This window comes from Pseudomonas sp. S30 (assembly GCF_016518545.1).
Taxonomy (GTDB): Bacteria; Pseudomonadota; Gammaproteobacteria; order Pseudomonadales; family Pseudomonadaceae; genus Aquipseudomonas.
In genome coordinates this window covers 56,429-114,099 of record NZ_JACVTO010000014.1, presented here as the reverse complement: position 1 = coordinate 114,099, position 57,671 = coordinate 56,429, and the positions used below count along the sequence as shown (strand labels likewise).

The following is a 57,671-nucleotide window of genomic DNA, read 5'->3' as shown; positions in this document are numbered from 1 at the left end:
AAGTACAACCTGACGCCGTACGGCACCGAGACCATGCACGTACTGCGTGCCGAGAAGGGCTTCATCATCGTCGGCCAGGACACCGACGGCTCGATGAACCCGGACGACCTGAACATGAGCTGGTGCGTCGGGCGCAACAAGCCCTTCTCCTGGATCGGCCTGCGTGGCATGAACCGTGAGGACTGCGTGCGCGAGGACCGCAAGCAGCTGGTCGGTCTCAAGCCGGTGGACCCGAACGTGTGGCTGCCCGAAGGAGCGCAACTGGTGCTCGATCCCAAGCAGCCGATCCCGATGGACATGGTCGGCCACGTCACCTCCAGCTACAAGGCCAACTCCCTGGGCTATTCGTTCGCCATGGGCGTGGTCAAGGGTGGCCTCAAGCGCATGGGCGAGCGTGTCTACTCGCCACAGGCCGATGGCAGCGTGATCGAGGCGGAAATCGTGTCTTCGGTGTTCTTCGATCCGAAGGGTGAGCGGCAGAACGTTTAAGGCCCGCGGATTGCGCCGAGCCAGTGGGCGCGGGCTGCATCACCCATGCGAGGTTGGCCGGGTGGCCGCCTCGCGGGTGAACCCGCTCCCACGCAGGCTCGGCGTTTCAGGGAATCACTGAATTCAAGGCAGGTAAGAAATGAGCGCTATCAACGTCTTCCAGCAAAACCCCGGCGCCGAGGCCAAGGCCCAGTCGCCGCTGCACCACGCTGACCTGGCCAGCCTGGTGGGCAAGGGCCGCAACGCCGCCGGCGTGACCTTGCGTGAACGCAAGTTTCTCGGCCACCTGACCCTGCGCGGCGATGGTCACAACCCCGAGTTCGCGGCCGGCGTGCACAAGGCCCTGGGCCTGGAACTGCCCGTGGCCCTCACCGTGGTCGCCAATGACGACGTCTCGCTGCAATGGGTCGGTCCGGACGAGTGGCTGCTGATCGTGCCAGGCGGCCAGGAGCTGGCCACCGAGCAGAAGCTGCGCGAGGCCCTCGACGGCCAGCACATCCAGGTGGTCAATGTCAGCGGCGGGCAGAGCCTGCTGGAGCTGCGCGGGCCGAACGTGCGCGAGGTGCTGATGAAGTCCACCAGCTACGACGTGCACCCGAACAACTTCCCGGTGGGCAAGGCGGTCGGCACCGTGTTCGCCAAGTCGCAACTGGTGATTCGCCGCACCGCCGAGGACACCTGGGAACTGGTGATCCGCCGCAGCTTCGCCGACTACTGGTGGCTGTGGTTGCAGGACGCGTCGGCCGAATACGGGCTGGCCATCGAGGCTTGAGGAGCGCTGCGCATGAGTCGGGCACCGGACACCTGGATCCTTACCGCCGATTGCCCGAGCAAGCTCGGCACGGTGGATGTGGTGACGCGGCATCTGTTCGAACAGAGCTGCTACGTCACCGAGCACCATTCCTTCGATGATCGACTGTCGGGGCGTTTCTTCATCCGCGTCGAATTCCGCGCCCCGGACGGCTTCGACGAGCAGGCCTTTCGCGCCGGGATCGAGGCGCGCGGCGCCGACTTCGGCATGGCCTTCGAGCTGATCGCACCCAATCACCGCCCCAAGGTAGTGATCATGGTGTCCAAGGCCGACCATTGCCTGAACGACCTGCTGTACCGTCAGCGCATCGGTCAGCTGGGCATGGACGTGGTGGCGGTGATTTCCAATCACCCCGACCTGGAGCCCCTGGCGCAGTGGCACAAGATTCCCTACTACCATTTCGCCCTGGACCCGAAGGACAAGCCGGGGCAGGAGCGCAAGGTCATCGAGGTGATCGAGCAGACAGGTGCGGAACTGGTGGTCCTCGCCCGCTACATGCAGGTGCTGTCGCCCGAGCTGTGCCGTCGCCTCGACGGTTGGGCGATCAACATCCACCACTCGCTGCTGCCAGGTTTCAAGGGCGCCAAACCCTATCACCAGGCCTACAACAAGGGCGTGAAGATGGTCGGTGCCACGGCGCACTACATCAACAACGACCTGGACGAAGGGCCGATCATCACCCAGGGCGTGGAAGTGGTGGATCACAGCCATTACCCCGAGGACCTGATCGCCAAGGGTCGCGACATCGAATGCCTGACCCTGGCCCGCGCCGTGGGCTATCACCTGGAGCGGCGGGTGTTCCTCAACGCCAACCGAACCGTGGTGCTCTAACTGCGAGTTTCCCCATCGCGACCTCGCCGCGCCCACGGTATTTTCAGTGGGCGCGACGGATCACCGCTGCGATGCACGCGATAGCCAGCAGCGCATTTCCCCTGCCGTAAACAGGCATCCCTCTGTCGCATCCAGTCACTGCGACGCCGCTCATCAGGCCCACAATTCCCCCATCCGGTAACGCATGCCGCCCATGGAAGGTGGCGCTTCAACCAACGCTGCACAAGTACAATTCGAGCGAGGTAAGAGCATGTCTGGTAACCGTGGAGTGGTATATCTCGGCGCTGGCAAGGTCGAGGTACAGAAGATCGACTACCCCAAGATGCAGGACCCGCGGGGCAAGAAGATTGAGCACGGCGTGATCCTCAAAGTGGTGTCCACCAATATCTGCGGCTCCGACCAGCACATGGTCCGCGGGCGTACTACCGCCCAGGTCGGCCTGGTGCTGGGCCATGAAATCACCGGTGAAATCGTCGAGAAAGGCAGCGACGTCGAGCGCATGCAGATCGGCGACCTGGTGTCGGTGCCGTTCAACGTCGCCTGTGGTCGGTGCCGCTCCTGCAAGGAAATGCACACCGGCGTGTGCCTGACCGTCAACCCGGCGCGTGCCGGCGGTGCCTATGGCTACGTGGACATGGGCGACTGGACGGGCGGCCAGGCCGAGTACGTACTGGTGCCGTACGCCGACTTCAACCTGCTCAAGCTACCCGAGCGCGACAAGGCCATGGAGAAGATCCGTGATCTGACCTGCTTGTCCGACATCCTGCCGACCGGCTACCACGGCGCCGTCACCGCCGGTGTAGGCCCTGGCAGCACCGTGTATGTCGCCGGTGCCGGTCCGGTCGGGCTGGCCGCTGCCGCCTCCGCGCGCCTGCTGGGCGCGGCCTGCGTGATCGTCGGCGACCTCAACCCGGCGCGTCTGGCCCATGCCAAGGCCCAGGGCTTCGAGGTGGTCGACCTGTCCAAGGACACCCCGCTGCACGAGCAGATCGTCGATATCCTCGGCGAGCCCGAAGTGGATTGCGCGGTCGACGCGGTGGGCTTCGAGGCGCGTGGCCACGGCCATGAGGGCGCCAAGCACGAGGCACCGGCCACCGTGCTCAACTCGCTCATGCAAGTCACTCGCGTGGCCGGCAGCATCGGTATTCCGGGCCTGTACGTGACCGAGGACCCAGGCGCGGTGGATGCCGCCGCGAAGATCGGTGCGCTGAGCATCCGCTTCGGCCTGGGCTGGGCCAAGTCGCACAGCTTCCACACCGGCCAGACCCCGACCATGAAGTACAACCGCCAGCTGATGCAGGCGATCATGTGGGACCGGATCAACATCGCCGAAGTAGTGGGCGTGCAGGTGATCAGCCTGGATCAGGCGCCGGAAGGCTACGGCGAGTTCGACGCTGGCGTGCCGAAGAAATTCGTCATCGACCCGCACAAGACTTTCAGCGCGGCCTGACGGCACACAGGGGCCGCCTGGCGGCCCCTTTCACTGCACCGGGCACTGACCGCCCATCAGCGGCTCGACCCTCCCGGAACAAAGCCCCCTCCCTCCAGTCCAACGCCTCGTTTCCCTGGCCATCCCGGCCCACGAGGTAGCTCCGATGAAAACCGTCACCCTGGCCAGCCTGCTGATCCTGCTGGCGAACCCTGCGTTCGCCTTCAACTGGAGCGATGCGGCCGATGCCGTCTCGGCCATGCAGGGCCCCAGTCAGAAAACCCAGGCTCAGGCGAACCAGGGCAACCTGCTCGGTGAGCTGGGCCGCGAGTTGAATGTCTCGCCCGAACAGGCCGTCGGCGGCGCAGGCGCGATGCTGGGCCTGGCGCGCAACAACCTGAGCAAGGCTGATTACAGCCAACTGGCCCAGGCCGTGCCCGGTCTGGATCAGCTCACCGGCGCGTCGGCGCTGGGTGGCTTGCAGGGGCTGGATCAACTGCTGGGCAAGGACGGCCGGCACCAGTCGGCGCTGAGCAGCGCCCTGGGCGAGGTGAAGAATCGCAATGACCTGAACAGCGCCTTCAAGGCCCTCGGCATGGATACCGGAATGATCGGCCAGTTCGCCCCGCTGATTCTGCAGTACCTGGGCCAGCAGGGCGTGGCCGGCTCATTGCTGCAGAACCTGGGCAGCCTGTGGGGCACCCCGGCAAGCTCGGTGCCGTCGGTGTGAGGGCTGCGGTGGTGGTCCACAGGTGCAAATCAGCGCAGCTCGGCGCGTAGCTGCTCGATGCGCTGGTCCTTGTCCTCCCAGAGCTGGTTCACCCAGGCCTGAATCTTCTGCCGGAACACCGGGTCGCCCTCGTAGTCCCCTTCGCACAGCGCCGGATCCAGTTCGCGTACCTGGATATCGATGATCACCCGTTCGATGCTGCCGTCGAGCAGCGCCCAGAAGCCGGGCGCCCGGTTACCGGGGTAGACGATGGTGACGTCCAGCAGGGCATCGAGCTGTTCGCCCAGGGCGGCGAGCACGAAGGCCACGCCGCCAGCCTTCGGCTTGAGCAGGTGGCGGTAGGGCGACTGCTGCTGCGCGCGCTTGACTTCGGTGAAGCGGGTGCCCTCCAGGTAGTTGACCACGGTCACCGGCTGGCGCTTGAACAGCTCGCAGGCCGCCTTGGTGATCTCCAGGTCCTTGCCCTTGAGCTCGGGGTGCTTGTCGAGGAAGGCCTTGCTATAGCGCTTCATGAAGGGGTAGTCCAACCCCCACCAGGCCAGGCCCAGCAAGGGTACCCAGATCAACTCCTTCTTCAGGAAGAACTTGAAGAAGGGCACGCGGCGGTTGAGGCTCTCGATCAGCGCCGGGATGTCCACCCAGCTCTGGTGATTGCTGATGCACAGGTAGGACGTCTGCGGGTCCAGCGTGTCGACGCCGCGAATGTCCCACTGGGTCGGGATGCACAGGGCGAAGATGGCCTTGTCGATTTCCGACCAGGTCTCGGCCACCCACATCACCGCCCTGGAGGCCTGGTCGCGGCCACGACCGGGCAGTACCAGCTTGAGCAGGGCGAAGACCAGCAGCGGGCAGATCAACACCAGGGTGTTGAGCAGCAGCAGGGTCGTGGTGAGAATGCCGGTCAGCAGGCGACGCATAGAAAGACTCTTGTTGTCTGAAATTTCTGGTTGGCAATGATAAGCAGGCCAAAGGCTTACGCCAAATGCCCGCTGCCCGGTGGAGCGGACAAATGTTTCACATTGTGTGGGTTAGGCTGCCCCGGCGCTCGCAACTTCTTCGCTGCAAGCGTGCCCTAACACTGTTTCAGCTCAAGGAACCGCGCCCCGTGAAATCTCTGCTCGCCCTTCTTTCTGCGCTCGCATTGCCGGCCATGGCTGCCGAGCCGACGCTTTATGGCCGCTACGAGTACATCAAGCTTCCCGAGATCGGCCAGACCCTCAAGGCCAAGATGGACACCGGCGCACTCACCGCCTCGCTCTCGGCCAAGGACATCGAGCTGTTCAAGCGTGACGGCGAGGACTGGGTGCGGTTCCGCCTGGCGACCAAGGACGCCGACGGCAAGGTCTACGAGCACCAGGTCTCGCGCATCAGCAAGATCAAGGCACGCAGCGGCGATGACGAAGACGAGGACGAGCCGGCCGAAGCGGCCCGCCGCCCGGTGGTGGACCTGGAACTGTGCCTGGGCGACGTCAAGCGCACGGTCGAGGTCAATCTCACCGACCGCAGCAATTTCAACTACCCGCTGCTGATCGGCGCCAAGGCCCTGCGCGAGTTCAAGGCTGCGGTGAACCCTGCGCGCCGCTACACCGCCGACAAGCCCAGCTGCTGACTCAGCAGCGCCAGGCACCAAGTTGCAAGCTGCAAGAACGAGCGGATCGGTATAGGCTCACCTCCGAGCGCTGTTCCGAAGCTCGCAGCTTGCCGCTTGAGACGCCACCATGCCCCACATCCTCATCGTCGAAGACGAATCCGCCATTGCCGACACGCTCGTGTATGCCTTGCAGGCCGACGGGCACAGCACCACCTGGGTGAACCTCGGTGGCCAGGCGCTGGAGCACCTGCGCCAGCGGCCTGCCGACCTGGTGATTCTGGACATCGGCCTGCCCGACATCAGCGGTTTCGAGACCTGCCGCCAATTGCGCCGCTTCAGCGAGGTGCCGGTGCTGTTCCTCAGCGCCCGCGACAGCGAGATCGACCGGGTGGTGGGCCTGGAGATCGGCGCGGACGACTACGTGGTCAAGCCCTTCAGTCCGCGTGAAGTGAGTGCGCGAGTGCGGGCGATCCTCAAGCGCATGGCTCCGCGCAGCGAGCCGGCCGACGCCACGCCGGTGTTCGAGGTGGATACCCTGGCCATGCGCATTCTCTACCATGGCCAGGCTCTGGCCCTGACCCGCCACGAGTTCAGGCTGCTGCAGTGCCTGATCGAGCAGCCGCGGCGCGTGTTCAGCCGCGAGCAGCTGCTCGACGGCCTGGGCGTGGCCTCGGATGTGGGTTACGAACGCACCATCGACAGCCACATCAAGAGCTTGCGCGCCAAGCTGCGGCAGGTCGCCGCCGACGCCGAGCCGATCCAGACCCACCGCGGGCTGGGCTACAGCTACAGCCCGGACCACGCCTGATGCGCCTGGGCATCCGCATTTTCCTGGTGTATTTCCTGTTCGTCGGCCTGGCAGGCTACTTCCTGCTCGCCACCGTGCGCGAACAGATCCGCCCCGTGGTGCGGCAGTCGTCCGAGGAAACCCTGGTGGACACCGCCAACCTGCTGGCGGAGATCGTGCACGACGACGTCAAGGCCGGCACCCTCGGGCAAAGCCGCCTGCCCCAGGTGTTGCAGGCTTACGGTCGGCGGCGTCCCGGTGCCGATATCTGGGGGCTGGCGAAGAACCAGGTCAGCCATCGCATCTACGTCACCGATGCCCATGGCATCGTGCTGCTCGACTCCAGCGGCCAGGCGCTGGGCCAGGACTACTCGCGCTGGAACGACGTCTACCTGACCCTGCGCGGCCAGTACGGCGCCCGCTCAACCCGCAGCGATCCGAATGACGAGAGCACCTCGGTGATGCACGTGGCCGCGCCGATCCTGGACGAGGGCCAGATCATCGGCGTGGTCACCGTGGCCAAGCCCAACAGCTCGCTGCAACCCTACATCGACCATTCCGAACGGCGCCTGCTGACCCTCGGCCTGGGCCTGATCGTGCTGGGCCTGCTGGTGGGGGCAGGTCTGTCCTGGTGGCTGACGCGCGCGCTGCGCCGGCTCACCCGCTACGCCCAGGCGGTGAGCGAGGGCGAGCGAGCCGCGTTGCCGTACTACAAGGGCGGTGAGCTGCTGCAACTGGCTTCGGCGGTGGAACGCATGCGCACGCAGCTGGAGGGCAAGGCCTACGTCGAGCGCTACGTGCATACCCTCACCCACGAACTGAAAAGCCCGCTGGCGGCCATCCGCGGTGCCAGCGAGCTGTTGCAGGCGCCCATGGCCGAAGAGCAGCGTGCGCGCTTCGCTGGCAATATCGAACGCGAGAGCCAGCGGTTGCAGCAGATGATCGAGCGGCTGCTGGACCTGGCGCGCGTGGAACAGATGCAGGCGCTGGAGGACGAGCAGCCGGTGCCGCTGGCGCAGTTGATCGACGAGCTGCTGCACGCCCAGGTGGTGCGGATCGAGGCGGCCGGCGTGCAGGTCAGGGTGCGGGTTGCCGAGAGCGTCCGGCTGCTGGGCGATGCCTTCCTGTTGCGTCAGGCCCTGGCCAACCTGCTGGACAACGCACTGGACTTCACGCCCCACGGCGGTGAACTGGTGTTCGCCCTGGAGCCCGCGGGCAAACAGGTCGCGCTGAGCCTGTTCAACCAGGGCGAGCCGATCCCCGAGTACGCCCTGGAGCGGGTCAGCGAGCGGTTCTATTCGCTGCCTCGGCCCGGCACCGGGCGCAAGAGCACGGGCCTGGGACTGAATTTCGTCGCCGAGGTGATGCAGCTGCACGGTGGCCACTTGGCCGTGGACAATGTTCCAGGCGGCGTATGCGTGCGCCTGTGGCTGCCGTTGCGACGGATTGGCTGACCCGGACCTGGCGCCGACTCGCGCCCATCTTCTGCACACACACTCCATGCAGGCTCCACACAGGCTCCATGAAGCAGGCGCAACCTTCGGGCATCCCATCCGGAGCTTCGCCCCATGACCAAGACCTTGAGTTTCAAGCTCGGCCTGATCGCCCTGCTGATGCTGCTGTTGCTGATTCCCCTGCTGATGATCGGCGGCCTGATCCGCGATCGGCAGGTCCTGCGCGACAGCGTGCTGCAGGACATCGCCCAGAGCTCGAGCTTCGACCAGCAGATCAGCGGCCCGCTGCTGGTGGTGCCCTACCACAAGCTGCAACGGCGCTGGATCGAGAAGGACGGCCAGATGATGGAGGAAACCCGCAGCATCGCCGGCCACCTGTATTTTCTTCCCGAAACCCTCGAAGTGCGCAGCGCCGTGGACACCGAGACCCGTGCCCGCGGCATTTATCAGGCGCGCCTGTTCCATGCGAAGAACCACCTGGCCGGCCGCTTCAAGGTGCCCGAGCATTGGGGCGTGGACAAGGACTACGCCGACTACCGCTTCGATACACCATTTCTGGCGGTGGGCGTGAGCGATATCCGCGGCATCGAGCATGCCGCCGAGCTGAGCATCGGCGAGCGACGCCTGCCCTTCGAAGCCGGCACGGGCCTGCCCTGGATGAGCGGCGGCGTGCACGTGCCCCTGCCCAGTCTCGACGATCGGCAGGCGCACGAGTTCGACTACGCTTTCGACCTGGCCCTGCAGGGCACGGGGCAGTTCAATGTGCTGCCGGTAGGGCGCAGTACGCGGGTTCGGATGCAGGCCAACTGGCCGCATCCCAGCTTCGTCGGCAACTACCTGCCGGCCAGCCGTGACATCGATGCCCAGGGCTTCACCGCAGGCTGGCAGACCTCGTTCTTCGCCACCAACCTCGAGGATGCGCTGCGCCAGTGCGCCGACACCGAGCGCTGCGCCGACTTCACCTCGCGCAGCTTCGGCGTGAGCTTCATCGACCCGGTGGACCAGTACCTCAAGAGCGAGCGGGCGATCAAGTATGCGCTGCTGTTCATCGCCCTGACCTTCGCTGGTTTCTTCCTCTTCGAGGTGCTCAAGAACCTCAGCGTACACCCGGTGCAGTACGTGCTGGTCGGTGTCGCCCTGGCGTTGTTCTACCTGCTGTTGCTGTCGCTCTCCGAGCACCTGGGCTTCGCCCTGGCGTATGGGATATCGGCGGCCGCCTGTGTGCTGCTGATCGGTTTCTACCTCTGCCACGTGCTGCACAGTCCTGGGCGTGGCATCGGCTTCGCGGCGGGATTGGCCGCCCTGTACGGGCTGCTCTACGGGCTGCTGAGTGCCGAGGACTATGCGCTGCTGATGGGCTCGCTGCTGTGCTTCGGCTTGCTGGGCGTGTTCATGGTACTGACCCGGCGGCTGGACTGGTCGCGGGTGGGGAGGGGCGCATGAGGGAGGACCGTGCGATCGGACGCTGGCTGGCGCAGCGGCTGGAGCGCTTGTTCGCGGTGAACACCAGGGGCGACCACCGCGGTTAAGGCCGCTCTCACCGGCAGCGCCGGCCTGGGCGAATCAGGCCACCGGTTCGGTCGCGCGCATCGAGGGCCGCTGGCTGATTTGCGCATACCACGCCGCCAGCCCCGGCTGCTGCTCACGCCAGCCGAAGTCCGGCTGGCGCAGGTCCAGGTAGCCGAGGGCGCAGGCCACGCCGATGGCGACGATGTCGAAGCCCGAGGCGATTTCCGCCAGGTGCTGCTGCTCCAGGTTCGCCAGGCTGCTGCGGATCTTCTGCGCCTGCGCCTGCAACCAGCCATCCCAGCGCTTGTCGGCCGGGCGCAGGAAGCTCTCGTAGCGGCTGGACACCGCCGCATCGAGAATGGCATCGACCTGCGAGGCCAGGGTCAGCCGCCGCCAGCGCGCCGAGCCCTCGCGTGGAATCAGCGGAGGGCCGACATGCTGGGTGTCGAGGTATTCGCAGATCACCCGGCTGTCATGCAGCACCGTACCATCGACCAGGCGCAGGGCCGGGATCTTGCCGATCGGGTTGTCCTGGGCCAGGTGCGGATCACCGCTGACCGGGCTGATGTTGACCGGATGCAGCGTGACCCGCTGGAGTTGATCGGTTTCGTGCAGCACCAGCATCACCTTGCGCACGAAGGGTGACAGGGGGGAATGGAACAGCACCATGCCCATGGCTCAGTTGCCCTGCAGGCTGGGCGGCAGGCACACGCCGGTGCCGCCGATGCCGCAGTAGCCCTCGGGATTCTTGGCCAGGTACTGCTGGTGGTAGGCCTCGGCAAAGTACACGGTCGGCGCCTGGGCGATTTCCGTGGTGATGGCACCGAACCCGGCCTTGTTCAGCTCGGCCTGGAAGGCGGCCTTGCTCGCCTCGGCCTGTTCCAGCTGCTCGGGGCTGGTGCAGTAGATGGCCGAGCGGTACTGCGTCCCCACATCGTTGCCCTGGCGCATGCCCTGGGTGGGGTTGTGCAGTTCCCAGAACATCGCCAGCAGCTCGCGGTAGCTGACCTTGGCCTTGTCGAACACCACCAGCACCACCTCGGTGTGGCCGGTCAGGCCCGAGCAGACTTCTTCGTAGGTCGGGTTCGGCGTGTAGCCGCCGGCGTAGCCGACCACCGTGCTGACCACGCCCTCGCGCTGCCAGAAGCGCCGTTCGGCGCCCCAGAAGCAGCCCAGGCCGAAGATCGCGAAGTCCACGTCCTCGAAGAACGGACCGAGCAGCGGGGTGCCCTCGAACACGTAGTGGAATTCGGGCAGCGCCATCGGCGTTTCGCGGCCCGGCAGGGCTTGTTCGGCAGTGGGCAGGACGTTTTTGTTCACCAGGATTTCCGAGCGCAGGACCATGATCATTCCTCTGTGTGGCAACGGGAGAGTACGGGGGGCCGATCGTGCCTGAATCCGCTCCGGCAAGGGCGGGCTGGCGGCGATCAGGGCCGGATGCGTTCTATAGTGCCCGAGGATGGTGCGCCTGTCAGGCCACCGGGCCTCGTGGATAGCGTTTGAGCTTGTCGACCAGCTCGCGGCCAGGGATCGGCCGGTCGAACAGGTAGCCCTGGCCGACATCGCAGCGGTGGCGGCGCAGGAAGGCCAGTTGCTCGGAGGTCTCGATGCCTTCGGCGACCACCTTGAGCTTGAGGTTGTGGGCCATGGCCACCACCGCCGAGGTGATCTCCATGTCATCCTGGTTGGCGGGAATTTCGCTGATGAAGCTGCGATCGATCTTGATGATGTCGATGGGAAATTTCTTCAGGTAGCTCAGCGACGAATAGCCGGTGCCGAAATCGTCCATGGCCAGGGTCAGGCCCAGTTGCTTGAGTTCGTCCAGTTGCCGGCGGGTGTCTTCGGTGGCTTCGAGCAGCAGGCCCTCGGTCAGCTCCAGCTCCAGCAGGTGCGGGGGCAGCGCCTCTTCCTTGACGATGGTGCCGATGGAGCTGACCAGTTCAGGGTCGGAGAACTGCTTGGGCGACAGGTTGATGGCCACGTGCAGGTTGCCCATGCCCGCCTCGTGCAGTTCCTGACTCATGCGACACGCCTGGCGCACCACCCACTTGCCAATGGGAATGATCAGGCCGGTTTCCTCGGCCACACTGATGAACTGGTCGGGACGGATCATGCCGCGCTCGGGGTGGTTCCAGCGCAGCAGCGCCTCGAGTCCCAGCAGGCGGCCACTGCGCAGGCACAGCTTGGGCTGGTAGAACACTTCCAGCTCGTTCTGGGTCAGCGCCCGGCGCAGGTTGTTCTCCACGAACAGCTTGTAGCTGGCCTCGGCATTGAGCACCTCGGTGAAGACCTGCACCTGGTGCTTGCCGTTGGCCTTGGCCTTGTGCAGCGCCAGGCCTGCGTTCTTCATCAGCGTCTGCGGGTCGGCGCCGTGCAGCGGCGCGCACGCCAGGCCCACCGAGGCGGTGACGTTGATCAGCTGGTTGTCGACGAACATGGGCTTGTCGAGGGTACGCAGCAGTTGCTGGGCGATGGCCTGGCCGTCTTCCAGGCTGGTGCCATCGAGCAGCACGGCGAACTCGTTGCTGGCGAAACGCGCCAGGCTGCCGCTGCTGTTCAGGCTGTTGCGCAGGCGCCGGGCCAGGCTGATGAGCAGCTTGTCGCCGGTCTGGTGGCCAAGGCTGTCGTTGATGCGCTTGAAGTTGTCGATGTCCACCAGCAGCAGGCAGATGGGAATGCCGCCGTCACGGGCGAAGCGCTCGTCGAGGCTGCGGATGAAGGCGGGACGGTTGCCCAGGCTGGTCAGGTTGTCGGTGTAGGCCAGGCGCTCGATACGCTGCTGGGCGAGTTTGTTCTGGGTGATGTCTTCGTAGATGCCGATGTAGTGGGTCAGTTCGCGGTTGTCCCCATATACCCTGGAAATCGACAGCTGGCCCCAGTAGGGCTCCAGGCTCTTGCGCCGGCTCTTGAACTCGCCTTGCCAGCTGTTGCCCACGGCCAGGCTCGAGGGAGGGTCGAAGATCAGCTGGCTGAGGTTCTCCAGCGCCGGCAGTTCGGCCAGGTGGTGACCCTGGACTTCCTCGGTGCTGTACTGGGTGATGGCGGTGAAGCTGGGGTTGACGTACTCCACCACGCCGTCGCGGTTGACCAGCAGAAACGCGCTGGCGCTCTGCTCCACCGCGCGCTGGAACAGGTGCAGGGCGCTGGTGGCGGTGCGCCGGTTGTGGTTGGTGATGACCTGGGCGAACTGGTCGGCCAGCTCGCCGGCGAAGGCGATTTCGTCGGACTGCCAGGCGCGGGGATCTGCGGTCTGCTCCAGGCACAGCACGCCCACCACCTGGCCATCGACACGGATACCGGCATCGAGCCTGGCGTTGTCGCTGGTGCTCGACAGGTCCTGCACCAGGTCGCGGGTGCGCGGGTCGTGGCTGGCGTTATGGGCGTCGATGGCGCGGCTGGTGTGCAGCGCCTCGAGATAATCGGGATACTGGCCGGCATCGATCGGTTGCGGCAGGCGGTGGCGCTGTTCGGATCGATACCAGGCGGCGATCGGCTCCAGGCGTTGCTCGTTGAGGTACCAGATGCTCGCGCAGTCCAGGCCATAGATCTCGCAGGCGCTGCGGGTGATCAGCTCGGCGGCCTCGAGCAGCGAGTTGCTGGCGCTGTAGCGCTGGCGCGCCAGGCGCAGGATCAGGTCCTGCTGGGCACGCACGCGTTCGAGGTGTTCGAGTTGCTCCTGCTGCGCGTGCTGGTTGAGTTGCAGGGCCAGTTGCAGATGACTGTTGCGCGACTCCAGGGCGTTGGTGTCCTGGCGGCTGAAGTCCGTCTGGTCGTCCAGCACCGTCAGGTAGCCGCGCAACAGCTGGCGGTGATGCTGCGCGTAGGCCTCACCGGTTTCCAGGATGCGCAACGGACCGTGGGCGCCGTGCAGGGTGTAGCGTACCCGGTAGTGCTTGCGGCGGGCCAACTGCTGCTGGATGTCGTCGTGCAACTGGTAGCGCGCTTCGGGCTCCATCAGGCTGGCGTACGGCGAGCCTACCAGCGCGCAGAGCTCGACGGCCGGCAAGCCGAACTGTCGGTCGCAGGCCGGATCGAGGAACAGCATCGCCCAGCTCGCTTCGTTCAGCCGCTCGAAACGCAGCATGCCGAGCCGCGAAGGCACGGGGAGCTGCGTCACGACCTCGGCCGCCACACTGCTGGCGACATCGGGTTGGCTATTCATCGAGAACTCGCTTGAACAAGGCGGTTGGCGCGGTAGGCCGCACAGCGGCGGTGGACGCATTGGGCAAGGGTGCACCATGTCCGGTGGGCTGGCAAGCGGCCATACGGCGGTGCTTGTCAGGTTTTCGGCGGCGCTGTCCGATTCTGTAGTCCCCCGGCAGGCTCAGGGGTTCAACGGCGATGCGATCCAGCCCCGCCGTGGTCCATCGTTCTGGCGATCGCACGCAAAAAAAGCCCCGCCAGGGGCGGGGTTGAGGTACGAGCGTGGCAGCTCGAAATCGATGTCCGCCTCCCCGGGGGGAGGCGGGTGCCGCGTTACAGCAGCAGGGTGCGGATATCCGCCAGCAGGTCGCTCAGGCGCTTGGTGAAGCGAGCGGCGGCCGCACCGTTGATCACCCGGTGATCGTAGGACAGCGACAGCGGCAGCATCAGCTTGGGCTGGAAGGCCTTGCCGTCCCACACCGGCTGCATGGTCGCCTTGGAGACGCCGAGAATCGCCACTTCCGGCGCGTTGACGATCGGCGTGAAGCCGGTGCCGCCAATGTGGCCAAGGCTGGAAATGGTGAAGCAGGCGCCTTGCATGTCGTCGGCCGACAGCTTCTTGGTGCGCGCCTTCTCGGCCAGGGCCGCCGCTTCGCCTGCCAGTTGCAGCAAGCTCTTCTGGTCGACGTTCTTGATCACAGGGACCAGCAGGCCATCCGGGGTGTCGACGGCGAAACCGACGTTGACGTACTTCTTGCGGATGATCGCCTTGCCGCTCGGCGCCAGCGAACTGTTGAAGTCCGGCAGTTCCTTGAGCAGGTGCGCACAGGCCTTGAGCAGCAGCGGCAGGACGGTCAGCTTGACGCCAGCCTTCTCGGCCACGGCTTTCTGCGCCACGCGGAAGGCTTCCAGCTCGGTGATGTCGGCCGAGTCGAACTGGGTCACGTGCGGCACGTTCAGCCAGCTGCGGTGCAGGTTGGCGGCACCGACCTGCATCAGGCGGGTGAGGGCCACTTCCTCGACTTCACCGAACTTGCTGAAGTCCACGGCCGGAATCGGCGGAATACCCGCGCCACCGGTCGCGCCGCCAGCGGCAGGCGCTTCCTTGGCCTTCTGCATCATGGCCTTGACGTAGACCTGCACGTCTTCCTTGAGGATACGGCCGTGCGGGCCGGTCGCGCTGACCGCACCCAGATCCACGCCGAATTCCCGCGCCAACTGACGCACGGCAGGGCCGGCGTGGACCTTGGCATTGCTGCCGGCAGCCGGGGCCGTGGCCGCGGCTGGCGCGGTGGCCTGGGCAGGGGCTGGTGCTGGCGCAGGTGCTGCGGCTGGCGCGGCATCGGCCTTGGCAGCCGCCGGAGCCTGGGCAGCGGGCGCTGGCGCAGCGGCAGGGGCTGCTCCGGCGACTTCCAGCTTGAAGATCAGGTCGCCGGTGCCGACTTCGTCGTCCAGCTTGCAGATCACTTCCTTGATCACGCCCGCCGCCGGGGATGGGATCTCCATGGAGGCCTTGTCCGACTCCAGGGTGATCAGCGACTGGTCGGCTTCGACCGTATCGCCGGCCTTGACCAGCACTTCGATGATCTTGGCCTTGCCGGACGAACCGATGTCCGGCACGTGGATGTCCTGCACGCTGGCAGCGGCGGGCGCTGCAGCCGGCGCGGGCGCTGCCTGTTCGGCGGGCTGCTCGGCGGCCGCGGCAGGCGCTGGCGCCGGTTTCTCCTCGGCGGCCGCTTCAGGCGCCGCAGCGGCGCCCTCGGCTTCCAGGACCAGCAGCTCGTCGCCTTCCTTGAGGCGGTCGCCCAGCTTGACCTTCAGCTCCTTGACGACACCGGCCTTGGGCGCCGGGATCTCCATGGAGGCCTTGTCCGACTCCAGGGTCAGCAGGCTCTGGTCGGCCTCGATACGGTCGCCGACCTTGACGAACAGCTCGATGATTTCACCTTCACCGCTGCCGATGTCAGGTACGCGAATGAGTTCGCTCACTTAAAAATACTCCTCAGCAGTCCAGTGGGTTGCGCTTGTCCGGGTCGATGCCGAACTTGACGATGGCGTCAGCCACAACCTTGGGTTCGATCTCGCCACGGTCAGCCAGGGCTTCCAGGGCAGCCAGCACCACGAAGTGGCGGTCGACTTCGAAGAAGTGACGCAGCTTCTTGCGGCTGTCGCTGCGGCCGTAGCCGTCGGTACCCAGGACCTTGAACTCTTTGCTCGGCACCCACTGGCGGATCTGCTCGGCGAACAGCTTCATGTAGTCGGTGGAGGCGATGACCGGCCCTTTGCGGCCGCTCAGGCACTGCTCGACGTAGGTCTGCTGTGGCTTCTGGCCAGGCTTGAGGCGGTTGGCGCGTTCCACGGCCAGGCCGTCGCGACGCAGTTCGTTGAAGCTGGTGACGCTCCATACGTCGGCACCGACGTTGAACTCTTCACGCAGGATCTTCGCCGCCTCGCGCACTTCGCGCAGGATGGTGCCCGAACCCATCAGCTGCACGTGGTGCGCGGCGTCGCGGGTGTCTTCTTCGAGCAGGTACATGCCCTTGATGATGCCTTCCTCGGCACCGGCCGGAATGGCAGGCTGCTGGTAGGACTCGTTCATCACGGTGATGTAGTAGAAGATGTCCTGTTGCTCTTCGGTCATCTTCTTCATGCCGTCCTGGATGATCACCGCCAGCTCGTAGCCGTAGGTCGGATCGTAGGTACGGCAGTTCGGGATGGTGCCCGCCATCATGTGGCTGTGACCGTCTTCGTGCTGCAGGCCCTCACCGTTCAAGGTGGTACGCCCGGCGGTACCGCCGATCAGGAAGCCGCGGGTGCGGCTGTCGCCAGCGGCCCAGGCCAGGTCGCCGATACGCTGGAAGCCGAACATCGAGTAGAAGATGTAGAACGGCAGCATCGGCTGGTTGTGGCAGCTGTACGAAGTACCGGCGGCGATGAACGAGGACATGGCGCCGGCCTCGTTGATGCCTTCCTCGAGGATCTGGCCCTTCTTGTCCTCGCGGTAGAACATCACCTGGTCCTTGTCGACCGGCTCGTAGAGCTGACCGACCGAGGAGTAGATGCCCAGCTGACGGAACATGCCTTCCATACCGAAGGTACGGGCTTCGTCCGGGATGATCGGCACGATGCGCTGGCCGATTTCCTTGTCCTTGACCAGCTGCGCCAGGATGCGCACGAAGGCCATGGTGGTGGAGATTTCACGGTCGCCCGAGCCGTCCAGGATCGCCTTGAGGGTTTCCAGTGGCGGGGTCGGCACGCTGAAGCTCTTGGCGCGACGCTGGGGCACGAAGCCACCCAGGGCAGCGCGACGCTCGGCCAGGTACTTGGCTTCGGCCGAACCTTCCTCGGGCTTGAAGAACGGCAGGTTCTCCAGCTCGGCATCCTTGACCGGGATGTCGAAGCGGTCGCGGAATTTGCGCAGGCTGTCGACGTCCACCTTCTTGGTGTTGTGCGCGGTGTTCTTGGCTTCGCCGGCCCCGGTGCCATAACCTTTGATGGTCTTGGCCAGGATGACGGTCGGCTGTTCCTTGTGGTTCACCGCCTGGTGGTAGGCCGCGTAGACCTTGTACGGGTCGTGGCCGCCACGGTTGAGCTTCCAGATCTCGTCGTCGGACAGGTCTTCGACCATGGCCTTGAGTTCCGGGGTGTTGAAGAAGTGCTCACGGACGTACGCACCGTCCTTGGCCTTGTAGTTCTGGTATTCGCCGTCGATGACTTCGTCCATGCGGCGCTGCAGGGCACCGTTGGTGTCCTTGGCCAGCAGTGGATCCCAGAAGCGGCCCCAGACCACCTTGTTGACGTTCCAGCCACCGCCACGGAACACGCCTTCGAGTTCCTGGATGATCTTGCCGTTGCCGCGAACCGGGCCGTCGAGGCGCTGCAGGTTACAGTTGATGACGAAGATCAGGTTGTCCAGCTTCTCGCGGCCGGCCAGAGAGATCGCGCCGAGCGATTCCGGCTCGTCGCATTCGCCGTCGCCCATGAAGCACCAGACTTTCTGCTTGCCCGGCTGGATGTAGCCGCGCGCTTCCAGGTACTTCATGAAGCGGGCCTGGTAGATCGCCTGGATCGGGCCCAGGCCCATGGACACGGTAGGGAACTGCCAGAAATCGGGCATCAGCCACGGGTGCGGATACGAGGACAGGCCTTTGCCGTCCACTTCCTGGCGGAAGTTGTTCATCTGCTCTTCGCTGATGCGACCTTCCATGAACGCGCGGGCATAGATGCCTGGCGAAGCATGACCCTGATAGAAGATCAGGTCGCCGCCGTGCTCGTCGGTGGGCGCCTGGAAGAAGTAGTTGAAGCCGATGTCGTACAAGGTGGCGCTGGAGGCGAAGCTCGAGATGTGTCCGCCCAGGTCCGAATCCTTCAGGTTGGTACGCATGACCATGGCCAGGGCGTTCCAACGCACCATCGAGCGAATGCGGCGTTCCATGAACAGGTCGCCAGGCATGCGTGCTTCGTGGGTGACAGGGATGGTGTTACGGTATGGCGTGGTGATGGCATAGGGCAGCTGCGAACCACTGCGGGTGGCCAGCTCGCCCATACGGGTCATCAGGTAATGAGCGCGGTCTTCGCCTTCTTTGTCGAGGACCGACTCCAGGGCATCCAGCCATTCCTGGGTTTCGATAGGATCGAGGTCTTGCATGGCTTGCTCCAGGGCGGAAAGGCAACCAGAATCGGGAGCCTGAGTTTGCGACTGGCCTTGTGGGCAGACGTCGTGAATTCTTGGATTCGCCGGACAGTCATCCGGCGCCGTGTAGTTTTACTACAAATGCTTTGGCATTTCATGCTTTTGAGCAAAAGGCAGAGTAGTAATACTACAGGAATACGGCAGTAGGCCGTCTTTCGGCTTGTGTGGAAAATCGTTCCTCGTGGTACGTGAGGGGGTACAGAGCTGTGATTTTCGATGAATCGTACCAAACATTGCGGTTTTCCAGCTATTTACCACTTTTGTATGACAGTCCAACCGGACCTGGTTCGTTCATCGACTACCCCCGCCCCCTCTTTCACGCCGATCTAGGATAGACCATGCGCCTGCCTTTGCCTGCCGATCTCCCTGCCGCCCTGCAACCGCTCGTCGCCCGTAACCGCCAGTTCCTGCGCGAGGCCCTGGCCGGTCACGCCGAACTGGACCAGCAGGTGTTCAGCGAAGCTCACTGGCATCAGTTCGACCAGGTGGCGGCGGCCAGCGATTTCGTGCTGGAACAGGTGCAGCGCGATCCGGCGATGCTCCTGCAATTGCTGGTCAGCGGCGAGCTCGGGCGTGGCTATGCCGCTGGCGTGCTGCGCGCACATATAAAGGCCGCTGCCCAGGCCGCCCAGAGCGAGGACGAGCTGGCCCGCAACCTGCGCCGGGCGCGCAACCGCGAGCAGGTGCGCATCATCTGGCGCGACATCACCCGCCAGGCGGCGCTGGACGAAACCTGCACCGACCTCTCGGCACTGGCCGACGCGGCGATCGACGAAGCCTATGGCTGGCTGTATCCACGCCATTGCCAGCAATTCGGCACGCCCATCGGCAACCGCAGCGGCCAGCCCCAGCACTTGGTGGTGCTGGGCATGGGCAAGCTGGGGGCGGTCGAGCTCAACCTGTCCTCGGACATCGACCTGATCTTCGCCTTCCCCGAAGGCGGCGAGACCGAAGGAGTCAAGCGGGCCCTGGACAACCAGGAGTTCTTCACCCGACTGGGCCAGCGCCTGATCAAGGCGCTGGACCCGGTCACGGTGGACGGTTTCGTGTTTCGCGTCGACATGCGCCTGCGGCCCTACGGCTCGGCCGGCGCCCTGGTGCTGTCGTTCAATGCGCTGGAGCAGTATTACCAGGACCAGGGCCGCGACTGGGAGCGCTACGCCATGATCAAGGCGCGGGTGGTGGCGGGCGACCGGCAGGCCGGCGCGCAGTTGCAGGACATGCTGCGACCCTTCGTCTACAGGCGCTACCTGGATTTCTCCGCCATCGAAGCGCTGCGCACCATGAAGCAGCTGATCCAGCAGGAAGTGCGGCGCAAAGGCATGGCCGACAACATCAAGCTCGGTGCCGGCGGCATTCGCGAAGTGGAATTCATCGCCCAGGCGTTCCAGTTGATCCATGGCGGTCGTGACCTGAGCCTTCAGCAGCGGCCCCTGCTCAAGGTGCTGGCCACCCTGGAGGGCCAGGGCTACCTGCCGGGGGCGGTGGTCGCCGAGCTGCGCGAGGCCTACCGCTTCCTGCGCTACACCGAGCATGCCATCCAGGCGATCGCCGACCGCCAGACGCAGATGCTGCCCGATGGCGAACTGGACCGTGCGCGCATCGCCTATCAGCTCGGGTTCGCCGACTGGCCGGCCTTCCTGGAGCGGCTGACGCACTGGCGGGGCCGTGTCGACTGGCACTTCCGCCAGGTGATCGCCGATCCGGATGAAGACGAAGGCGAGGGCGAACTGGTGGTGGGCGGGGAGTGGTCGCCGTTATGGGAGCAGGCCCAGGACGAGGACGCGGCCAGTCGACAGCTGGAGGACGCCGGCTTTCGCCACGCCGGCCAGGCCCTGCGGCGGTTGACCGCGCTGCGTGCCAGCCCGTCGCTGCGCTCGATGCAGCGCATCGGTCGCGAGCGCCTGGATGCCTTCATCCCACGGCTGCTGGCCCAGACCGTCGAGCATGAGGATCCGGACCTGGTGCTCGAGCGCGTGCTGCCCCTGGTGGAAGCCGTGGCCCGGCGATCGGCTTACCTGGTACTGCTCAGCGAAAACCCCGGCGCCTTGCGCCGCCTGCTGACCCTGTGCGCGGCCAGCCCGTGGATCGCCGAGCAGATCGCCCGCTTCCCGCTGCTGCTCGACGAACTGCTCAACGAAGGACGGCTGTTCAGCCCGCCGCTGGCGCCCGAGCTGGCTTCGGAGCTGCGCGAGCGCCTCACGCGCATCCCCGAGGACGACCTGGAGCAGCAGATGGAGGCGCTGCGTCACTTCAAGCTGGCCCACAGCCTGCGCGTGGCCGCGTCGGAGATCAGCGGCAACCTGCCCTTGATGAAGGTCAGCGACTACCTGACCTGGCTGGCCGAGGCCATCCTCGACCAGGTGCTGGCGCTGGCCTGGCGTCATACCGTGGCGCGTCATGGCCAGCCCAGGCGCAGTGACGCCAGCCTGTGCGCGCCGAGCTTCATCATCGTCGGCTACGGCAAGGTCGGCGGCATCGAGCTGGGACATGGCTCGGACCTGGACCTGGTGTTCATCCACGATGGCGACCCGAATGCCGAGACCGATGGCGCCAAGCCCATCGATGGCGCGCAGTTCTTCACGCGCCTGGGCCAGCGCATCATCCACCTGCTGACCACCCAGACCAACTCCGGCCAGCTCTACGATGTCGACATGCGCTTGCGGCCTTCCGGCGCTTCGGGTCTGCTGGTCAGCTCGCTGGGCGCCTTCGAGCGCTACCAGCAGCACGAGGCCTGGACCTGGGAGCACCAGGCGCTGGTGCGCGCGCGCGTGCTGGTAGGCTGCGAGCAGGTCGCCAGCGCCTTCGAGGGCGTGCGCGCCGCGGTGCTCGGCAAGGCCCGAGCGCTGGACACGCTGCGGCTGCAGGTGAGCGAGATGCGCGCGAAGATGCGCGCCAGCCTCGGCAGCAAGGGCACGGCCGCCGGTACCGCCGAGAATGCCTTCGAGCCCGGCCAGTTGTTCGATATCAAGCAGGATGCCGGTGGTATCGTGGACATCGAATTTATGGTGCAATACGCCGCTTTGGCCTGGTCCCACGAGCATCCGGCCCTGCTGCGCTGGACCGACAACATCCGCATTCTCGAGGAACTCGAGCAGGCCGGGCTGATGCCCGCCGAGGATGCCGTGCTGCTGCGCGAGGTGTACAAGACCTTCCGCTCGGCCTCGCACCGCCAGGCCCTGCAGAAGCAGGCGGGTGTGATCGATGCCGGGCAGTTCGTCGAGGAGCGTCGCCAGGTCAGGCGGATCTGGGGCCAGCTGGGCCTGAGCTGAGTCGCCCCTGCAGGCGAGGGCAGGCCTGCCGGTCCAGGCCTGGCCACCAGTGATACACTGTTCGCCAAACAGCCTGAATATAAAGAGGGGAGGCCAGGTTCAAGCGCAGCCTGCAGCCTCCCCGACTGTTTCTGGATAAAGCATGAGAATACTGATCATCGGACCCAGCTGGGTCGGCGACATGGTGATGGCGCAGACCCTGTTCCAGTGCCTGCGCCAGCGATACCCGGACTGCGCGATCGACGTGCTGGCCCCCGATTGGAGCCGGCCCATCCTCGAGCGCATGCCCGAGGTGCGTCAGGCCTTGAGCTTTCCGCTCGGCCATGGCGCCCTGGACCTGGCCACGCGTCGGCGCATCGGCAAGTCGCTGAGCGGCCAGTACGACCAGGCGATCCTGTTGCCCAACTCGCTCAAGTCGGCGCTGGTGCCCTGGTTCGCCGGCATCCCTGTGCGTACCGGTTGGCGCGGCGAGATGCGCTACCTGCTGCTCAACGACGTGCGCAAGCTGGACAAGGCGCGCTACCCGCTGATGATCGAGCGCTTCATGGCGCTGGCCTATGCCCCGGGCGCCGAACTGCCGCAGCCGTATCCGCGCCCCAGCCTGCGCATCGAGGCCGCCAGCCGTGATGCCGCTCTGGCCAAGTTCGCTTTGCAACTGGATCGCCCGGTGCTGGCGTTGTGCCCGGGCGCCGAGTTCGGCGAGGCCAAGCGCTGGCCGGTGGAGCATTACGCGGCCGTGGCCGAGGCGATGATTCGCCAGGGCTGGCAGGTCTGGCTGTTCGGTTCGAAGAACGATCATGCGGTCGGCGAGCAGATCCGCGAGCGCCTCATCCCGGGCTTGCGCGAGGAGTCGAGCAACCTGGCAGGCGACACGTCGCTGGCCGAGGCCATCGACCTGATGGCCTGCGCCGATGCCGTGGTGTCCAACGACTCGGGACTGATGCACGTGGCCGCCGCGCTCAATCGGCCGCTGGTGGCGGTGTACGGTTCCACTTCACCAGGATTCACGCCGCCCCTGGCCGATCGGGTCGAGGTGGTGCGCACGGGCATCGAGTGCAGCCCCTGCTTCGAACGCACCTGTCGCTTCGGCCACTACAACTGCCTGCGCCTGCTCGATCCGCACAAGGTCATCGCCGCACTGCATGGGCTGGCCGCGCCGGGCCTGATCGACACCCGAGCCGAGGTCGACTGAGTGCGGGTACTGATCATCAAGACCTCGTCGCTGGGCGACGTGATCCACACCTTGCCGGCCGTCACCGACGCGGCGCATGCCATCCCTGGCATCCGCTTCGACTGGGTGGTGGAAGAAGGCTTCGCCGAGATTCCTAGCTGGCACCCGGCCGTGGACCGCGTCATTCCAGTGGGCATCCGCCGCTGGCGCAAGAACCTCTGGCAGACCTACAAGAGCGGCGAGTGGAAGGCCTTCAAGCAGCGCTTGCGCGAACGCCAGTACGACCTGGTCATCGATGCCCAGGGGCTGGTCAAGTCGGCCTGGCTGACGCGCCTGGTGAAGGCGCCGGTGGCCGGCCTGGACCGCTACTCGGCGCGCGAAGGCCTGGCCAGCCGCTTCTACGATCGACGCCTGTCGGTGGCGGTCGGCCAGCATGCGGTGGAGCGCGTGCGCCAGCTGTTCGCCCTGGCCCTGGCCTACGACCTGCCCGAGGGCCTGGGCCAGTACGGCCTGGATCGCACGCGCCTGGACCTGCCGCCGACCACGCCTTACGTGGTGTTCCTGCACGGCACCACCTGGGCCACCAAGCACTGGCCGGAAGCCTACTGGCGCGAGCTGGCCGAGCGTCTGGGCCGGCGCCGCATGAAGGTGGTGTTGCCGTGGGGCAACGCCGACGAGCAGGCACGAGCGCAGCGTATCGCCCAGGGCCTGGAGCACTGCCAGGTGCTGCCCAAATTGAACCTGGCGGGGGTCGCCCGCATACTGGCGGCGGCCAAGGCCTGCGTGGCGGTGGATACCGGCCTGGGTCACCTGGCCGCCGCCCTGGACGTGCCGACCCTCTCGCTGTTCGGCCCGACCAACCCTGGCCTCACCGGCGCCTACGGCCGCGCGCAGATTCACCAGGCCAGCGACTTCCCCTGCGCGCCCTGCCTGCAGAAGAAGTGCACCTACAAGCCGAGCGCCGAGGACCTGCGCCGGTTCGATCTCAAACGCGAGTGGCCGCTGTGCTTCACTCGCCTGAATCCCGAGCATGTGGCGAGCCGCTTGAGCGCGCTGCTGCTGGCTGAGGATGTTCGTTGATGCAACTGGCTTTCGTGTTGTACAAATATTTCCCCTTCGGTGGCCTGCAGCGCGACTTCATGCGCATCGCCCTGGAGTGTCAGCAGCGGGGACACCAGATTCGTGTCTACACGCTGATCTGGGAAGGCGAGGTGCCGCCCGGCTTCGACGTGCGAGTGGCGCCGGTCAAAGCGCTGTTCAATCACCGGCGCAACGAGAAACTCAGTGCCTGGATGGCCGAGGACCTGGCGCGCGCGCCGGTCGACCGGCTCATCGGTTTCAACAAGATGCCGGGGCTGGACGTGTACTACGCCGCCGACGGTTGCTTCGAGGACAAGGCCCAGACCCTGCGTGGCGGCCTCTACCGTCGCTGGGGCCGCTACCGGCACTTCGCCGAGTACGAGCGCGCGGTGTTCGCCAGGGACGCCGGCACCGAGATCCTGATGATCTCCGAAGTGCAGCAGCCGCTGTTCATCAAGCACTACGGCACGCCCGTGCAGCGCTTTCACCTGCTGCCGCCGGGCATCTCCCAGGACCGCCGCGCGCCGGCCAACGCCCGCGACATTCGGGCAGCGTTTCGCCAGGAATTCGCCCTGGGCGAGGATGACCTGCTGCTGGTGCAGATCGGCTCGGGGTTCAAGACCAAGGGCGTCGACCGCAGCCTCAAGGCCCTGGCCGCGCTGCCGTCGAGCCTGCGCAAGCGCACCCGGCTGATGGTCATCGGCCAGGACGACCCCAAGGTGTTCCAGCTGCAAAGTGCGTCCCTGGGGCTGGGCGAGCAGGTGCAGTTCCTCAAAGGGCGCAGCGACATCCCGCGCTTTCTGCTGGGCGCCGACCTGCTGATCCACCCGGCCTACAACGAGAACACTGGCACCGTGCTGCTCGAGGCGGTGGTCGCAGGGCTGCCGGTGCTGGTCTCGAAGGTGTGCGGCTATGCCCACTACATCGCCGAGGCCGACAGCGGCCTGGTACTCGACGAGCCCTTCGAGCAGGCGCAGCTCGACGATTACCTGCAACGCATGCTGATCGATGCCCAGGCCCGCGCGCGCTGGTCGCGCAATGGCCTGGCCTTCGCCAAGACCGCCGACCTGTACAGCATGCCCCAGTACGCGGCCGACGTGATCCTCGGCCAGGAGCGCCCATGAAACTGATGCTGGCCGAGCCCTTCAAGCGCCTGTGGGCCGGGCGTGATCCCTTCGAAGCCGTCGAAGCCCTGCAAGGCGAGGTGTACCGCGAGCTGGAGGGACGCCGTACCTTGCGCACCGAGGTCGCGAACGCAGGCTACTTCGTCAAGATCCACCGCGGCATCGGCTGGGGCGAAATCTTCAAGAACCTGTTCAGCGCCAAGTGGCCTGTGCTTGGAGCCGGCCAGGAGTGGCGCGCCATCGAGCGCCTGCACCAGGCGGGCGTCCCGACCATGACCGCCGTCGCCTACGGCGAGCGCGGCAGCAACCCGGCGACCCAGCATTCGTTCATCGTCACCGAGGAGCTGGCGCCGACCGTCAGCCTGGAAGATTTCAGCCTCCACTGGTCTCGCCAGCCGCCAGCGCCACGGCTCAAGCGTGCGCTGATCGCCGAAGTGGCGAAGATGACCGGCACCATGCACCGTGCCGGGGTCAATCACCGCGACTGCTACATCTGCCATTTCCTGCTGCACACCGACCGTCCGGTGACGGCCGATGATTTCAAACTGTCGCTCATCGACCTGCACCGCGCGCAGACCCGTGCGAAGATCACCCGCCGCTGGCGCGACAAGGACCTGGCAGCGCTGTACTTTTCGGCGTTGGACATCGGCCTGACGCGCCGCGACAAATTGCGCTTCCTCAAGGCCTACTTCCAGCGCCCGCTGCGCCAGGTTCTGACCGAGCACGCCGCGCTGCTCGCCTGGCTCGAGCGCAAGGCGAGCAGACTCTACGATCGCAAGCAACGCTATGGGGACGCGCTCTGATGGCGGGTTGGACACTGGCGGCGGACTACCGCCGGCTGGCAGCGGATTTCGGTAGCATCGACGCGGTGTTCGCCCTCGAAGGCGAACACCTGACCCGTGACCCGCTCAGCGAGGTCATCCGCGTCGAGCGCGAGGGCGTGAGCTACTACGTCAAGCGCTACACCGGTGCCGGCAAGCACATGCGCCGTTTCTTCGGTCGGCCGCGCATCAAGGCCGAGTGGCAGAACCTCAAGCAGTTCGCCAAATGGGGCATCCCCACCGCCGAGGTGATCGCCTGGGGCCTGGAGCGCAATGGCCTGTCCTTCGGTCGCGGGGCGATGATCACCCGCGAGTTGCCGCGCACCGAGGACCTCTCGGTGCTGGCCGAGCGCAACGATCCGCGCCTGGCCGATCGCGCCTGGGTCGATCACATCAGTCGCCAGCTGGCTCGCCATACCCGTGTGATGCACAACCATCATTTCGCCCACAACGACCTGAAGTGGCGCAACCTGCTGGTGGACGACCAGGCCACGGTGTTCTTCATCGACTGCCCGACGGGCGATTTCTGGCGCGGCTTCATGCTGCGTCATCGACTGATCAAGGACCTGGCCTGCCTGGACAAGGTGGCCAAGTATCACCTGTCCGCCACCCAGCGCCTGCGCTTCTATCTGCAATACCGTGGCCACACCCGGCTCAATGCCCGTGACAAGCGGCGCATTCGCCAGGTGGTGAGCTTCTTCGAGGGAAGGGAATGAGCGATTACCTGGCCGGCGACGAGCTGGCGCTGCTGCAACGGCACGGCCTGGACGACTTCGAGGCGTTGTGGGCGCTGCAACTGGACGCCGTCGATGAACCCAACACCGGCCGTGGCGGCTGGAGCAGCGTGTTCCGCCTGGAACTCGAAGGCAAGGGTTATTACCTCAAGCGCCAGCGCGACTACCTGACCCACACCTTGCATCGACCGCTGGGCGAACCTACCTTCGCCCGCGAGTTTCGCAACATTCGCCGCTACCAGGCGCTCGGCATTCCGGCGTTGCAGGCGGTGTTCTACGGCGAGCGCAAGGCCGGCGGGGCGCACCGCGCCATGCTCATGACCCGAGCGCTGGACGAATGGCGCGACCTGGAGACGCTGCTGGCACAGTGGCCGCAGCTCGGTCCGGCGCAGCGCCAGGGCATTCTCGCTGCCTGCGCTGAGCTGGCGCGCACCTTGCACGCTGCCGGCCAGGTGCACGGCTGTTTCTATCCCAAGCACATCTTCCTACGTGAGCGCCGTGAAGGCTGGCAGGCCCAGCTGATCGACCTGGAAAAGACCCGGCCGCTGCTGCTGGGTCGCCGTGATCGCCTCCGGGACCTGGAGCCGTTGCTGCGACGGGCGCCGGTGTGGAGCGAGGCCGACCTGCGCCACCTGCTGGGCGTCTACCTCGGTCAACCCGCCGACAGCGCGCCAGTGACCGACTGGTTGCAACGCCTGGGCAAACGCCGTCGTCGAAAAGAGGCCCGCTGATGCGCCTGTCTGAGTTAAAGAACGCCGGGCGTCGCCCGAGCCTGCCGTTGACCCTGAGCCTTGAAGATGCCGCCGGGCCAGCCGAATTGCATTTGATCAGCCTGCTGCGGGTGTTGCCGGGGCAGCGCTATGTCGGCGCCGGTGTCTGGCGCGGCACGCCAGTGCTGGCCAAGCTGCTGGTCGGGGGTAATGCCGCGCGGCATTTCCAGCGTGAGCTGGATGGTGTTCGCCTGCTGGCTGCCCAGGGTCTGGCCACGCCGCGCCTGCTTGCCGATGGATTGCAGGAAGGCGAGGGCGGCTGGTTGCTGTTCGAGTTCCTGGACCATGCCCAGAGCCTGGGCGACGCCTGGGCGGCGGTCGAGCGCCTGCCCATGCTCGCCGATGAACAGCAGGTGGTGCTCGCCGAAGCGCTGACGGCGGTCGCGCAGATGCACGCCAGGGGCCTCTGGCAGCAAGACCTGCACCTGGACAACCTGCTGCGCCACGACGGCCGCCTGTACCTGATCGACGGCGCCGGCATCAAGGCCGAGACGCCAGGCCAGCCGTTGTCGCGCCAGCGCGTGCTGGAGAACCTCGGCGTATTCTTCGCCCAGCTGCCCCAGCGTCTGCAGCCCTATATCGAGGAAGTGCTGGTGCATTACCTGCTCGGCAACGCCGAGCATGCGCTGCCCCTGGAGGCACTGCTCAAGCAGGTGCAGAAGGTGCGTCAGTGGCGGCTGAAGGACTACCTGGAAAAGGCCGGTCGCGACTGCACCCTGTTCAGCGTGCAGCGCAGCCTGTCAGGCCTGTGCGCCATGCGCCGCGATCAGGTCGAAGCGTTGCAGCCGGTGCTGGAGCGGGCCGACACCCTGATCGAGCGAGGCCACCTGTACAAGACCGGCGGCGCGGCCAGCGTCGCGCGGGTCGAGGTGGACGGACGAACCCTGGTGGTCAAGCGTTACAACATCAAGAACACCGTGCACTGGTTCAAGCGTTTCTGGCGCCCGAGCAGGGCTTGGCACTCGTGGATCGAAGGCAATCGCCTGGCCTTCCTGGAGATCGCCACGCCACGTCCCCTCGCTGTGCTCGAACGCCGGGTAATGGGGCTGCGCAGCACCGCCTATCTGGTGACCGAGTATGTCGACGGCCCGGACCTGAGCGCGTGCTTCGCACCTCACGTCGACAGTGGCGAGGCGCCCGAGGCGTACGTCCAGGCACTGGTGTCGCTGATGCAGCGGCTGATCGACGAACGCATCAGCCATGGGGATTTCAAAGGCCACAACCTGTTCTGGCAGGACGGGCAGTGGTCGCTGATCGATCTGGACGCCATGACCCAGCACGCCAGCGCGCTCAGCTTCGCCCCGGCCTATGCCCGCGACCGCGCCCGACTGCTGCGCAACTGGCCGGCCGACAGCGCCCTGTATCAGCGCCTCGATCAACGGCTGCCGCGCCTTACCGCGTAAGCCTGCGGCAGCGCCAGCCAATCGCTGCTGCGCCCGGCCTGGCGTACCCGGATGCGCCATTGCTCATCCTGCCAGCGCAACGTGGCCCAGGCACCGGCGCCGTTGGTTTCGTCCAGTTGCAGGTGGTAGTGGTGCTCCAGCAGGTGGGGGCGCAGTGGCAGGGCTCTGCCGCCTGCCAGCAGGTAGAGGCCCAGGTCGCTGCGATAGAGTCCCGCTGGAGGTTGCGCAATGCCCACGGGCACCGTCGGCAGGCTGACATGTTCGAACAGTGCCGCGAGGTCGGGCAGGCCGTCGAACCAGCGCACGGGCGAATCGACCACCCATTGCCCATCGGCGCAGCGCTTGACCGGCACCTTGGTGTAGGCGTCCGGCTGACGTGGATCGACTACCCGCCAGCGATAGCCATCGAAAGCGACCTGGTAGGTCTGGCCTTCGCTGTCCTTGATGAAGTACAGCGAGATCCCGGGGTATTGCGACTTCTGCTCATAGATCCCTTCCTTGTGGATACCGTCGACGCGGTAGTGCAATTTGCTGGTGTCGGTGTGCCGCCTCAGCACCGCCGGCAATGACAGCGGCGGCGCGGGGGGCAGTGCGCGGATCGCGCGCCGGAGCACGGTCGAGCCGCCGATGCTGTTGACGCCGTCATTGATATGGGTGAATGCCTCCACCAGGTGCTTGAGCATCTCGACTCGGTCATCGGCGTCACGGGCCTTGGCCATGTCCAGCACCGACAGGACGCTCCTGGCGAAGGCCAGCGCGGTGAGCGCCCGGCTGGGCAACGCCAGGCTGATGAGGTCCAGGGTGATGGCAAGCGCATGCAGGGCGAACTCGCCGACCAGTTCGAGCTTGGTGTTGGTGCGTGCATCCACCGCCGCGAGTACGGCTTGCACCTCGGCACGGTAGCCGGCTTCGATGAAATGCTCGGTGATCGTCGCGGTGACGGTGCGCGCGCCGAGCCGGCCCTTGGTCAGGTACTCTTCCAGCGTCTGGCGGCTGGCCAGAGGCATGCGATCGAACACGTAGTCGCGCAGTGCCGGTTTGTCGCGTAGCGTACGCAGCAGGTGGCGGGCATTGCGAAACTCCCGCCAGGCGCGCCGATCCGGCGCATCGGGGGTATAGACGACGAAACCCGTCGAGCTGGCGATGTCGTGGGTGATCAGCAGTACGCCCTGGACGGTGTGGCCGTCGATCAGCCACTGGCGCACGCTCAGGTGCATGCCCAGTGCGGCCTGGCGCTGCACGCTGCGGGGATGAGCGAGCACCGACCGGGTCCAGGTGTAGCCCCGTTCGAACGGATCCTCGAGATAGTGGCCGGCGTAACGGGCCTTGGCGGCTTCGGCGAGCATTCTTGCCTTGCTGACCTCGACATAACGTTCCAGGCGCCATTGCGCGGTGGGGGAGTTCAGCAGGTGGCTGCGCAGGTAGCGGCTGTAGCTGTCACCCACGTCCAGGTCGCGGACCAGTTGCTTGATCTGCGCCGGCGTGACCTGGTCGATCGGGCTGTTGTCCAGATGATGGACACGGGCCGTCAACCAGTAGTCCACGTCCAGCCAGGCCACGTTCAGTGCCGCCAGTTCATCGAGTCGATAGGTGCGTGACTCCAGCTCGATGGTGTCACCCACCTGCGGGCGGCTGGCTGCCGGGATGTAGCCGGTCGTCAGCCCAGGGTGCAGCACCGGCCCCCGTTGCCGTGCCAGGGTTACGGTGACATGAACCTGCAGGGGATCGATGTCCAGCGCATGGCGCTGGCGCAGCGCGCTGCGCAGGCGCTCGCGGGTCCACTTGCGCAGGCTGTGCTGGTCGACGAATTGCTCATGGCTCAGGATGCCCGGGGCTACCGAATGGTCGATGGCGATGACCAGCTCCTGCAGCGTCTGCATGATATGCGTCAGGCCCTGCGCCGAGGCGTTTCGCAGCCAGGCGGGCGAGTTGCGCTCCAGCAGCAGGCCGTAGCGCGTCTGCAAGGCGGGCTGGCTGCCAGCCCAGGGCAGCAGGTCGAAGGCCTGCTGCAGTCGCTGCTCCAGGGCGGTCCAATCCACGTCAGGGGACGTGGCGCTGTCCTGCCAGCACTGGGTCAGTCGAGCATGCTGGCCATCGATCAGCGTCTGGACCTGCGCGGTCACCAGGTCTTCGCTGAACCACTCGTAGCGCAGCCGCTCGGCATGGCGTGCCCGCTCCTGCTCTTGAGTCCCGGTCAGATGGCGCAGCAGTGTCCGGCTTTGCTGCGGATCGTCCAGCCGTTCGCACAGCTCGACATGCAGTTCGGCCAGGTCCTCGAACGCCTCGATGCCATGGGACAGGCTGCACAGCAGGGCATGCTCGCTGGGCTGCGTCGGATCGGGCATGCGGCCTTCGACGGCGCCTTCGACGATGACGAACGCCCCGGGCAGGTGGCAGCGCCAGTGGGGAGAGCCGATGTCCAGCAGCGGCTTGAAGATCTGCGGGCGGCTGGCACCGGGCAGGTGTTGGCGCTGCCATGGTAGCGGCTGTTGCACGCAGGTCTGCATCAGCTCGGCGTGGTTCGAGCCCAGCGTGTGGTCGCCCACCCTCAGCGTGATCTGAGCCAGTAGCTGGGCCCGCAGCACTGCGGCCAGGCGTACCTGGCGCGTGTCGCCACGCTCGTCGGCCTGCAGCCAATAGGTGGCGAGGTCGGCGAAGTAGCGCTGGCGTGACGCCAGCCAGGGCCGCCCGCGGTCCGGCACGGGTGGGGACGCGAGAAGGACGCTCAATTGTGCATCGAACGCAACGAACTGCTGCAGGCTCATGGCATGCGCTCCACTGTCGGTGAGCGTTGCAGCCTGGTCCTCCTCGCGAGGCGAAGCGCATTAGCCGGCTACCTCACCTTCGGCTCAAAGCGCGCACCGACAGCACCGCAGGCAGACCGAGCCCTACCCAGGCCAGTACGTCCCAGGCGCCATCGCCCAGCAGTGCAGCGAACAGACCGGCGGCGCCCAGGCCGGCGATCAGTACAGGCCAGGCGAAGATCCTTCGGGTGCTTTGCGACCTGTGGCTCATGCCCGAGCCTCCCGCGTCCTGCGCTGCTTGCCCCACCACAGGTAGAGGCCGCTGATCAGCACCACGATCGTCAGCACGTCCAGCACCGCCCAGAGCACCTGCATCGGGCGGCCGCCGTAGTCGCCGAAGTGCAGCGGTTGCGACAGGCCCATGGCATCCATGTACCAGGGGCGCTCGCCCACCGCCGTCACCTGGAGCGTGCGGGCGTCTATCAGCACCGGGGTGAGCAGGTGCGAGGTCAGGTGGCTGGCACCTTTCATGAACACGGCATAGTGGTGCTCGCTGGAAAAGCGGGTACCCGGAAACGCGATGAAGTCGGCGCGCATGCCTGGCGCTGCCTGTTCGGCGATGTCCAGCAGCCGGGTGGCCGGCGCACGCTCGGTCAGGGCGGGCGCGTCTCGGTAAGGCGCGACCATGGCGGCCAGGGTGTCGTTGCGCCAGGCGGCGATCACCAGGTCGGACAAGGCACTGATCACCCCGGTCACGCCCACCACCAGCGCCCAGGTCAGGGTGACGATGCCGATCAGGTTGTGCAGGTCGAGCCAGCGCAGGCGCGAGGATTTGTCGGTGCGCACCGCAGCGAAGGGCAAGCGGCGCATGAACGGGGCGTACAGCACGGTGCCGGAGACGATGGCGAGCACGAACAACACGCCCATGAAGGCCAGCAGCAATTTGCCGGGCAGTCCGGCGAACATGTCCACATGCAGGCGCAACAGCACCATCATGATGCCACCGTTGGCGGCCGGCATGGCCAGGGCTTCGCCCGTGCGGGCATCGAGCATGAAGGTGTGCGACGCGTTGGGCTCGGTGCCGGCGGTGGCGGCGGTAATGGCCACCACGCCGTCGGGTTCGTCTTCGTCGAAGCCGAAGTACTGCATGACCTCGCCCGGGCGATGCCGTTCGGCCTCGATCACCAGGCGTTGCAGGTCCAGGTGCGCAGTGCCGGGCGGCATTTCGCGCAAGGTGGGCGCATCGCCGAGCAGGTGTTCGAGTTCGTGGTGGAAGATCAACGGCAGGCCGGTGACGGCCAGCAACAGCAGGAACAGGGTGCAGACCAGGCTGCTCCAGGTGTGGATCGCCGACCAGCGGCGAATGGTGTGGCTTTTCATCACAGCTCCTGGCGGGAACGGGCAACGCCCTCGCGGAACCAGCCCGCGAGGGCGCCGTCACTCAGAACTGGTACTTGGCGCTGACCACCACGCTGCGCGGGTCGCCGTAGTAGCAGTAGTAGCTGTCGCAGGTCGAGAGGTAGCGCTTGTCCAGCAGGTTGGTGGCGTTGACCGCCACCGAGGCGCCTTCCAGGCTGCGGTCCAGGCGCCCGAGGTCGTAATGCACGGCGGCATCGAACACGGTGTAGGCCTTGGCCTTGCCCAGGTAGGTGTTGGCCTGGTCGCCGTAGGTGTTGCCGGTGTAGCGCGCACCGCCGCCGATGCCCGCGCCATCGAGCAGGCCCTCGTGCCAGGTGTAGTCGGCCCACAGGGAGGCTTGCTGGTTGGGCATCAGTTGCAGGCGATTGCCTTTGAACTCGCCATCCTGCACTTCGGACTTGGCCAGGGTATAGGCCGCGATCACCTTGAGGTTCTTGGTGACTTCCGAGGTGGCTTCGAGCTCCAGGCCGCGCACTTTCACTTCGCCGGTCTGGCTGGTGACGGTGATGCCGCCAATGTTGTTGGTGACCGAGACATTCTTCTGCGTCAGGTCATACACGGCTGCGGTCAGCAAGGTGTTCGAACCGGGCGGCTGGTATTTGACACCCAGCTCCCACTGCTGGCCTTCGGTCGGTTTGAAGGACTGAGTGGCCGACACGTTGGCATTGATCGCCGGCTGGAACGACTCGGCATAGGACAGGTACGGCACCCAGCCCGAATCGAACACATAGCTGAGCGCCGCATTGCCGCTGAACTGCTTGTCGCGTCGGGTGCTGGTGGCATCGCCCTGGTTGTGGAACTTGGTGCCAGTATGCACCCAGTCCTCACGGCCGCCGAGGGTCAGGCGCCAGTTGCCGAGGGCCATCTGGTCCTGGAGGTAGGCGCCGGTCTGGCGGGATTTCTGGTCATAGTCGTAGAAGGCCGTGGAGCGGTCCGGACGGGTGATCGGCAACCCGTAGACAGGATTCAGGACATTGCTGTCCGGCACGTTGAAACCGAAGATCGACAGGTAGTTGGTGTTGACGCGCTGGTGGTCCAGACCGATCAGCAGGGTGTGGCTGACGTCACCGGTGGCGAAGTCGGCCTGGAGGTTGTTGTCCACGGCGAACTGGCTGATGTCTTCGTCGGTATTGGTGGACAGGCGGCTGACCGTGCCGTCATCGCGCACCGGCCCGCCTGGCGAGTAGTAGCTGCCGGGCGTGATGGTCTGGAAGGCCAGGTCCGATTTGGTGTAGCGCAGGTTCTGGCGGAACTGCCAGACATCGTTGATGCGATGCTCGAAGGCGTAGCCCAGGGCATAGTAGGTCCGGTCGTAATACTCGTAGTCCGGGTCGCCCAGGTTCTTGTGGCGCGAGATCTTGCCGAACGGCATGTCGATCTTGGTGCCTTGGATCGGCCGGAATTGGCTGGTTGCGCCCGTATCGTCCCGCGTGAACTGGCTGAGCAAGGTCAGCGAAGTATCCTCGTCGATGTTCCAGGTCAGGCTCGGGGCGATGTTGTAGCGCTTGTCATCGATATGATCGATCGGCGTGCCGCCATCGCGTACCACGCCACTGACCCCATACAGCAGGCGGCCGTCGTCATCGATCTTGCCGGTGCTGGCGAAGTTGATCTGGCGGTGGTTGTCGCTGCCGTACTGCACTTCGATCTCGTGCAGCGACTCGGCTTGCGGGCGGCGGCTGACCATGTCCAGCAGGCCGCCCGGCGGGGTCTGCCCGTACACCGAGGAGGCTGGGCCGCGCAGCAGCGCCAGGCGGTCGAGGTTCCAGGTCTCGGGCTTGGGGTTGGCATAGACCCCGCGTGGCAACGGCAGACCGTCGAGGAACTGGGTCGGCTCGAAACCGCGCACGCGCATCCAGTCGTAGCGGGTGTCGCTGCCGAAACTGGAGGAAACGATGCCCGGCATGTATTTCACCGCGTCATCGAGGCTGTGCACACTGCGGTCGTTCAGCTGCTGGCGAGTGGCTACCGAGATCGAGCGCGGCGCCTCCACCAGCGCGGTATCGGTCTTGGTGCCGGCTGCGGTGCGCCGGGCCAGATAACCCTGAACCGGACCCCAGGCGCTTTCGCCTTCTGCGCTGGCCTGCACGCGGGTTTCCGGCAGCGCCAGGCTGCCGTCCGGCACGGCGATCAGGCTGTAGCTGCCGGCGCTGCCTTGTTGCAATTGCAGACCTGTGCCGAGCAACGCCGCCTGCAGGGCGCCGACGCCGTCGAACTGCCCCTTGACCGGCGCCGAGCGGCGCCCGTTGGCCAGGGCCGGATCCAGCGCCAGGGCGATACCGGCATCGCTGGCGATACGGTTGAGGGTGCCGGCCAGCGGTCCGCTCGGCACGTCGTAGGTATGCACGCTGGACTGTTCGGCGGCGAACGCCAGGGGGGTGAGCAGCGGGGTGGCGAGGCCGATGGCCAGGGCCATCAGGCTGGGACGCAGGTAGGACTCGACAGCGCGGGACATGCAGGGCTCCTCGACAGGATAAGGACTGATTGCTTCCTTGCCGAGCGAGAATGGAAAAGTGACAGGGCAGGCAGCGAAAAAAATCCGGCGCCTGTCGGGGATCGAGGTTCAGCTGTGGGTCAGCGTGGCTCCACGCTGACCCACCACGCGGTGCGCCGCTCGACCTTCACCGGCAGCGCCGGGACCAGCGAGGCCAGGGCGAGATCGGTGTCGGTCAGCGGGAAGCTGCCGCTGACGCGCAGGTCGGCCACCTCGCGGGCGATGCCCAGGTAGCCGCTGCGATAGCGCGCCAGTTCCGCCACCAGATCGCCCAGGCGCACGTCGTCCACCACCAGCATGCCGCGGGTCCAGGCATCGGCACCGGCCTTGACCGGTCCGATCAGCCCCAGGCCCTGCGCATTCATCAGCACCTGCTGGCCTTCGTGCAGGACCTGCTCGTCGCTGCGTCCGCGCGGTTGCGCCGCCACCTGTGCCTGCAGCACTTCCAGCCGCGTGCCGGCGCTTTCGCGCTTGACCAGGAAACGCGTGCCGAGCGGACGCAGACGGCCGTCGTCGGTGCGCACCCACAGCGGGCGCGGGTCGTGGTGGCCGGTTTCGACCGAGATCTCGCCCTGGTGCAGCACGATCACGCGGTGCTCGCCGGTGTAGTCGATGTCCACCGCCGTGTGGGTGTCCAGGCTGAGCAGCGTGCCATCTTCCAGGCGCAGGGTGCGCAGTTCCCCGGTGCCGGTGCGTTGATCGGCCAGCCAGTAGCTGGGGGCCAGCGACGGTGCGCCGGTCCAGGCCAGCAGCCCGCCGAGCAGCAGCATGCCGAGCAGGCCGCCGCCCAGCTTGCCGACCCGCTGTCGCAGGCCGGCGCGCGATTGCAGCAGTGCATGGCGTGCCGGGCCGGCGCCGGTGGCCACACGTTGGTCGAGCATGCCGAGCTGGAACCAGGCGCGGGCATGTTCATCGCTGGCGGCATGCCAGCGCTCGAAGGCGTCGCGCTCGTGCGCAGTACCATCGCCGCCTTCCAGGCACAGTTTCCAGGCGATCGCCGCCTCCAGCACCTTGGACGAGACCGGCAGGCTGGTCACGTCGGCTCGCCGTACAGCGCCACATAGCACTGGCGCAGACCCTGGGCGATGTACTGGCGCACACGGGACACCGAGACGCCCAGGCGCTCGGCGATTTCGGCATGGCCCAGGCCATCGAGGCGATTGTACAGGAAGGCTGCACGGGCCTTGCTCGACAGTCTGGCGAGCCTGTGATCGATGGCCTTGAGGTCTTCGAGGATCAGGTGCTGGGCTTCCGGGGACGGCTGCTCGGCCTCGGGCAGGCGCGCCAGCTCGGCCAGGTAGGCCTGTTCCAGGGCCGCACGCCGATAGTGGTCGAACAGCAGACCCTTGGCGATGGCGACGAGAAAGGCGCGCGGTTCCCGGGGCGCGTTCAGCTCGTCACGGCCCAGCAGGCGTACGAAGGTGTCCTGGCTCAGGTCCTCGGCGCGCTGACGGCAGGCGGTGCTGTGCTGCAACCAGGCCATCAGCCAGCCGCGATGGTCGCGGTACAGGCTGCCGACCAGCTCGGCGTGTGGACTGTGCGCAGGCGACAAAGGCGATCCCCGGAAAGAATGCGTGGAATAACGATAATGATTCGCGATTGTGGCAGAGGGACAGCAGGGGACGCAATTGACGCTTGTCAGAATGATCGCGCTTTGGCGGACGCCTTTACAGACCGTGCGGCTGCAATGCTCGACGGCGCCATTGGCGCAGGCGCTGTTCGAGCTGAAGCGGGCTGTCCAACTGCTGGCGACGGGCCTGGCTGAACAGGATCAGCGCCAGCTCGGCGGTCACCTGGGCGTCGGCGCTGGCGTGATGACGTGCCTGCACGTGCAGGCCGAAGCGGGCCACCCAGTCGTCGAGCCCGGCCTCGCGCAGCACCGTGTGCGGGTTGAGCATGGGCGCCAGCTCGGCCACGTCGATGAAGCTGTGCGCCAGGCGGTAGTCCAGGGTGTGCTTGAGCGCACGGCTCAACATGGCCTGGTCGAACGGGGCGTGGAAAGCCAGCACCGGGCTGTCGCCGATGAACTCCAGCAACTCGATCAACGCCTCGGCGGGATCCGCGCCGGCCGCCAGCGCGCTGGGACCCAGGCCATGGATCAGCACGCTGGCGGTGGTCTTCTGTTCGGGACGCCGCAGTGTGCGCTCGAACTGGTTGCCCAGGGCGATGCCGCCGTCCTCGATGGCCACCGCACCGATCGACAGCACCTGGTCGCGTTGCAGGTTCAGGCCGCTGGTCTCCAGGTCCAGCACCACCCAGCGCTGCTCGCGCAGCGACTGCACGCCGAGCGCGACCGGGCGGGGTAGCTGCGCCAGCCGCTGCTGCAAGTGCCCATCGAGCGTCGGCACGCCGCGCCGCCAGCGGGCGAACAGCTTCACAGTTGATACCGCAGGGCCAGGCTGCTCTGCAGGCGCTGGGCCTGGCGCAGCGACTCGCGCAGGATCCGCCGGTCCAGGTGGTTGAGGCTGTCCGGATCGAGGCGGTTGGAGTAGGGCTGGTTGTCGCGGCTCTGGCGCTGGTGCTGCTGCATGCGGGTCTGCTGGATGAAGTGGTAGGCCTCCTCGAAGGCGGCGCCGTCCAGGGCGTCGATGACACCCCTGGCCACCAGCTGGCGCAGGCGCTCGAAGGTGTTGTTGGCTGCGATGCCATGGGCCAGGGCCAGCAACCGCGCGCCATCGACGAAGGGCGTGAGGCCCTGGACCTTGAGGTCGAGGGTGGCGGTGCTGTCGCTGCCTTGGCGGGTCAGCACGAAGTCGCGCAAACGCCCGACCGGTGGGCGCTGGCGCAGCGCGTTGTCGGCCATCATGCGCTGGAACAGCCGGTTGTCCGCCACCTGCGCGAGGATGCCCTGGCGCAGTTGCTCGCAGCCCTGTTCGTCACCCCAGACCACCCGCATGTCGAAGTAGATGTTCGAGCCCAGCAGGTTTTCCGGGCTGGCTTCGCGGATGAAACCGGCGAAGCGGCGCGCCCATTCGCTGCGCGACAGGCACAGTTCGGGGTTGCCGGCCATAACGTTGCCCTTGCACAGGCTGAATCCGCACTGGGCCAGGTTCTGGTTGATCAGCTGCGCCAAGGGCAGCAGGCGTGCGCGGATCGCGGCAGCCTCGGCGGCGTCGGCCGCGTCGAACAGGATGCCGTTGTCCTGGTCGGTGTGCAGGGTCTGCTCGCGACGGCCCTCGCTGCCGAAGCACAGCCAGCTGAACGCCACGCCCGGGTCACCTTGCTCGGCCATGGCCAGTTCGATCACCCGGCACACCGTATGGTCGTTGAGCAGGGTGATCAGCTGGGTGATCTGGGTGGAGGATGCGCCGTGGGCCAGCATGCGTTCGACCAGTTGGCCGATCTCACCGCGCAGGGCCACCAGCGCTTCGAGTCGGGGAGCATGGCGAATGGTCCGCGCCAGGTGCACCAGGTCGACCCGCTGCAGCGAGAACAGGTCGCGCTCGGACACCACGCCACAGAGTCGGCCCTGGTCGACCAGGCACACATGGGCGATATGCCGCTCGGTCATGGCCAGCGCGCCGTCGAAGGCGCTCGCCTGGGGCGGCAGTGAAAACGGCGCGGCGGTCATGTAGCGCGCGACCGGGGCGTCCAGGGCCGCGCTGGCATCGGCGACCACCTGGCGCAGGTCACGCAGGGTGAAGATGCCGATGGGAAAGCGCCGTTCGTCGATGATCACGATGCTGCCGACCTGTTGCCCGTGCATCAGGCGTACGGCCTCGCGCAGCGGCAGGTCAGGCGCGCACACCACCGGATGACGCATCGCCAGCTCGCCCAGTGGCGTATCGAGCGAATACTGGCTGCCGAGGGTCTGCGCGGCACGCTGGCGCACCTGCTGGTTGACCTGGTCGAGCAGGCTGCTCACCCCCCGCAAGGCGAAATCGCGCAACACCTCCGACAGGGAGAACACGCGGATGAACGCGGCCTTGTTCAGTTGCAGGCAGAAGGTGTCTTCGGCGGCCAGGTGCTCGGTGCGCGTGGCCCTTTCGCCGAGCAGTGCGGCCAGCGGAAAGCATTCGCCGCTGGTGATCTCGAAGGTGGTGTCCACGCCTGGCCCGGTGACGTGCTGACGCTCGCCTTTCACACGGCCCTGCTTGACGATGTAGAAATGCTCGACCGGCCCGTCGGCAGGCTTGATGATGCTCTCACCCTCGGCATAGAAGCGCAGCTGGCACTGCTCGACCAGAAACGACAGATGCCCCTGCTCCATCTGGTTGAATGGCGGAAAGCGCTGCAGGAACTGCAGGGTACCCTGAACGTTCTGCAGCACGGCGGTGCGGCCTGCCTGGGTGTAGGCGTCCTTCTTGCTCATGGGCTGACCATCTGTCATACGCCCATCTATATATATAGTCTGTATAGGGGCGGTTTTGTTGTTGTCCAGCCCCATGTTCGACCGCTCGGCATGGCGTGCCCATTGGACGTAAGTCTAGGCCGTGTGGGCCACGTCAAGAATCCGACGAAAGGCCCGGCAGCTAGGACGGTTTTGCCGGTCTGATGTTTAAGACGAACATTTTTTGACGAGAAGGCCATGGCTGAGCATGACGACATACTGAGTGACGCCGAGCGCGAGGCCCTGGCCGGAACCAGTGCGCCTGCCGCAGCTCGGCCAGTGGTGCTGGTGGTGGACGACAACCCGGTGAACAGCGAGGCCTTGAGCCTGTATCTGAAGAGCCGGGGCATCGATTGCATGACCGCCGACGGCGCCGAGGAGGCGTTGTTCAAGCTGCACTACGAGCCGCGCATCGCACTGATGATCACCGACCTGCGCATGCTCCCGGTGGACGGGCTGGAGCTGATCCACAAGGTGCGCGAAACGGAGCGGGCGGAGATTCCGATCATCGTGGTATCGGGCGATACCGATGTGAAGGAGGCGGTGGATGCGATGCACCTGGGCGTGCTGGACTTCCTGCTCAAGCCGGTGGACCTGGGCAAGCTGCTGGAATTGGTGAAGCGCGAATTGCGGATCGACTGATGCGCCCGCAGCAAGCCCCTGGGGACACGGCGTGGGCCGGGTCCCCAGGGGCTTTGCTCGTTACAGCCCGTTACGCGCCTTGAACTCGCGACGGCGGCGGTGCAGCACCGGCTCGGTGTAGCCGTTGGGTTGCCTGGCGCCTTCGATCACCAGCTCGACCGCCGCCTGGAAGGCGATGTTGTCATCGAAGTTCGCGGCCATCGGTCGGTACTGGGCATCGCTGGCATTCTGCCGGTCAACCACGGCCGCCATGCGCTTGAGGCTCTCCAGCACCTGCTCCTGGGTCACCACGCCATGGCGCAGCCAGTTGGCCAGCAGCTGGGCGGAGATGCGCAGGGTGGCACGGTCTTCCATCAGGCCGACGTTGTTGATGTCCGGCACTTTGGAGCAGCCCACGCCGTGGTCGATCCAGCGCACCACATAGCCGAGGATGCCCTGGGCATTGTTGTCCAGCTCGTTGCGGATCTCGTCGGCCGACCAGTTCGGATCGCTGGCCAGCGGGATGGCGAGGATGTCGTCGACCGATGCAGGCGTGCGGCTGGCCAGTTCACGCTGGCGCGCCTGCACATCCACCTTGTGATAGTGCAAAGCGTGCAAGGTGGCGGCCGTGGGCGAAGGCACCCAGGCGGTGTTGGCGCCGGACATCGGATGGGCGATCTTCTGTTCGAGCATCGCGGCCATCAGGTCCGGCATGGCCCACATGCCCTTGCCGATCTGTGCGCGGCCTTGCAGGCCGGCAGCCAGGCCGACGTCGACGTTGTTGTTCTCGTAGGCGCCGATCCATTTCTCGCTCTTCATGGCGCCCTTGCGCACCATGGCACCGGCCTCCATGGAGGTGTGGATCTCGTCGCCGGTGCGGTCGAGGAAGCCGGTGTTGATGAACGCCACGCGCTCGGCGGCCGACTGGATACAGGCGGCGAGGTTGACCGTGGTGCGGCGCTCCTCGTCCATGATGCCGACCTTCACGGTATTGCGCGGCATGCCCAGCAGGTCTTCGACCCGGCTGAACAATTCGGCGGCGAAGGCCACCTCTTCAGGCCCGTGCATCTTCGGCTTGACGATGTACACACTGCCAGAGCGGGTGTTGCGCCGGCTCGTGTTGCCGTTGAGGTTGTGCAGGGCGATCAGGTTGGTGAACAGCGCATCCTGGATGCCTTCGGGCACTTCGTCACCCTGGGCGTCGAGGATCGCCGGGTTGGTCATCAGATGACCAACATTACGCACGAACAGCAGCGAACGACCATGCAAGGTGACGGTGCCCCCATTGGGTGCGCTGTATTCGCGATCCGGGTTCATGGTGCGGGTGAAGGTCTTGCCGCCCTTGGTCACGCTTTCGGCCAGATCGCCCTTCATCAGGCCCAGCCAGTTGCGATAGACCACGACCTTGTCGTCGGCGTCCACGGCCGCGACGGAGTCTTCGCAGTCCATGATGGTGGTCAGGGCCGACTCCATCAGGATGTCCTTGACCCCCGCCGCATCGGTGCTGCCCACCGGCGTGTCGGCATCGATCTGGATCTCGAAGTGCAGGCCGTTGTGCTTGAGCAGCACGGCGGTCGGCGCATTGGCCGGGCCCTGGAAGCCGATCAGCTGGTCGTCGTCGCGCAGGCCACTGTTGCTGCCGCCCTTGAGGGCGACGATCAGTTTGCCGCCGTCGATGCGGTAGGCGCTGGCGTCCACATGCGAGCCGGCCGCCAGGGGCGCGACCTCGTCGAGGAACGCGCGGCCGAAGGCGATCACCTTGTCGCCGCGTACCTTGTTGTAGCCCTGGCCCTTCTCGGCGCCGCCGTCCTCGCTGATGGCGTCGGTGCCATACAGTGCGTCGTACAGCGAACCCCAGCGGGCGTTGGCCGCATTCAGGGCGAAGCGCGCGTTCATCACCGGCACGACCAGCTGCGGGCCGGCCATGTGGGCGATCTCTTCATCGACGTTCTGGGTGGTCGCCTGGACGTTGGCCGGTTGCGGCAACAGGTAGCCGATGTCCTGCAGGAAGGCTTTGTAGGCAGAGGCGTCGTGGGCCTGGCCTGAGTGTGCCTGGTGCCAGGCATCGATCTTGGCTTGCAGCTCGTCGCGCTTGGCGAGCAGGGCTTTGTTCTTTGGAGCGAGGTCGTTGATGATCTTCTGTGCACCGCTCCAGAACTGCTCGGCGACGATGCCGGTTCCGGCCAGCACTTCGTCGTTGACGAAGTCATGCAGAACCTTGGCGACCTGAAGGCCACCGACTTGAACGTATCCAGTCATTGCTTGCCTCACTCTGCTCAGCTGTTTCGCTCTTCTGTAATAAGCCTGTAGCGCTTCCAGACACGTGCTGCCATGTCGCTGTCCGTCACGCTGGCGGACGAGCCACATGGCGTCACAGGCACCTCGGCAGACATCCGCATGACGTTTTGTAGTCTGCGCCGACGCATACTACATGAAGCGTCGGCCGGATGAATATCGGACCACTGGCGTCTTTGTGCGACCTTCTGGTCACCTGGAGTCACGTCAGGAAAATCCATGTTCGCAAGAAATGGCAGGATTGTTCCAGATAAATCTCCAAAACGTACACGATTCGCTGATCAGCCAACCTGGTGGCTGGTTGTCACAAGGCGTTGAGCTGGACGTGATCGAGGTACAGGGAGTTATCCCATTTCTACGGGGACGCCTCTGTGGGTAACCTGAGGGAATCATGGCGTAGCCCAATCAGGGCGAGGCTTGCAGACAATTGTGCAATAAACGTACACAGGCTGGCCGCTTGTGCACAAAAGACGGGGGCGAGGGTGTGGATAACCTCTGGAGACTTGGCTGTAGGCCAGGCGCCACAACGGCTCCAGAGGTTCGTATGTTTTTTGATCAGGTGCGCCTACGCAGGCTCAGCCATGCATCGACACTGTAGATCGCCAGGCCGGCCCAGATGAACATGAAGGCCACCAGCGTGTTGGACGACAGGTGCTCGTCGAACAGCAACACGGCCTGCAACAGCACCAGCGTGGGCGCCAGGTACTGGAGAAAGCCCAAGGTGGTGTAGGGCAGGTGACGAGCCGCGGCATTGAAGCACACCAGCGGAATCAGCGTGACCGGGCCGGCCGCGGCCAACCACAGCGCCTCTTGCGTGGTGAAGAAGGCCAGGTGGGCGCTGTGGGCGCCCGGATGCAGCAGCAGCCAGCCCAGGGCCAATGGCACCAGCATCCAGGTCTCCACCACCAGCCCCGGCAGCGCCGCCACGGGTGCCTGCTTGCGAATCAGGCCGTAGAAGCCGAACGACAACGCCAGCCCCAGCGATACCCATGGCACGCCGCCGACCTGCCATACCTGCTGCGCCACGCCCGCCGCCGCCAGCATCACGGCCAGCCATTGCAGACGGCGCAGGCGTTCACCGAGCAGCAGCATGCCCAGCAGCACGTTGACCAGCGGGTTGATGTAGTAGCCCAGGCTCGCTTCGAGCATGCGCCCATTGTTCACCGCCCACACGTAGGTCAGCCAGTTGCCCGCGATCAGGGTGCCACTCAGCGCGAGGATGCCCAGCCGACGCGGGTTGTCGCGCAGCTCCCGCCACCAGCCTGGATGTTTCCATACCAGCAGCAACAGGGCGCCGAACAGAGCCGACCACAGCACCCGGTGGACGATGATTTCCACCGCCGGAACGCTCTGGATGGCTTTGAAATAGAGGGGGAACAGGCCCCAGATGATGTAGGCGCTCAGGCCCAGGATGTACCCGCGTTGCGGGTTGGCAGCTTGCATGGGGATTCCTTTCGGACGGCAGGTTGATGCAGCGGCTCGTGTGGCCGGGCGCTCAGGTCGGTTCAGAACAGTTTCAGCGGCGGCTCGTCCAGTGCAGCGATCTGCTCACGCAATGCGAGGATCTGGTCGCCCCAGTAGCGCGGCTGACCGAACCAGGGGAAGCTGCGCGGGAATGCCGGATCGTCCCAGCGCCGCGCCAGCCAGGCGCTGTGATGCAACTGGCGCAAGGCTCGCAGCGGCTCGATCAACGCCAGCTGGCGCGGATCGAAATCGTGGAACTCATTGTAGCCATCGATCAGTTCGGCCAGTTGCACCAGGCGCTCCTCACGGCTGCCGGCCAGCATCATCCACAGGTCTTGTACGGCAGGCCCCATGCGGCAGTCGTCCAGGTCGACCACGTGGTAGAGGTCATCGCGGTGCATCAGGTTGCCCGCGTGGCAGTCGCCGTGCAGGCGGATGGCCTGGCAGGGCGTGCGCGTGTAGAGCGCCTCGACGCGCGTGAGCAGGTCCCGCGCGACCGACTCGAAAGCCGGCAGCAATTCGCGCGGGACGAAGTCGCCTTCCAGCAGCGTCTGGAGCGAGGCGTGACCAAAGTTCGCCACGCTCAGCGTTTCACGGTGCTCGAATGGGCGGGCGGCACCTACGCCATGCAGGCGCCCGAGCAATTGACCGAGGCGGTACAACTGATCGAGATTGCCGGGCTCGGGGGCATGGCCGCCCCGGCGCGGGAACAAGGCGAAACGAAAGCCCTGGTGCGCGAACAGGCTCGCGCCGTCCTGTTGCAATGGTGCGACCACCGGGACTTCGTGCTCCAGCAGTTCGAAACTGAAGGCATGCTCCTCGAGGATCGCCGCGTCGCTCCAGCGATCCGGGCGATAGAACTTGGCGATCAATGGCTGCTCGCCCTCGATGCCCACCTGATACACCCGGTTCTCGTAGCTGTTGAGCGCCAGGACCCGGGCATCGCTGAGAAAGCCCTGGCTTTCGACGGCATCCAGAACCAGGTCGGGCGTGAGGGTATCGAAGGGATGGGACATGACAACTCCGGCAGGGCAAGGCGACCGGCCATGTTAACCCATTGCACGGCGACCAGGCTCGAACCACACCCGGGCGTGTCGAGCGTCCGGCGTCAGGCAGGTACGCCCAGCAGCACCATCGAAGGATGGAATTGCACCCGCAGCTCGCTGCCTGCCGCCAGCGCCTGCTGGCGCAGCCAGGACGGCTCGGCGAAGGCGCACAACGTCTGGCCGTTGCCCAGCGCCAGGCGCAATTCGGTGCCATCGGCCTGCTCGGCCAGCAGTTGCTCCAGGCGCACCCGCAGGCAGTTGCTGCCGGGCTCGGGTCGATCCGTGGCCGCCAGGGGCTTCACCCAGCCGGCCTTGAGCAGCGCCACGACCGTGCGGCCCGGCGTCAGCTCCAGGCGCTCGGTGCTATCGGGCGTGATGAGCGCATCGATGTGCAGCCCGCCGCCCAGTGCCAAGGTGACCCGGTCATGGCGTCCCTCCCGGCACAGCGCGCTGACTTGCCCGCGCAGCTGGTTGCGCGCACTGGTACGCAGCATCAGGCGCCCGAGCAGGTCCAGGTCGCCCTGTTCTTCGGCCGATTCGAGGATTTCCTGATGCAGCACCTGCAACCGTTGATAGAGGCGCAGCACCCGCTGGCCTTCGGCCGACAGCCGCGCACCGCCGCCGCCACGCCCGCCGGCACTGCGCTCGACCAGCGGCTGGGCGGCCAGGTTGTTGAGTTCGTCGATGGCGTCCCAGGCGCTCTTGTAGCTGATCCCTGCCGCCTTCGCCGCCGCCGTGATCGAGCCCTGCTCGGCGATGTGCTGCAGCAGGCCGATGCGCTGCGGCCGGCGCAGGATGTGTTGGGCGAGCAGGGCAGGCAGGGACATGAGCAGGCAACCATGAACGTGATCCTGCGAACGTTGCCTTCGCCGCATGGGAATCGTCAAGCCTGATCAGGGCGCGGCGTTCGCGCCAGGCAGTAGACATCGACACGGCGTGCGCCGGCCTCGCGCAGCAGCCCGGCCAGGGCGCGGGCCGTAGCGCCGGTGGTCAGCACGTCGTCGACCAACGCCACGTGTCGCCCGCGTACCTCGGCCTGCGCAGCCAGTGCGAAGGCCTGCTTCAGGTTGTGCCAGCGCGCCTTGGCATCGAGGGTTTGCTGCGCGAGCGTCTCGCGAGGACGCAGCAGCCAGTGCTCCTCGCACGGCAGGCGCAACTGCGCAGACAGCCAGCGCGCCAGCATGCCGGCCTGGTTGAAGCCACGCTGGCGCAGGCGACGCCTGGCCAGTGGCACCGGCAGCAAGACATCCGGCCTGGGCAGTTCCTCCTCGTAGCGATGCTGCAAGGCCTGCCCCAGCAGGTGCGCCAGCAGCCGCCCCAGTGGCCACTGGGCGCGGTGCTTGAAGCGGCTGATGGCGGTGTCCAGCGGAAACCCGAAATGCCAGGGCGCGACCACCTGCTCGAACGGTGGCGGACGGCGTTTGCAGGGCCCGCAGGTGAGCCCGCGCATCGGCAGCTGCAGGGCGCAGCGCGAGCAGTATTCGTCGAGCCAGGGCAGGTCGTGTTCGCAGGCCGTGCACAGCGGATACGGCTGACCGGCAGGCGCGTCGCACAATAAACACATGTGATTACTATTTAACCACTTGTTAACCAGCTGCTTCAGTCGTGGTTGACAGTCCATGGGCCTTCCCTGACTATTCGCCTCATCCGTGATGCGCTGGCGGCTTCGCTGTCCCGGCGCCTGTCAGAGCCTAGATAAGGAAACGCCGATGAGCGCCAGCGCATATGCAACAACACGTCACGACTGGTCCCTGGACGAAGTGCGGGCGCTGTTCCAGCAACCGTTCAACGACCTGTTGTTCCAGGCGCAGACCGTGCACCGCGCGCACTTCGACCCCAACCGCGTGCAGGTGTCCACGCTGCTGTCGATCAAGACCGGCGCCTGCCCGGAAGATTGCAAATATTGTCCGCAGTCCGGCCACTACAACACCGGGCTGGAAAAGCAGAAGCTGATGGAAGTGCAGAAAGTGCTGGAGGAGGCCGCTCGGGCCAAGGCCATCGGCTCGACCCGCTTCTGCATGGGCGCGGCCTGGAAGCATCCTTCGGCCAAGGACATGCCCTACGTGCTGGAGATGGTCAAGGGCGTCAAGGCCATGGGCCTGGAGACCTGCATGACCCTGGGCAAGCTCGATCAGGAGCAGACCCAGGCCCTGGCCCAGGCTGGCCTGGACTACTACAACCACAACCTCGATACTTCGCCGGAATTCTACGGCAGCATCATCACCACCCGTACCTACAGCGAGCGTCTGCAAACCCTGGCCTACGTGCGCGATGCAGGGATGAAGATCTGCTCCGGTGGCATCCTCGGCATGGGCGAGTCGCTGGACGACCGCGCCGGCCTGCTGATCCAGCTGGCCAATCTGCCCGAGCACCCGGAGTCGGTGCCGATCAACATGCTGGTCAAGGTCGCCGGCACGCCGTTGGCCGACGAGGCCGACGTCGATCCGTTCGACTTCATCCGCATGCTCGCCGTGGCGCGCCTGCTCATGCCCAAGTCCCACGTGCGGCTGTCCGCCGGTCGCGAACAGATGAACGAGCAGATGCAGGCCCTGGCCTTCATGGCCGGTGCCAACTCGATCTTCTACGGTGAGAAGCTGCTGACCACCGCCAATCCCCAGGCCGACAAGGACATGCAGTTGTTCGCGCGTCTGGGCATCAAGCCCGAGGCCGGTGAAGAGCATGCCGACGAAGTGCACCAGGCCGCCATCGAACAGGCCCTGGTGGAGCAACGCAGCAGCGAATTGTTCTACGACGCCGCTTCGGCCTGAGCATGGCCTTCGATCTGGCGGCGCGCCTGGCCGAACGGCGCGCGGCGGAGCTTTATCGGCAGCGGCCTCTGCTGCAAAGCCCGCAAGGCCCCGAAGTGGTGGTCGACGGCGAGCGCCTGCTGGCCTTCTGCAGCAATGACTACCTTGGCCTGGCCAATCATCCCGAGGTGATCGCCGCCTGGCGTGCCGGTGCCGAGCGCTGGGGCGTGGGCGGTGGCGCGTCGCATCTGTTGATCGGCCACAGCAGCCCGCACCATGAGGTCGAGCAGGCCATTGCCGACCTGACCGGTCGTCCCCGCGCGCTGCTGTTCAGTACCGGCTACATGGCCAACCTGGGCGCGATCACGGCACTGGTGGGGCAGGGCGACACGGTGTTGCAGGACCGCCTCAACCACGCCTCGCTGCTCGACGGCGGGCTGCTCAGCGGCGCGCGTTTCAGCCGTTACCTGCACAACGACGCGACCAGCCTGGCGAGCCGCCTGGGCAAAGCCTGCGGCGACACGCTGGTGGTCACCGACGGTATCTTCAGCATGGACGGTGACCTGGCCGACCTGCCGGCGCTGTCTGCAGTGGCCCGCGCCAAAGGCGCCTGGCTGATGGTCGACGACGCCCACGGTTTCGGCACCCTTGGCGCCCAGGGCGGCGGCATCGTCGAGCATTTCGGCCTGGGCCTGAGCGAGGTGCCGGTGCTCATCGGCACCCTCGGCAAGGCGTGCGGCACCGCCGGTGCCTTCGTCGCCGGCAGCGACGACCTGATCGAGACACTGGTGCAGTTCGCCCGGCCCTACATCTACACCACCAGCCAGCCCCCGGCGCTGGCCTGCGCCACGCTCAAGAGCCTGCAACTGCTGCGCCGCGACAACTGGCGCCGGGAGCACCTGGCTGCGCTGATCCGTCAGTTCCGCGAGGGCGCCCGGCAGATCGGCCTGACCCTGATGGACAGCCCTACGGCGATCCAGCCGATTCTGGTGGGCGACTCGGCGCGGGCCCTGGCACTGTCTCGGCAACTGCGCCAGCGCGGCCTGCTGGTGACCGCGATCCGCCCGCCCACGGTGCCGGCTGGCGGTGCCCGCCTGCGAGTGACCTTGAGTGCGGCGCACAGCGAGGCGCAGGTGCAGCTATTGTTGAATGCATTGGCCGAGTGTCATGCACAGCAGGAGTGCGCCGATGCGTAACCGATTGATCCTTCTACCCGGCTGGGGGCTGGGCACCGCTGCACTGCAACCCCTGGCCGCCAGCTTGCGCGCCCAGGACCCGCGCCTGCAGGTCGAGCTGGCGCCGCTGCCGGAACTGGCCGAGAGCCGCGTGCAGGACTGGGTCGACTTCCTGGACCGCAAGCTGCCCACCGATGCCTGGCTTGGCGGCTGGTCCTTCGGTGGGATGCTCGCCAGCGCCCTGGCGAGCAAGCGCGGCGATCGCTGCTGCGGTCTGCTGACGCTGGCCAGCAACCCCAGTTTCGTCGCACGCCGCGATTGGCCCCACGGCATGGCCGAAGACACCTTCGGCACCTTCCTCGATGGCTGTCGCAGCCATCCGCAGGTCACCCTCAAGCGTTTTCGCAGCCTGTGCAGCGAAGGTGCGCAACAGCCGCGGACCCTGCTGCGCCAACTGGGCATCGGCGTGCCGGACACCGACCCGCTATACCTGGCAACCGGCCTCGAAGTGCTGGCGCAACTCGATACCCGCCAGGCCCTCGAACAATATTGCGGGCCGCAACTGCACCTGTACGCCGGCAACGATGCCCTGGTGCCGGCCGATGCCGCCAAGGCCCTGAGCGAATGGCTGCCCGACGTCGAAGTCGGCCTGGTCGAAGACAGCGCCCACGCCTTCCTGCTGGAATACCCGCAGGAACTGGCATCGGGCATCAAGCGTTTCCTGCATGAGAGTGGCGATGACTGATCTTTCCGGTCCGCCGCTGCCCGGCGCCTTGCCCGACAAGCGCCAGGTCGCGGCCTCCTTTTCCCGCGCAGCCGCCAGCTACGACAGCGTGGCTGCACTGCAACGCGATGTCGGCCAGGCACTGCTCGCCCTTGTGCCGAGCGCGCTGAGGCCGCAGCGCTGGCTCGACCTGGGCAGCGGTACCGGGCACTTCAGCCGGGTTCTGGCCAGCCGTTTCGACCAGGCCGAAGGCATGGCGATGGACATTGCCGAAGGCATGCTGGCCCATGCTCGAAAGCAGGGCGGGGCGCATTACCATGTGGCCGGCGATGCGGAGCGTCTGCCCCTGCGCGACGACAGCTTCGAGCTGATCTTCAGCAGCCTGGCGCTGCAGTGGTGCGAGCCGTTCGCACGCGTGTTGGCCGAGGCCCAGCGGGTACTGAAACCGGGTGGTGTGCTGGCCTTCAGCAGCTTGTGCGTCGGCACGCTCGAGGAACTGCGCGCCAGTTGGGAGGCGGTGGACAGCCAGGTGCACGTCAACCGCTTCCGCCGGTTCGAGGACTACCAGCGCCTGTGTGGCGACAGTGGCCTGCAGGTGCTGGCGCTGGAGCGGCGCGCCCACGTCCTGCATTACCCCGCCGTGCGCGACCTGACCCACGAGCTCAAGGCCCTCGGCGCCCACAATCTCAACCCTGGGCGTCCGTCGGGCCTCACCGGGCGTGCACGTATGCAAGGCATGCTGCAGGCCTACGAAGGCTTGCGTGAACGCTGCGGGCTGCCAGCCACCTATCAGGTGGTGTACGGCGTGCTGCGCAAGCCCCAGGAGCGCTGACATGGCCCATGCCTATTTCATCGCCGGCACCGATACCGACGTCGGCAAGACCACCATCGCCGCCGGACTGCTCGCTGCCGCCCGTCGCAAGGGCTGGAGCACCCTGGCGGCCAAGCCGGTGGCGTCCGGCTGCACTTCGAGCGCCCAAGGGCTGCGCAACAGCGATGCCCTGGCGCTCATGGCACAGAGCTCCATCGTGCTGCCCTACGAGCAGGTCAACCCTTACGCCTTCGAGCCGGCCATCGCACCCCATGTGGCCGCCCGGGAAGCGGGAGTGCTCCTTGAAGTGGGCGCGCTGCAAACCGCCATGCAGGACCTGTTGGCTCACCAGGCCGATTTCACCCTCGTCGAAGGCGCGGGCGGCTGGCGTGTCCCGCTGTCCGCCCAGGCCAACCTGTCGGACCTGGCCATCGCTCTGAAGCTACCGGTGATCCTGGTAGTCGGCGTGCGCCTGGGTTGCATCAACCACGCCGTGCTCAGCGCTGAAGCCATCGTCCGCGACGGCTTGCCACTGGCCGGTTGGGTGGCCAATGTCGTCGACCCGCACATCTCGCGCCTGCAGGACAACCTCGACAGCCTGGTCGAACGCCTGCCGGCACCCTGCCTGGGGCGCGTGCCCTGGCTTGAAAGGGCCACGGCGCAGACGGTAGCCGATGATCTGCACCTGGAGCTGCTGAGCTGAACGGCAGAATGCCCTGCGTCTATCAGATGGCATCGGGCTATTAGCGTTTTAAACGGGCCTTTTCGCCGCCAGACTGGTTTAATCAGTGCTCGCACCTCAGTCCTTCATCCGGAGTCCTGACATGGAAATCAACGGCAGCTCTGCTTACTACGCAGGCCTCGGCGCGATCCAGAACGGTCAGAACCGCGTGGATCAGGCCGCCCAACAGATCGCCCGCGACAGCGTCGAGCGGTCCTCCCCTAGCCAGTCCACCGATTACCAGGACGAGCGCCTGCGTGCCGTCGACCGCAGCCAGCAGCTCGACCTGGCCACCAGTACCGTGCAGCTCGCACTGGGCAAGCACGAAGTCGAATTGGGCGCGAAAGTGGCCAAGGCTTCCGACGAAATGCTCGGTCGTCTGATCGACACCTACGCTTGACCCCTCCCTGCCAATGTCGCCGCTCTTGCGGCGCATTGCGCGTGTCCGTTAATGGCCGAATCGCCATCTTTCGCGGCAAAAACGCCACCATGGCCTTCCTTGACAAGCGTCTGGGCTAAACGTAAGTTTCAAACACCTGTTTGACCGAAAGCCGGCAAGAGCTGGTCGGTGCCTGCGGTCCATACCCAATCAGCCCAGAGGTTCATCGCCATGCCTGAATACAAAGCCCCCTTGCGTGATATTCGCTTCGTCCGCGACGAGCTGCTCGGCTACGAAGCGCACTATCAGAGCCTGCCGGGTTGCCAGGACGCCACCCCGGACATGGTCGATGCCATCCTCGAAGAAGGCGCCAAGTTCTGCGAACAGGTGCTCTCGCCGCTGAACCGCGTCGGCGACCTGGAAGGCTGCACCTGGAGCGAGTCGGGCGTGAAGACCCCCACCGGCTTCAAGGAAGCCTACAAGCAGTTCGTCGAAGGCGGCTGGCCAAGCCTGGCCCATGACGTCGAGCACGGCGGCCAGGGGCTGCCGGAGTCGCTTGGCCTGACCCTGAGCGAAATGGTTGGCGAGTCGAACTGGTCCTGGGGCATGTACCCCGGCCTGTCCCACGGTGCGATGAACACTATCTCAGAGCACGGCACGCCCGAGCAGCAGGAGGTCTACCTGACCAAACTGGTGTCCGGCGAGTGGACCGGCACCATGTGCCTGACCGAGCCGCACTGCGGCACCGACCTGGGCATGCTGCGCACCAAGGCCGAACCCCAGGCCGATGGCAGCTACAAGGTATCGGGCACCAAGATCTTCATCTCGGCCGGCGAACACGACATGGCCGACAACATCGTCCATATCGTTCTCGCTCGCCTGCCCGACGCGCCCGCTGGCACCAAAGGCATTTCGCTGTTCATCGTGCCCAAGTTCCTGCCCGACGCCCAGGGTGGCATCGGCCAGCGCAACGGCGTGAGCTGCGGCTCGCTCGAGCACAAGATGGGCATCCATGGCAACGCCACCTGCGTGATGAACTTCGACGGCGCCACCGGCTACCTGATCGGGCCGGCGAACAAGGGCCTGAACTGCATGTTCACGTTCATGAACACCGCGCGCCTGGGCACTGCCCTGCAAGGCCTGGCGCATGCCGAGGTGGCCTTTCAGGGCGGCCTGAAATATGCCCGCGAGCGTTTGCAGATGCGCTCGCTCACCGGCCCCAAGGCACCGGAGAAGGCCGCCGACCCGATCATCGTGCACCCTGACGTGCGCCGCATGCTGCTCACCATGAAAGCCTTCGCCGAGGGCAATCGGGCGATGGTGTACTTCACTGCCCAGCAGGTGGACATCGTCAAGTACAGCCAGGACGAAGAAGCGCGCAAGAAGGCCGACGCCCTGCTGGCCTTCCTTACGCCGATCGCCAAGGCCTTCATGACCGAGGTGGGCTTCGAAGCTGCCAACCATGGCGTGCAAATCTATGGCGGTCATGGCTTCATCGCCGAATGGGGCATGGAGCAGAACGTACGCGACAGCCGCATCTCCATGCTGTACGAAGGCACCACCGGCATCCAGGCCCTCGACCTGCTCGGGCGCAAGGTGCTGATGACCCAAGGCGAGGCGCTCAAGGGCTTCACCAAGATCGTGCACAAGTTCTGCCAGGGTCAGGAAGGCAACGAGGCCACCCAGGAGTTCGTGCAGCCACTGGCGGCGCTGAACAAGGAGTGGGGCGAGCTGACCATGAAGATCGGCATGGCGGCCATGAAGGACCGTGAGGAAGTGGGCGCCGCGTCCGTGGACTACCTCATGTACTCCGGCTATGCCTGCCTGGCGTACTTCTGGGCCGACATCGCCCGCGTGGCCGCCGAGAAGCTGGCTGCCGGCAGCGGTGAGCAGGCCTTCTACACCGCCAAGTTGCAGACCGCGCGCTTCTACTTCCAGCGCATCCTGCCGCGCACCCGCGCCCATGTGGCGGCGATCCTGTCCGGTGCCGACAACCTCATGGCGATGAAAGAAGAGGACTTCGGTCTGTCGTGCTGACAGATAAAGTCCTGTGAAACCCAGACGCCTGCCCCCTTCGGCAGGCGTTTTTTCTCAAGAAATCGAAGCCGCTTCGCTTTCGCCGGTATGACGTTGGAACCTCCAGCGCGGCGCGCTAGTCTCTTTCTGAGAACCTACCCAGGAGAGACTTGCATGGACTTCATCCGCATCATCATCGCCATCCTTCTGCCGCCGCTGGGCGTGTTCCTTCAGGTCGGGTTCGGTGGCGCCTTCTGGCTCAACATCCTGTTGACCCTGCTCGGCTACATTCCAGGTATCGTGCACGCGGTGTATATCATCGCCAAGCGCTGAATCCTGCCGGGGCCCTCAAGGGCCCCGGTTCACGTCGTGCCATCCAGTACCCGGCGATAGAACAGCCATTCCTGCTCCAGGGCATGTGCAAGATTCGCGGCCTGGCGAAAGCCGTGGCGCTCGCCCGCGTAAAAATGTCCTACTGCATTGATACCATTGGCCTGCAACGCAGCGAGCATGCTGCGCGTCTGTTCAGGCACTACCACCGCATCCAGTTCACCCTGGAAGAAAACCACCGGCGCCTTGATCCGCGCGGCATGCAACAGCGGCGTGCGGGCTCGATAGCGCTCGGCATCCATCACCGAATCGCCGATCAGCCAGTCCAGGTAGTCGCCTTCGAACTTGTGGGTGGCCTTGCCCAAGGTCAGCGGATCGCTGACGCCATAAAGGCTGGCGCCGCCTCGGAAGACTTCCGAGAAGGCTAGCGCACACAAGGTGGTGTAGCCCCCGGCGCTACCACCACGGATGAACGCCTGGTGTGGATCGATCAGGCCGCGCTCGGCCAGGTAAGCGACCACCGCGCAGGCATCCTGCACATCGATTTCCCCCCAGCGCAGGTGCAGTCCCTGGCGATAGGCCCTGCCGTAGCCCGTGCTGCCGCGGTAGTTGAGGTCGGCCACGGCGAAGCCGCGCTGCGTCCAGAACTGAATGCGCGGATCGAGCACCGGATAGCAGGCCGACGTAGGGCCTCCGTGGATGAACACCACCAGCGGCGGCGGGTTCTGCTTCCCGGACGCGGGATAGAAGAAACCGTGGGCCAGCGCGTCGCCGCTCGGGTAGCTGATCGGTTGAGGCAGGCTGATGCACGCCTCCGGCAGCACCTGAGCGCCTCCGGCCAGGACGCGGGTGCCGGAGCCGTCACGGGCGATGGCCAGCACGGCGGTCGGCCGGGTGGCAGAAGCTGCCAGGGCATAGACATGCTGTTCATCCAGGGCCAGGCTGCGAAACCGCGTGTAGGTCTCGGCGAAGGTGTGCACGTTGTCTGCCTGGCGCAGGCCCAGGCGGGCGAATCCGGCCTCGAACCAGGTGGCCAGGTAGTGCTGCGGGCCCAGCGCGAGCCAGGTACAGGCACCCAGTTGCCAAGGCGCCGCAGCATGATCGGCGGTCTCGGCCGGCAGCGCTTGCCAGTGACCATCGATCTCGCCCCAGGGCTGCCAGAAACCCTGGCGGTCGGACAGGCAATACAGGCGCCCCTCGGCGTCGAAGCGCGGCTGTTGCAGCGACTCTTCCTGCCCGGCGATGCACCGGGCCGCTTCCCATCGCCCCTCGGTCGAGCGCTCCCGACACATCAAGCGCGTCCGGGTCCAGGGCTGTGCAGGGCGGTCCCATTCGATCCAGGCCAGGCGACGGCCATCGTCGCTAAGTGTCGGCGCGGCATAGAAATCGGCGCCTTCGGCCAGCACGTCGCGGCGCTGCGCGCTCAAGGCGATGAGTCGATGTTCCACCGACTCGCCATGGTGCTCCTCGACCGCCAGCACCTGGCCTGCGTGCCAGACCAGGTCACCGAAGCGGCAGTCCGGCGCAGCGGTGAGCGCCTGGGGCAGCGAACCGTCGAGCGCTTGGCGATAGACCTGCTGATCCTGCTCGTTGACGAAGAACACCGCGTCCGGCGCCAGGCAGAAGCTGCCGCCGCCATATTCGTAGACCCGGCTGCGCACGCTGAAGCCGTCCGGCGTCAGGCACTGGGCCTGCTCATGACGCCAGTGCCAGATCCGGCAGGCGCCGTCGGCGGGCCGAAACTCGTTCCAGAACAGCCCCGCTTCGCCTAGCGCGAGTTCGGCGAAATCGGTTCCGGCGGCGACCGCCTGGGCGGCGCTGAACTCAGCCACGGACGATGACACGGGAGTTGCGCTCGTTGCGGAAGGTCATTTGTTCGATGTTCATCTGAGCCGTCTGCGCCTCCTCGCGGGCCTTGAGGATGATGCCGTGATCCGGCGACTTGCTGCACACCGGGTCGGCCTTGCTGGCATCGCCGGTGAGCATGAAGGCCTGGCAGCGGCAGCCACCGAAGTCCTTTTCCTTTTCGTCGCAGGAGCGACAGGGTTCGGGCATCCAGTCGTAGCCGCGAAAACGGTTGAAACCGAAGGAGTCGTACCAGATATGTCGCAGGTCGTGGTCGCGCACGTTGGGGAACTGCACGGGCAACTGCCGCGCGCCATGGCACGGCAGGGCGGTGCCGTCCGGCGTGACCGTCAGGAACAGGCTGCCCCAGCCGTTCATGCAGGCCTTGGGACGCTCTTCGTAGTAATCCGGGGTAACGAAGATCAGCTTGCAGGGGTGGCCTTCGGCCTTGAGCCGGTCACGGTACTCGTTGGTGATACGCTCGGCGCGTTCGAGCTGCTCGCGGGTGGGCAGCAGGCCCAGCCGGTTCAAGTGCGCCCAGCCATAGAACTGGCAGGTGGCGAGCTCGACGAAGTCGGCCTCCAGCGCCAGGCACAGCTCGATGATGCGGTCGATCCGGTCGATGTTGTGCCGGTGAGTCACGAAGTTCAGCACCATGGGATAACCCTGCGCCTTCACCGCGCGGGCCATCTCCAGCTTCTGCGCGAAGGCCTTCTTCGAGCCGGCCAGCAGGTTGTTGACCTGCTCGTCGCTGGCCTGGAAGCTGATCTGGATGTGGTCCAGTCCAGCCTGGCGGAAGGCGCTGATCTTCTGCTCGTTCAAGCCGATGCCGGAGGTGATCAGGTTGGTGTAGAAACCCAGGCGCCGGGCTTCACGGATGAGCTCGGCCAGGTCCTGGCGCACCAGCGGCTCACCGCCGGAAAACCCGATCTGCGCCGCGCCCATTTCCCGCGCCTCTGCCATCACCTTGAACCACTGTTCGGTGCTCAGCTCCTGGCCCTGCCTGGCGAAATCCAGAGGGTTGGAGCAGTACGGACACTGCAGCGGGCAGCGATAGGTCAGCTCGGCCAGCAGCCACAGCGGCAGGCCGACAGGCACTTCAGGCGAGGACGAGCCAGTGTTCGGCACGGGCCACCTCCATGAACTGCTCGATATCCTCGGCCACCTGAGGGATGCCGGGGAACTGCTGCTCCAGCTCGGCGATGATGGCCGCGACCGAACGCTGGCCGTCGATCAGCCCGCCGATCAGGCCGGCGCTGTCGTTGAGCTTGATCATGCCTTCGGGATACAGCAGCACATGGCCCTGCTGCGCCGGCTCGTACTGGAAGCGGTAGCCCGGGCGCCAGGTGGGCGTGAGGTTGCGGTCCAGGCTCATGGCGCGATCCCCTTGTGCCAGACGCGTTCACTCGTGACGCTGTGATAGGGCGGGCGGTTCAGTTCATAGGCCATGCTCATGGCGTCGAGCATGCTCCATAGGATGTCGAGTTTGAATTGCAGGATCTCCAGCATGCGCTGCTGACCCTCGACGGTGGTGTAATGGGCCAGGGTGATCGCCAGCCCGTGCTCGACATCTCGACGCGCCTGACCTAGGCGTGTACGGAAATACTCGTAGCCGGCCGGGTCGATCCACGGGTAGTGCTGCGGCCAGCTGTCCAGGCGCGACTGATG

At 65.9% G+C, this 57,671-nt stretch carries 49 protein-coding genes (2 of these 49 running past the window's edge); 26 read left to right on the top strand and 23 right to left on the bottom strand.

Annotated features, from left to right (window positions below):
• The 5 genes from IAE34_RS16490 to IAE34_RS16470 all read left to right on the top strand — a co-directional run.
• Positions 1–489: the 3' end of a sarcosine oxidase subunit alpha gene (locus IAE34_RS16490; protein WP_200140026.1), read on the top strand. The gene continues 2,529 nt to the left of window position 1, outside the view; 489 of the gene's 3,018 nt are visible here — the last part of the coding sequence; its start codon lies off the left edge, out of view; it ends in the stop codon at positions 487–489.
• 139 nt (positions 490–628) lie between these two features.
• Positions 629–1,261 carry a sarcosine oxidase subunit gamma gene (locus IAE34_RS16485; protein WP_200140025.1) on the top strand — a complete coding sequence of 211 codons (633 nt, stop codon included), beginning with the start codon at positions 629–631 and terminating at the stop codon, positions 1,259–1,261.
• Between the two features lie 12 nt (positions 1,262–1,273).
• Positions 1,274–2,131, top strand: a complete 858-nt coding sequence (gene purU, locus IAE34_RS16480; RefSeq protein WP_200140024.1) for a formyltetrahydrofolate deformylase — start codon at positions 1,274–1,276, stop codon at positions 2,129–2,131.
• Between the two features lie 250 nt (positions 2,132–2,381).
• Positions 2,382–3,581, top strand: a complete 1,200-nt coding sequence (fdhA, locus tag IAE34_RS16475; protein WP_200140023.1) for a formaldehyde dehydrogenase, glutathione-independent — start codon at positions 2,382–2,384, stop codon at positions 3,579–3,581.
• A gap of 145 nt (positions 3,582–3,726) precedes the next feature.
• The gene (locus IAE34_RS16470; protein WP_200140022.1) at positions 3,727–4,290 is read left to right on the top strand and encodes a DUF2780 domain-containing protein; all 564 of its coding nucleotides are present in this window, start codon (positions 3,727–3,729) and stop codon (positions 4,288–4,290) included.
• Positions 4,291–4,319: 29 nt separating this feature from the next.
• Here the strand turns inward: IAE34_RS16470 and IAE34_RS16465 are convergent, their stop codons facing one another.
• Positions 4,320–5,207: an acyltransferase gene (locus IAE34_RS16465; RefSeq protein WP_200140021.1), complete on the bottom strand. Its 888-nt coding sequence runs from the start codon at positions 5,205–5,207 to the stop codon at positions 4,320–4,322.
• Positions 5,208–5,395: 188 nt separating this feature from the next.
• Between IAE34_RS16465 and rloA2 the strand changes: the two genes are divergently transcribed.
• The 4 genes from rloA2 (at position 5,396) to creD (ending at position 9,565) form a co-directional block, all read left to right on the top strand.
• Positions 5,396–5,899 carry a retropepsin-like aspartic peptidase RloA2 gene (gene rloA2 / locus IAE34_RS16460; protein ID WP_200140020.1) on the top strand — a complete coding sequence of 168 codons (504 nt, stop codon included), beginning with the start codon at positions 5,396–5,398 and terminating at the stop codon, positions 5,897–5,899.
• A 109-nt stretch (positions 5,900–6,008) separates the two neighbouring features.
• Positions 6,009–6,689: a two-component system response regulator CreB gene (creB, locus tag IAE34_RS16455; protein WP_200140019.1), complete on the top strand. Its 681-nt coding sequence runs from the start codon at positions 6,009–6,011 to the stop codon at positions 6,687–6,689.
• Positions 6,689–8,122: a two-component system sensor histidine kinase CreC gene (gene creC / locus IAE34_RS16450; RefSeq protein WP_200140018.1), complete on the top strand. Its 1,434-nt coding sequence runs from the start codon at positions 6,689–6,691 to the stop codon at positions 8,120–8,122. Before creB ends, creC begins: the two co-directional genes overlap by 1 nt.
• A 114-nt stretch (positions 8,123–8,236) precedes the next feature.
• Positions 8,237–9,565 (top strand): cell envelope integrity protein CreD, encoded by a 1,329-nt coding sequence (creD, locus tag IAE34_RS16445; protein WP_200140017.1) that lies wholly within the window; start codon positions 8,237–8,239, stop codon positions 9,563–9,565.
• A 120-nt stretch (positions 9,566–9,685) separates the two neighbouring features.
• Here creD and IAE34_RS16440 read toward each other — a convergent pair whose 3' ends face one another.
• The 5 genes from IAE34_RS16440 to aceE form a co-directional block, all read right to left on the bottom strand.
• Positions 9,686–10,300, bottom strand: a complete 615-nt coding sequence (locus IAE34_RS16440) for a glutathione S-transferase (protein WP_200140067.1) — start codon at positions 10,298–10,300, stop codon at positions 9,686–9,688.
• A gap of 9 nt (positions 10,301–10,309) precedes the next feature.
• Positions 10,310–10,975, bottom strand: coding sequence for a peptide-methionine (S)-S-oxide reductase MsrA (gene msrA / locus IAE34_RS16435; protein ID WP_200140016.1), 666 nt, complete (start codon positions 10,973–10,975; stop codon positions 10,310–10,312).
• 127 nt (positions 10,976–11,102) lie between these two features.
• On the bottom strand, positions 11,103–13,793 hold the full coding sequence (locus IAE34_RS16430) for a putative bifunctional diguanylate cyclase/phosphodiesterase (RefSeq protein ID WP_200140015.1): 2,691 nt from the start codon (positions 13,791–13,793) through the stop codon (positions 11,103–11,105).
• Between the two features lie 314 nt (positions 13,794–14,107).
• Positions 14,108–15,763 (bottom strand): dihydrolipoyllysine-residue acetyltransferase, encoded by a 1,656-nt coding sequence (aceF, locus tag IAE34_RS16425; RefSeq protein ID WP_200140014.1) that lies wholly within the window; start codon positions 15,761–15,763, stop codon positions 14,108–14,110.
• Positions 15,764–15,776: 13 nt separating this feature from the next.
• Entirely contained in the window at positions 15,777–18,422 is a 2,646-nt protein-coding gene (gene aceE, locus IAE34_RS16420; RefSeq protein WP_200140013.1) for a pyruvate dehydrogenase (acetyl-transferring), homodimeric type, read from the bottom strand.
• A gap of 383 nt (positions 18,423–18,805) precedes the next feature.
• Here aceE and glnE point away from each other — a divergent pair, with 383 nt between their 5' ends.
• The 8 genes from glnE to IAE34_RS16380 all read left to right on the top strand — a co-directional run bounded on the left by glnE (position 18,806) and on the right by IAE34_RS16380 (position 28,842).
• Positions 18,806–21,739, top strand: a complete 2,934-nt coding sequence (gene glnE / locus IAE34_RS16415) for a bifunctional [glutamate--ammonia ligase]-adenylyl-L-tyrosine phosphorylase/[glutamate--ammonia-ligase] adenylyltransferase (protein WP_200140012.1) — start codon at positions 18,806–18,808, stop codon at positions 21,737–21,739.
• 142 nt (positions 21,740–21,881) lie between these two features.
• Complete coding sequence (gene waaF, locus IAE34_RS16410; RefSeq protein ID WP_200140011.1) at positions 21,882–22,931, top strand: lipopolysaccharide heptosyltransferase II; 1,050 nt, start codon at positions 21,882–21,884, stop codon at positions 22,929–22,931.
• The gene (gene waaC, locus IAE34_RS16405) at positions 22,932–23,990 is read left to right on the top strand and encodes a lipopolysaccharide heptosyltransferase I (RefSeq protein WP_200140010.1); all 1,059 of its coding nucleotides are present in this window, start codon (positions 22,932–22,934) and stop codon (positions 23,988–23,990) included.
• Entirely contained in the window at positions 23,990–25,114 is a 1,125-nt protein-coding gene (locus IAE34_RS16400) for a glycosyltransferase family 4 protein (RefSeq protein ID WP_200140009.1), read from the top strand. Before waaC ends, IAE34_RS16400 begins: the two co-directional genes overlap by 1 nt.
• Positions 25,111–25,917 carry a lipopolysaccharide core heptose(I) kinase RfaP gene (rfaP, locus tag IAE34_RS16395; protein ID WP_200140008.1) on the top strand — a complete coding sequence of 269 codons (807 nt, stop codon included), beginning with the start codon at positions 25,111–25,113 and terminating at the stop codon, positions 25,915–25,917. The genes IAE34_RS16400 and rfaP overlap by 4 nt, the downstream gene beginning before the upstream one ends.
• Positions 25,917–26,651, top strand: coding sequence for a lipopolysaccharide kinase InaA family protein (locus IAE34_RS16390; RefSeq protein ID WP_200140007.1), 735 nt, complete (start codon positions 25,917–25,919; stop codon positions 26,649–26,651). Before rfaP ends, IAE34_RS16390 begins: the two co-directional genes overlap by 1 nt.
• Positions 26,648–27,400: a lipopolysaccharide kinase InaA family protein gene (locus IAE34_RS16385; protein ID WP_200140006.1), complete on the top strand. Its 753-nt coding sequence runs from the start codon at positions 26,648–26,650 to the stop codon at positions 27,398–27,400. Before IAE34_RS16390 ends, IAE34_RS16385 begins: the two co-directional genes overlap by 4 nt.
• On the top strand, positions 27,400–28,842 hold the full coding sequence (locus tag IAE34_RS16380) for a lipopolysaccharide kinase InaA family protein (RefSeq protein WP_200140005.1): 1,443 nt from the start codon (positions 27,400–27,402) through the stop codon (positions 28,840–28,842). The genes IAE34_RS16385 and IAE34_RS16380 overlap by 1 nt, the downstream gene beginning before the upstream one ends.
• Here the strand turns inward: IAE34_RS16380 and IAE34_RS16375 are convergent.
• The 8 genes from IAE34_RS16375 to IAE34_RS16340 all read right to left on the bottom strand — a co-directional run bounded on the left by IAE34_RS16375 (position 28,815) and on the right by IAE34_RS16340 (position 39,811).
• Positions 28,815–31,607: a dermonecrotic toxin domain-containing protein gene (locus IAE34_RS16375; protein ID WP_200140004.1), complete on the bottom strand. Its 2,793-nt coding sequence runs from the start codon at positions 31,605–31,607 to the stop codon at positions 28,815–28,817. The genes IAE34_RS16380 and IAE34_RS16375 overlap by 28 nt on opposite strands.
• 73 nt (positions 31,608–31,680) lie before the next feature.
• Positions 31,681–31,857 carry a hypothetical protein gene (locus IAE34_RS16370; protein ID WP_200140003.1) on the bottom strand — a complete coding sequence of 59 codons (177 nt, stop codon included), beginning with the start codon at positions 31,855–31,857 and terminating at the stop codon, positions 31,681–31,683.
• Positions 31,854–32,966 (bottom strand): PepSY-associated TM helix domain-containing protein, encoded by a 1,113-nt coding sequence (locus IAE34_RS16365; RefSeq protein ID WP_200140002.1) that lies wholly within the window; start codon positions 32,964–32,966, stop codon positions 31,854–31,856. The genes IAE34_RS16370 and IAE34_RS16365 overlap by 4 nt, the downstream gene beginning before the upstream one ends.
• A 61-nt stretch (positions 32,967–33,027) precedes the next feature.
• Positions 33,028–35,460, bottom strand: coding sequence for a TonB-dependent siderophore receptor (locus tag IAE34_RS16360; protein ID WP_200140001.1), 2,433 nt, complete (start codon positions 35,458–35,460; stop codon positions 33,028–33,030).
• Between the two features lie 119 nt (positions 35,461–35,579).
• The gene (locus IAE34_RS16355; protein WP_200140000.1) at positions 35,580–36,536 is read right to left on the bottom strand and encodes a FecR domain-containing protein; all 957 of its coding nucleotides are present in this window, start codon (positions 36,534–36,536) and stop codon (positions 35,580–35,582) included.
• Positions 36,533–37,051, bottom strand: coding sequence for an RNA polymerase sigma factor (locus tag IAE34_RS16350; protein WP_200139999.1), 519 nt, complete (start codon positions 37,049–37,051; stop codon positions 36,533–36,535). The genes IAE34_RS16355 and IAE34_RS16350 overlap by 4 nt, the downstream gene beginning before the upstream one ends.
• Positions 37,052–37,166: 115 nt before the next feature.
• Positions 37,167–37,877: a 3'-5' exonuclease gene (locus IAE34_RS16345; RefSeq protein ID WP_200139998.1), complete on the bottom strand. Its 711-nt coding sequence runs from the start codon at positions 37,875–37,877 to the stop codon at positions 37,167–37,169.
• Positions 37,874–39,811, bottom strand: a complete 1,938-nt coding sequence (locus tag IAE34_RS16340; RefSeq protein ID WP_200139997.1) for a putative nucleotidyltransferase substrate binding domain-containing protein — start codon at positions 39,809–39,811, stop codon at positions 37,874–37,876. The genes IAE34_RS16345 and IAE34_RS16340 overlap by 4 nt, the downstream gene beginning before the upstream one ends.
• A gap of 216 nt (positions 39,812–40,027) precedes the next feature.
• Here IAE34_RS16340 and IAE34_RS16335 point away from each other — a divergent pair, with 216 nt between their 5' ends.
• Positions 40,028–40,471 (top strand): response regulator, encoded by a 444-nt coding sequence (locus IAE34_RS16335; RefSeq protein WP_200139996.1) that lies wholly within the window; start codon positions 40,028–40,030, stop codon positions 40,469–40,471.
• Positions 40,472–40,531: 60 nt separating this feature from the next.
• Here IAE34_RS16335 and IAE34_RS16330 read toward each other — a convergent pair whose 3' ends face one another.
• From IAE34_RS16330 to IAE34_RS16310, 5 genes are all read right to left on the bottom strand, one after another.
• Positions 40,532–42,709, bottom strand: coding sequence for a malate synthase G (locus tag IAE34_RS16330; protein ID WP_200139995.1), 2,178 nt, complete (start codon positions 42,707–42,709; stop codon positions 40,532–40,534).
• Between the two features lie 591 nt (positions 42,710–43,300).
• Positions 43,301–44,188 carry an EamA family transporter RarD gene (rarD, locus tag IAE34_RS16325; protein ID WP_200139994.1) on the bottom strand — a complete coding sequence of 296 codons (888 nt, stop codon included), beginning with the start codon at positions 44,186–44,188 and terminating at the stop codon, positions 43,301–43,303.
• Positions 44,189–44,250: 62 nt separating this feature from the next.
• On the bottom strand, positions 44,251–45,225 hold the full coding sequence (locus IAE34_RS16320; RefSeq protein WP_200139993.1) for a serine/threonine protein kinase: 975 nt from the start codon (positions 45,223–45,225) through the stop codon (positions 44,251–44,253).
• Positions 45,226–45,317: 92 nt separating this feature from the next.
• Positions 45,318–46,082, bottom strand: coding sequence for a TOBE domain-containing protein (locus IAE34_RS16315; protein ID WP_200139992.1), 765 nt, complete (start codon positions 46,080–46,082; stop codon positions 45,318–45,320).
• 56 nt (positions 46,083–46,138) lie between these two features.
• The gene (locus IAE34_RS16310; RefSeq protein ID WP_200139991.1) at positions 46,139–46,876 is read right to left on the bottom strand and encodes a ComF family protein; all 738 of its coding nucleotides are present in this window, start codon (positions 46,874–46,876) and stop codon (positions 46,139–46,141) included.
• Between the two features lie 88 nt (positions 46,877–46,964).
• Here IAE34_RS16310 and bioB point away from each other — a divergent pair, with 88 nt between their 5' ends.
• The 8 genes from bioB to IAE34_RS16270 all read left to right on the top strand — a co-directional run bounded on the left by bioB (position 46,965) and on the right by IAE34_RS16270 (position 54,161).
• Complete coding sequence (gene bioB / locus IAE34_RS16305; protein ID WP_200139990.1) at positions 46,965–48,023, top strand: biotin synthase BioB; 1,059 nt, start codon at positions 46,965–46,967, stop codon at positions 48,021–48,023.
• 2 nt (positions 48,024–48,025) lie between these two features.
• Positions 48,026–49,198, top strand: coding sequence for an 8-amino-7-oxononanoate synthase (gene bioF, locus IAE34_RS16300; RefSeq protein WP_200139989.1), 1,173 nt, complete (start codon positions 48,026–48,028; stop codon positions 49,196–49,198).
• A complete protein-coding gene (locus tag IAE34_RS16295) occupies positions 49,191–49,922 on the top strand; it encodes an alpha/beta fold hydrolase (protein WP_200139988.1) in 732 nt (243 codons plus the stop codon). The genes bioF and IAE34_RS16295 overlap by 8 nt, the downstream gene beginning before the upstream one ends.
• Entirely contained in the window at positions 49,915–50,733 is an 819-nt protein-coding gene (gene bioC, locus IAE34_RS16290; protein ID WP_200139987.1) for a malonyl-ACP O-methyltransferase BioC, read from the top strand. Before IAE34_RS16295 ends, bioC begins: the two co-directional genes overlap by 8 nt.
• Position 50,734: 1 nt before the next feature.
• On the top strand, positions 50,735–51,415 hold the full coding sequence (gene bioD / locus IAE34_RS16285; RefSeq protein WP_200139986.1) for a dethiobiotin synthase: 681 nt from the start codon (positions 50,735–50,737) through the stop codon (positions 51,413–51,415).
• A gap of 121 nt (positions 51,416–51,536) precedes the next feature.
• Positions 51,537–51,833 carry a pyrroloquinoline quinone biosynthesis protein PqqE gene (locus IAE34_RS16280; protein WP_200139985.1) on the top strand — a complete coding sequence of 99 codons (297 nt, stop codon included), beginning with the start codon at positions 51,537–51,539 and terminating at the stop codon, positions 51,831–51,833.
• A gap of 210 nt (positions 51,834–52,043) precedes the next feature.
• Entirely contained in the window at positions 52,044–53,849 is a 1,806-nt protein-coding gene (locus IAE34_RS16275) for a phenylacyl-CoA dehydrogenase (RefSeq protein ID WP_200139984.1), read from the top strand.
• A gap of 153 nt (positions 53,850–54,002) precedes the next feature.
• A complete protein-coding gene (locus IAE34_RS16270; protein WP_003177654.1) occupies positions 54,003–54,161 on the top strand; it encodes a YqaE/Pmp3 family membrane protein in 159 nt (52 codons plus the stop codon).
• Between the two features lie 29 nt (positions 54,162–54,190).
• Here the strand turns inward: IAE34_RS16270 and IAE34_RS16265 are convergent, their stop codons facing one another.
• The 4 genes in view from IAE34_RS16265 to pqqC are tightly spaced (each overlapping or abutting the next) and all read right to left on the bottom strand, a layout consistent with a single transcriptional unit that may run on beyond the window.
• Positions 54,191–56,002, bottom strand: coding sequence for an alpha/beta hydrolase family protein (locus IAE34_RS16265; protein ID WP_200139983.1), 1,812 nt, complete (start codon positions 56,000–56,002; stop codon positions 54,191–54,193).
• The gene (gene pqqE / locus IAE34_RS16260; protein ID WP_200139982.1) at positions 55,983–57,131 is read right to left on the bottom strand and encodes a pyrroloquinoline quinone biosynthesis protein PqqE; all 1,149 of its coding nucleotides are present in this window, start codon (positions 57,129–57,131) and stop codon (positions 55,983–55,985) included. Before pqqE ends, IAE34_RS16265 begins: the two co-directional genes overlap by 20 nt.
• Positions 57,103–57,378 carry a pyrroloquinoline quinone biosynthesis peptide chaperone PqqD gene (gene pqqD / locus IAE34_RS16255; RefSeq protein ID WP_200139981.1) on the bottom strand — a complete coding sequence of 92 codons (276 nt, stop codon included), beginning with the start codon at positions 57,376–57,378 and terminating at the stop codon, positions 57,103–57,105. Before pqqD ends, pqqE begins: the two co-directional genes overlap by 29 nt.
• Positions 57,375–57,671 carry the 3' portion of a pyrroloquinoline-quinone synthase PqqC gene (pqqC, locus tag IAE34_RS16250; protein ID WP_200139980.1) on the bottom strand. Its footprint extends 459 nt past the window's final position, so 297 of the gene's 756 nt are visible here — the last part of the coding sequence; the start codon falls outside the window, past its right edge; its stop codon occupies positions 57,375–57,377. The genes pqqD and pqqC overlap by 4 nt, the downstream gene beginning before the upstream one ends.

Coding starts and splice junctions, on each gene's coding strand:
- IAE34_RS16465 (WP_200140021.1), bottom strand. CDS start 5,207: ATGCGTCGCCTGCTGACCGGCATTCTCACCACGACCCTGCTGCTGCTC.
- IAE34_RS16440 (WP_200140067.1), bottom strand. CDS start 10,300: ATGGTGCTGTTCCATTCCCCCCTGTCACCCTTCGTGCGCAAGGTGATG.
- IAE34_RS16400 (WP_200140009.1), top strand. CDS start 23,990: ATGCAACTGGCTTTCGTGTTGTACAAATATTTCCCCTTCGGTGGCCTG.
- IAE34_RS16360 (WP_200140001.1), bottom strand. CDS start 35,460: ATGTCCCGCGCTGTCGAGTCCTACCTGCGTCCCAGCCTGATGGCCCTG.
- pqqD (WP_200139981.1), bottom strand. CDS start 57,378: ATGAGCCTGGACCGCAACCTCACGCCCACCTGGCGCCCGGGCTACCGC.
- creD (WP_200140017.1), top strand. CDS start 8,237: ATGACCAAGACCTTGAGTTTCAAGCTCGGCCTGATCGCCCTGCTGATG.
- IAE34_RS16330 (WP_200139995.1), bottom strand. CDS start 42,709: ATGACTGGATACGTTCAAGTCGGTGGCCTTCAGGTCGCCAAGGTTCTG.
- bioD (WP_200139986.1), top strand. CDS start 50,735: ATGGCCCATGCCTATTTCATCGCCGGCACCGATACCGACGTCGGCAAG.
- glnE (WP_200140012.1), top strand. CDS start 18,806: ATGCGCCTGCCTTTGCCTGCCGATCTCCCTGCCGCCCTGCAACCGCTC.
- IAE34_RS16310 (WP_200139991.1), bottom strand. CDS start 46,876: ATGGACTGTCAACCACGACTGAAGCAGCTGGTTAACAAGTGGTTAAAT.
- IAE34_RS16365 (WP_200140002.1), bottom strand. CDS start 32,966: ATGAAAAGCCACACCATTCGCCGCTGGTCGGCGATCCACACCTGGAGC.
- IAE34_RS16485 (WP_200140025.1), top strand. CDS start 629: ATGAGCGCTATCAACGTCTTCCAGCAAAACCCCGGCGCCGAGGCCAAG.
- IAE34_RS16275 (WP_200139984.1), top strand. CDS start 52,044: ATGCCTGAATACAAAGCCCCCTTGCGTGATATTCGCTTCGTCCGCGAC.
- IAE34_RS16385 (WP_200140006.1), top strand. CDS start 26,648: ATGAGCGATTACCTGGCCGGCGACGAGCTGGCGCTGCTGCAACGGCAC.
- msrA (WP_200140016.1), bottom strand. CDS start 10,975: ATGGTCCTGCGCTCGGAAATCCTGGTGAACAAAAACGTCCTGCCCACT.
- creC (WP_200140018.1), top strand. CDS start 6,689: ATGCGCCTGGGCATCCGCATTTTCCTGGTGTATTTCCTGTTCGTCGGC.
- IAE34_RS16380 (WP_200140005.1), top strand. CDS start 27,400: ATGCGCCTGTCTGAGTTAAAGAACGCCGGGCGTCGCCCGAGCCTGCCG.
- bioF (WP_200139989.1), top strand. CDS start 48,026: ATGGCCTTCGATCTGGCGGCGCGCCTGGCCGAACGGCGCGCGGCGGAG.
- IAE34_RS16280 (WP_200139985.1), top strand. CDS start 51,537: ATGGAAATCAACGGCAGCTCTGCTTACTACGCAGGCCTCGGCGCGATC.
- rarD (WP_200139994.1), bottom strand. CDS start 44,188: ATGCAAGCTGCCAACCCGCAACGCGGGTACATCCTGGGCCTGAGCGCC.
- IAE34_RS16370 (WP_200140003.1), bottom strand. CDS start 31,857: ATGAGCCACAGGTCGCAAAGCACCCGAAGGATCTTCGCCTGGCCTGTA.
- IAE34_RS16315 (WP_200139992.1), bottom strand. CDS start 46,082: ATGTCCCTGCCTGCCCTGCTCGCCCAACACATCCTGCGCCGGCCGCAG.
- IAE34_RS16320 (WP_200139993.1), bottom strand. CDS start 45,225: ATGTCCCATCCCTTCGATACCCTCACGCCCGACCTGGTTCTGGATGCC.
- IAE34_RS16470 (WP_200140022.1), top strand. CDS start 3,727: ATGAAAACCGTCACCCTGGCCAGCCTGCTGATCCTGCTGGCGAACCCT.
- aceE (WP_200140013.1), bottom strand. CDS start 18,422: ATGCAAGACCTCGATCCTATCGAAACCCAGGAATGGCTGGATGCCCTG.
- IAE34_RS16430 (WP_200140015.1), bottom strand. CDS start 13,793: ATGAATAGCCAACCCGATGTCGCCAGCAGTGTGGCGGCCGAGGTCGTG.
- IAE34_RS16340 (WP_200139997.1), bottom strand. CDS start 39,811: ATGAGCAAGAAGGACGCCTACACCCAGGCAGGCCGCACCGCCGTGCTG.
- IAE34_RS16270 (WP_003177654.1), top strand. CDS start 54,003: ATGGACTTCATCCGCATCATCATCGCCATCCTTCTGCCGCCGCTGGGC.
- IAE34_RS16390 (WP_200140007.1), top strand. CDS start 25,917: ATGGCGGGTTGGACACTGGCGGCGGACTACCGCCGGCTGGCAGCGGAT.
- rfaP (WP_200140008.1), top strand. CDS start 25,111: ATGAAACTGATGCTGGCCGAGCCCTTCAAGCGCCTGTGGGCCGGGCGT.
- bioB (WP_200139990.1), top strand. CDS start 46,965: ATGAGCGCCAGCGCATATGCAACAACACGTCACGACTGGTCCCTGGAC.
- waaF (WP_200140011.1), top strand. CDS start 21,882: ATGAGAATACTGATCATCGGACCCAGCTGGGTCGGCGACATGGTGATG.
- fdhA (WP_200140023.1), top strand. CDS start 2,382: ATGTCTGGTAACCGTGGAGTGGTATATCTCGGCGCTGGCAAGGTCGAG.
- bioC (WP_200139987.1), top strand. CDS start 49,915: ATGACTGATCTTTCCGGTCCGCCGCTGCCCGGCGCCTTGCCCGACAAG.
- IAE34_RS16295 (WP_200139988.1), top strand. CDS start 49,191: ATGCGTAACCGATTGATCCTTCTACCCGGCTGGGGGCTGGGCACCGCT.
- purU (WP_200140024.1), top strand. CDS start 1,274: ATGAGTCGGGCACCGGACACCTGGATCCTTACCGCCGATTGCCCGAGC.
- IAE34_RS16375 (WP_200140004.1), bottom strand. CDS start 31,607: ATGAGCCTGCAGCAGTTCGTTGCGTTCGATGCACAATTGAGCGTCCTT.
- IAE34_RS16335 (WP_200139996.1), top strand. CDS start 40,028: ATGGCTGAGCATGACGACATACTGAGTGACGCCGAGCGCGAGGCCCTG.
- creB (WP_200140019.1), top strand. CDS start 6,009: ATGCCCCACATCCTCATCGTCGAAGACGAATCCGCCATTGCCGACACG.